This is a genomic window from Streptomyces bicolor (genome assembly GCF_000719285.1).
GTDB classification, from domain to species: domain Bacteria; phylum Actinomycetota; class Actinomycetes; order Streptomycetales; family Streptomycetaceae; genus Streptomyces; species Streptomyces bicolor.
The window spans coordinates 457252-514244 of record NZ_JOFS01000009.1; the positions used below are offsets into that span (position 1 = coordinate 457252).

Here is a 56993-nt window from a genome sequence, read left to right on the forward strand (position 1 = left end):
CTCGGGTTCGGCGAGTAGTACGAAGCAGTCGATATCGCTGCCGGGACCGGCCCGGCCGGTCGCGATGGACCCGTAGATGAACACGCCGATGGCATGCGGGCACGTGTCGTGGAGGTACTGGTCGATCGCTGCCGTGACTGTGATGGTCATTCGGCGTCGTTCCAACCGGCCGGGCCGCTCAGACGTGGAGCGTTGGGGGTGGTGTTGCCGGATATCTCCGTGAGCATGGCCTGGACGAGTGGCAGCGCCTCGTCGACCAGCCGTTCCACGGCAACGTCAAGATCGTGTTGGGTGAGCAGCGGGTTACCCGGACATGCGGCCGTGATCGTGTAGCTAGTGCCTCGTCCTGCGCCGACACGGTCGGCGAGGTCGGCCAGGGAGTGCTCGTCGAAGCAGACCTCGCCGGCCTGGTACAGGGCGGTGTTGACGCGGGAGGTGTAGGAGCTGATGATCTTCGCCGCGCGCTTCTTGCCTGCCGGATCCAGCGTTGCGACGGCTCGCCGTACGGCGGGAGGGCAGAACACGAACGCCAACCGGTAGAAGTCGACGTCGTTGAGCCGGATGAACAGCCCGGTCTCGTCGAGCCGCCGTTCCAGGTATCGCACTAGGGCCTGGCGTGACTCGACGAGGGCACCCAGCGTGTCTGTGCCTACGTGACGGAGAAGCATCCAGGTCGGCAGGCTCTCGAAGCCTCGCGACCCGAGGAAGGGTGTGATCAGCCCGAGGTCCCAGCAGTCGTCCTCCATGACGGTCTTCTCGTGGCGGCTGAACTGGGTCAGGACTTCCCGCTGCCGGAAGAGCACGTAGGAGGAGGGGTAGGGGGTGAAGAGGCCCTTGTGTGGGTCGAGGGACACGGAGTCGGCCTGCTCGATTCCGCGCAGGTGCTGCTGCTTCAAGCGTTCATTGAAGATGAGGCTGCCTCCGTGGCAGGCGTCGACGTGGAACCAGACGCCGTGCTTGCGGCACACGTCGGCCAACTCTTGGAGGTCGTCCAGGCCTGTGGTGCGGCAGTTGCCCGCGACGCCGACCACCATGAACGGGGTGCGTCCGGAGGGCGGGTTGGACAGCAGCTTGTCGACGGCCTTCGGGTCGGTGGTGAAGCCGTCCTTGGCGTCGACGGAGAGAACGGCGTCCCAGCCGAGGCCGAGGTGGAAGGCGGAGTCGCTGTGGGAGTAGTGAGCGATCGGACCGGCCATTACGACGGAGGGCTGGGTGTCGAGTGCGCGAAGGCCGTTCTTGCGTGCCTGCGGGAATGTGTGCCCGAGGGCGGCGAGCATGGCGATGTGGTTCGACAGGTGACCGCCGGTTGTCCATAGGCCAGAGACGTCCTTGACGCCGCGGAGTTCGGTCAGCGGTACCGTCGGGTAGCCGATCAACTCGCGCAGCCACTCGATGACCTGGGCTTCTACGAAAGTCGCTGAGGGGGCGCTGCGGTCGACCGCGATGAGGTTCTGATTGAGCAGCGGGCTGAGGACGTGGCCGGCGAGGGCAGCCAGGGCATTGCCGGAGTCGGGGAATGCGAGATACCGGGGGTGGCCCTGCCCGATCGAGTAGCGGGCGACAACGTCATTGACCTCGGCGAGGACCTGTCCGAAGCCGGTGCCATGCTGTGGGAGCGGCTGCGCGATCGACTTCCTCAACGCGGATGGGTCGGCGTAGCGCAGGAAGGGCTGTTCCGGCTCACGGCCGTGCAGGAAGTCCAGCCCAGACCGCAGGGTCTCTATGAGGTCGGCTTGGTGCTTGTCGCGCGCTTCGAGGCTTCCGACCAGATATGTGTCTTTGGCTTCCTGCGTCACACCGTCGACATGCGTGCCCAGGTGGAACAGCAGGTCGTCGACCAGGCGCGCAGGGTCGGTGTCCAGACGCTCGTACCAGTCCTCGGTGCTGTGGCGTGCTTCGGCCAGGGCGGCCGTGCCAGTGGCGTCCAGGACCTCGATGAGGCTATCGGTGCGCATCGCAGGGCGGTCATCGGCCGGGGAAGCCAGACGGATGGTGCGGCAGATGTCCGCTTCCATGGCCGCCTCGAACGCTTCGAGGCATCCGACCAGGGTCGCTTCGTCTTCGAGCCGGGACAGCTGCTTGAAGAGGCGGACCTCCTGGGCGACCGGCAGGAAGTCACCCCAGAAGTGGCCCAGTTCGTGCCCGTAGAGGGTTCCGTTGTCGCGTGCCCGCTCAGGGCGGTTGTGGCGGCCTTCGAGACGGAGCGACTGCATCAGAAGGTCGCGGCGTTGCCCCCAGGTAACAGACTCGACAGCAAGCAGTGCCTTCTCGAAGGGATCGGCGGGCAGTGCGAGAGAATCAGGAATCTGAGGCGCTCCGTCGTCGTTTGCGAAGATCTCTTCCGCCTCGCCGGGGGTCAGGCTGTCCGCGAAGAAGATGCGGTGCCACAGCAGGCACTCGGATGCTCGGGCCGGCGCACTTGCGGTGTCGACGACTTCCTCGAAGTCGATGAGGACGATCATGCCGTTGTGGAGGAACATGTTCCTCGGGGCGAATCCCTGCCAGATCTGGCCCGCAGCCAGCATGGCCCGCCGCAAATCCCGTAGGGCGGTGACGACGTTGTGCCGTTCAGTCGGCGTGAGGTTGCCCGAGCGCAGCTGGTCCTCGAGCGTGATGCCGAGGTTCTGAGAGAACGCCCAGGGATCTGTGTCGTCGCGTGCCTGGACGAGCGCGTATGAGCGTTGAACGGTGAACTGCAGCTGGCCGTCGCAGGCAGTCTGCGGGAGGAGGCCAGCGATCAGCGCCTCGTTGGTGCGCCTGGTGCCCACGGACGTGGAAGGCCATACAAGCGCCACCAGGTCGTACGGCAGTGGCCCGTCCGTCTGGATGAGCCGCGCCTGGCGGGAGGGGTGGATGGGGACCGCGGTTTGCGCCAGAGGGGCCTGCCTGGCCAGGAAGGCTTCCAGATCCGCCGTGGTTGTGAACAGCTCTTGGAGGACGTTCACCAGGTCCTCGTCGCCGCTGAAGGACAGTGGGCTCTTCGTCTCGGTCGGTGCGATGGTGGCAGCTCCTGCCAGGGCACTGACAGCGTGGTGCGGATGGCGGCCGGCGAGTTCCCGCGCCGCTGCCACGTCCTTTGGGGCAGCGGCGGCTTCCATCTGTGTGAGGACGATGGAGTACCGGCTACGGAAACGGTCGGAGATGCGCCGATTTGCTTCCATGGCTGTACGCCACTGCGCCAGCCGCTCGGCGTACGGGCGTACCGGTCGGGCAGTCTGCGGAGCTGACGTCATGCCGCCGCTCCCTCGCTCGTGTCCACTGCGGGGCGGAACTGTTGTTCCAGTTCGGCCAGGACGTGCGCCTTCGTCTCGGGGTCCTGGGTGTGGTACATCGAGCCCGGCTCGACTTTGCGGTCACAGTGGAAGATCTCGACGGGCCAGCTCTCAGGGAAGGCGATTTGGCGGCTGCCTGTGGTGCCCACGTGCGACACGAGGTCTTCCCAGTTGTAGCTGAGGTCGTGCCGATCGATGAAAACGTCGAGGTCGAAGGCGCCGAACCGGTTGGCAACGGGGGTGAAGCGTTGCACGTCGTAGGCGATGAAGTGGGTGGACAGCCGGTTCACTGAGCGTACTCCCGGCTCGATCTCGTCCCCCTTGTCTTCGAGCTTCCACGACCATTGGTCGTAGTCGCTCACCTTGCTCAGCACGGGCACGTGCGGGTGGCGCTCGAAGAGGCGTCGGCAGGTGGCCAGGGGATCGAAGGACGGGTCGGTGCGGTACATGACCACGTCGTCTTCGATGACGATGAGGTACGGAGAGCGCAGGTCGAAGAATCTGCGATGCCCGTTGTTCGATGCGTCGCCGGAGGGTACGAACCTGTCGCGACGACGGACGCGCAGTTCGTCGACTCCCCATTGGTCGAGATTGTCCGTTAGTCGGGCGATGGTTTCGGGTGGGGTTCCGTCGCAGTGCAGCACCACTTCGTAGGTCTCCTGGCTGTGCCGGGTCAGGGCGTCCAGGCAGCGCGGGAGGGTCTCGCTGAGCAGCGCGAGGTCCTTGTGGAAGAGGAAGGAGATCCTGAAGGTTGGATCTCCCGTGCTGGTGTTCTGCACGGTGCCTATGGGTTGACCTGTCTGCTTCACGTGGTCTTCTCCTGGGCTGAGGGCTGCTTCGTGCCGCTGATCGCCATAGGGCTAGTGCTGCGCCGCCGCGGTTCGTCGAAGACGCCGGAGGGGTCACGTGGAGCGCGACCTGCTATGCGGATCCAGGTGTTGAAGGCGGCGCACTGGAGCCCGTACCGGAGGTCAGCGATGATCCGAGCGGTCGTGTCGGTGATGTGCCTGTGCTGTGCCAGCCGAAGGGCGCATCGTTCGCGTCGGTAGGGGGCGCCGGCGAGCCGGTAGTCCGAGCTGTAGTCGGCGGCGAAGTGAATGAGTACGGGCGCTACTTTCGTGCCGTTCTTGGCGAAGGCGCATTCCCCGTTGAGTACGTCCAGTTGGAGTGGGCCGCTGATGCCGATGGGGGTTGCGGACGTGATCGCGGTGAGGTCTTGTGCGTGGATGCCGCTCTCGGCCAGTGCCATGGCGAGAAGGGGCTCATCGGCGATTCCACGCCGGAAGGGATGAAGCCCTAATTCGTCGTAGCCATTGGCGAGTTGGCGGGCTCGATCGAAGACCTTTCGCGTTGTATCCGAGGGCCGTATGAGCATGAGCCCGCTGTTGCACTTGGGCAGCCAGGTTGAGTTTGCCTTGACGCACATTGAGGCGACGTCGCCGTACCAGGCGCTCTCCTCGGTTGGGGTGATGTCGCGGCCGACAACTCCGATGTCGGATGCGTCGAAGAGGTCGAAGACCGGCTCGACGGGGCGTACAGCGATCGCGTCGGCGTCCAAATAGAGCGTTGACGGGTAGGGCGCGTACCTGTCGAGGTACAGCTTCTGTCGGCAGTCATCCGACTGCGCCGCACCCATCTCGATTACGTCGTCGTACATCTCGGCAGCACGACAGTTGCCATCGTCTGTGACCAGTGTGCGGTGTAGCCCGGGTGAGTGCCGCTGCAAGGAGAGGGCAAGCGTGTGCGCTTGGCGGTGATACCGCTTGTGACCGTAGGCAAGGACCAGGATTCCGTGCTCGGGGTGTTCGCTCACCTTTCGGATCCCGCTCTCATGGGGATTGAGGCTCGGCGGCCAGGCCCTCATGAACTCTCCCTTCGCTTCAACTGCATCACGGCCTTGCACACTCCCGTATATCTGCATCTGTCACGGCTCCGACGAGTTGGCGACGGCCGCGAGGGTCGCTTAGTGGCTCGGCGGGATATCGCCGGTTGGGGCCCTGATTGGTACGGCCTTGTCCGGACGACCTCAGAATTTTCCTTACTTCCAGCGAGCCCTACGCACGCCGCAGCGCCTGTTTTGCGGTGGACGGGTTCAGGCCGAAGACGCTGGTTGCTACTGAGCCAGCCACTTGAATCGGGCCATCCTCACTCCAGCCAAGCCTGTCGGCGACCTCAGAAATCGGGGACAGCAGCCTGTCCGGAAATCGGTGAGCCGTCGGGGCCACGCTCGTGCGGTGGAAAGTGGTGACCCTCGCAGCGAGGAACAACTCGGCATCGGGCAGTTCAGGGCTCTGACCCAAAACCTTCCAGTAACCGAGATAGATGGGCCTGGTAATGCTGACCCCGTACTTCTCCCGGCACCCCCTGGTCAAAGCGGCGAGGCAGTCAAATCCGTCCCACGTTGGGGCCCCTCCGGGCAATGTGCACTGAGCGCCCTCTTCGCTCTCGTCGCCCAACAACACGCGGCCGGCACTGTCGAAACAGAAGCCGTAAATCTGGCGAACTCGCGTGTCGTCCGGCATTCGCCTAGGGAACCAGCGGCGCGTCAGCGTGGTCATGTTGTGCCTCTTCTCCCGGCCCAGCGAGATGTTCGGACTTGGACACGAGCACGTGAGAAGGCCACTTTCCTTCAAGCGGTGGCGCTTCCCTCTTCGGAAGTTGTTGATAACTCCTGCGAGCACCTGCCCTCAGGCCTGTTTGGCCCGGGCGGGTAACTTCCGACCGAGGATGACCTCATGGGGGTCTGACGTCTATTGCTGGAGTGATATCACCACTGTGATGCGCGAATCGTATGCCTCGGTGCTTCGATAACCGCATGACTGAGGCAGCAGGAGGACTCGCCCCCGAGCACCAGGACATGATGCGCGTCAACGAGCTGAACTGGGACGCGCGAACATCCGTACACATCGCCAGTCGGTACTACGGCCTCGAGGAAGGGAAGACTCCCGACCCGTCCCGCTGGTTCGCCCCCTTCGAGTGGGTCGACCTCGGAGAGCTGAACGGCCTCGACGTGCTCCATCTGCAGTGCCACTTGGGCACTGAGACGATCGCCTTCACCCAACGTGGAGCCCGCACCGTCGGCCTGGACATCTCCGGCGACGCAATCACTGCGGCCCGGGACCTCGCTACTCGTGCCGCGATCCCCGTCGAGTACGTGCACGCCAACGTCTACGACGCCCCGCGCGTCTTCGAGGGCCGCCAGTTCGACATCATCTACACAGGTAAGGGCGCTCTCTACTATCTCCCAGACCTGGACGCCTGGGCCAAGGCAATCACGCAACTCCTGCGCCCCGGCGGCAAGCTCTACATCGCTGAATTCCATCCCCTCCTCAACGCTCTGCGCCCAAAGCCGCACAGAGGTGACGGCCCCGACCTCGTCGGTCACAACTACGAGGCCGAGGAGCTGGTGATCGGGCACGACTACTTGGCCAATGGCGCGATCCAGCGCGAGTCCACCCACACGTATACCGATGGTCCCGCCCTGGAGGGTTCCACGGAGTTCTTCGAGTGGATGCACGGGCTGGACGACGTGATCAACGCTGTGATCGGAGCCGGCCTGCGTGTCGAGGCCCTGCGTGAGACTCACCAGCTGCCTTGGCGCCGATGGCACCGGATGGAGCCCACTCCGGAGGGCTGGTGGCAGCTCCCGGCAAGCGAGCCCCGTATCCCGCTCTTGTACGCCGTACTCGCCCGCAGGTAGGCCCGCAGAGATAGGGAGGAGCCTCGTGAAGACCGTTGCGCTGCTGGTGAAGAACGGCATCGGCTTTGGCCATCTCAGGCGCGCTGTTCTGATCGCCGAGGCCATGCAGAAAAGGGGCCGTCTGAAGCCGGTGATCATCAGCCAGGCGAGTTCCCTGAGCCTCTTCAAGAACACTCCGGTGGATGTCGTCAACTTTCCGCTGCTGCACCGGGTTTCCTCGGCTGTCGCCGAGGATGCGTACACCGCGATCCTCGATCGGCTCTTGGACAAGCTCGACCCCGCCGTGGTGGTCGAGGACACCTACCCGGACCCGCGCTACCTTGCTCTTCCTTCTCTCGCCGACCGTCCGCGGTTACTGGTCATGCGCCGCCTCGACGGGGCCTCCTTCGACCACCTGCGCAGCCAGGGCAGGTTCGTGGCCTTCGACAAGGTCCTCATTGCCCAGAGCCGCGCAGACTTTGCCCTCGAGGGCCACAGCGGAGAATCCGCCGCCGCAGTCGAGTGGAGCGGCCGTTTCTCCTTCGTCGGTAACCTGAGCTACACGCCCACGCCTGAGGAGATCGCGCGAACGCGAGCCCAGTACGCACCTCACGGCGAGCCGCTGGTCGTCGTGAACGGCGGCGCGGGCGGCGACCAGATGCCCGACGGCTACGGGGACCGGCTCTTTAGCGCCTGTGCTCAGGTCGCGGAACGACTGCTCGCAACAGGCCACCGCGCCCGCTTCGTCTTCGTTACCGGCCCGTACTACGCCGGCAGGCCCCTGAGCGAAACCGCGAACGTCACGGTACGCCGCTACGAGCCGCGTCTGGCGGCGCTCCTTGCGGCAGCCCGCGTGGCAGTCATCAAGCCCGGGAACAACGCGCTCTCTGAGGCCCTGAGTGGGCAGGCCCACCTGGTGCTCGTGCCTGACGTGTCCTTCCTCGAAGGACTCGACGAACACGCTAGTCGAGTCGTCGACCAGTATGGTGGCGCAATCTCCACTGCCGACCCCGACGTACTTGAACAGCTGGTCCGGGAAGCTCTTGACCGCCTCCCGCGTACAGAGCGTCCCGAGGCGAACCACGAGGGGCTCCTCCAGACCTTGGAGGCCATCGAAGACTTGGCCCATCCTGTGAGGCCGAGGGTGCCGCAGCGTCAGCTCATGCTCGCGTTGACCTTCGGGGAGGGCCGCGATGTGGCGGGCCTCCGTGGCATGCTTCCGTCGCCGCTGAAGAATGTGCAGCTGCTCGACGGAACCTCGGCGGCTGATGCCGACGGCCTTGCTTCGGAGACCGTGTCACGCCCTCGCGACCGAGCGGGCATCGTGGCTCTGCCAGGGGTTGAGCCCCCGGCCGTTCCGCCTCAGGAGTTCATCGACCGCGGGGCCAGGTTGGCCATCACGCCGGGTCCCGTACCGCGGGCGATCACACGCTGGATTGAGCTCGCACCTGCGGTTCCTTCGTTGGTGGTGTTGGCCGCCGAACACGTCGTGGCGCGCGAAGGAAGCCTCGACGCGAACCTCCGCCGGATAGCACGGACAGCCGCGCGCCAGGAAACCGCCTGCGTGATCTCGGACTTGTCCCACCTGGCCGATGACGACGACTCTGTCAAGCACTACCTGCAAGGGCTGGCGGAGTGGCTGGGTACACAGCCGGTCACGCTGCTCACCTCGGAAGAGGCCATCGCTCGCGTTGCCCAGCGCCTCCTGGAGCAGTCGTGAAGAAACCTGGAGCTTGCGTGGAACCCACTGTCGAACCGGAACTGGACCATGTCACCAGCTTTGACATCCGTCGGGCCGACAGCGATGTGGACGGGTTCGTTACCCAGGTATTGGGGCTCCTCGCGTCAGGCGTGACGCTCGTTGACGTCTCGCACCACGACCATCGTGGTACGGCCATCGAACTGCGAGCACAGTCGAGGAGGACATCGCAGCAATGACGCTCCCCGAGTATCCGGCCCACGTCTCGGCTGATGTGCGGGCGCAGGGCTATGCGATCTGGCCGGGCTTCCTCACAGGGCCGGCCACAGCGCGGCTTCAAGACCACGTGAACCGCCTCGTATCTGGAGTGCATGCGAATCACTACCCCAAGTCCACGCGAGTGTGGGACCTGTTCCGTCACGGTGAACCGTTCGTGGACCTGCTGGCCAACCCCGCTCTTACGGCCGTCTTGGACGAGCTTCTGGGCGAGCACCATCTCCTCTCCGACTTCAGTCTGAACGTCGTCCACCCGCAGCAGCCCGTCGATGGCTGGCACATCGACTATCCGTACAACGAGATGCCAGCACCCGTGTCGGGATCACTCCTGGGGCTGCAATGCGTGCTGCCGCTGAGTCCGTTCCATGCCGCCAATGGCGCGACTGAGCTGGTTCCCAGTTCTCACACAAGGAAGTCGCCGCCGGACCCACAGCAGATCAATGGCCAGGTGGTATTCGACGCCGAGCCTGGCTCCCTGCTGGTCATGGCAGCGGCAACGTGGCACCGTTCGGGCTTCAACGCCTCTCCCCATCCGCGATCGGCGATCCTTCTGAGCTTCGTGGAGAGGTGGGTCCGGCCGATGAGCGATCCTCCGGAAGAAGGCCCATGGGCCCGCACCGGTGCGCTGCGAACTCTCCTTGGAATGCAGCGTCCCCCGGAAACCATCAACGGGGTGCCTATCTAGACTAGAAGGGGCTATGGAGGCCAGGGCTGCGCGGCGGATCGGGTCGCGGGGAATCAACCGCGTCCTATTGGTGCCGCGCATTCGGCATGATCCGCCAGAGGGGGCGCATCCGCAGCGGGAGCTCAGCTCAGGACTTCGGCGATCTGGTCAGTGATGTCCACGAGCCAAGCAGGGTCTCCATTCTGGCGACCCCATTGCGCGGACATCACTGCACGCGCCTGGGCCCAACGGGATACGCGCTCTCGGTCGAGTTCGGCGGCATCGGCAAAGATGTCGAGACGACGAAATAGCGCGGTCCTCAGGTCACTGGCGGTGAGCAGATCATCAAAGTAGCCACGGAGTAGCTTGATGGCGTCATAAGCCGGATCGCCGACGTACCCCTTAGGATCGATCGCCAGCCAGGGTTCTCGCTCGGACCGCAGCACATTGGCATAGTGCAGGTCGCCGTGGACGAGCGTGTCTGGCTGATCGGGACCAAGTTCCTTCACGGTCGAAAGCGCAGCGTCGACTGCCCGTTGCGGCAGCGGGTGGCCCAACTCCTCTGCTCCCTCGCGGATTTCATCCAGCCACCACTGCTCGGCATGATCACGCAGTCGTGGCAGGCGAGGCGGAGCTGGCACAGCCAGTCGACGGACGAGGCGGCCTGCGGCGGCCACCGCCTCGTCAACGTCATCGAGATCAGCAAGGCTGGTCTGTTCTGCTCGCTCCAGCAACATGGCGAAGTTCGAGTCGTCACGCTCATGCAGCAAAACGGCTCCGTGTCCATCCCAGCAGGCAAGAGCGTGGGGCTCGTGGACAAGGCCGGGGTGCGGATGCGAGATCTTCAAGACGCCGGGGCTGCCATGGCGCAGCACGGGGACTACAAGGCCGACCTGTCCGTGCATTGCTGTAGCAGTTGGGGTGCAGCTCCAACGCTCGAGTAGCTCATCCACCAGAAGGGGCAGAGACGCAATCCAGACCCTGCTGCCTTCGCCCTCCCGGTCGATTGTGCTGCTTGCGAAGTCGTCCGGTATCTCGATCATCCAGCACCCTTGTAGGCCTGATCCGCTCTGCTCTGTCTGTCGTCTTCAAGTCGAACGGACAGGCTAGGTCGTCTTCACTCTCACGACCTGGGCGGGTACACCGACCACTGTGGCGCCGGCCGGAACATCATGGGTTACGACAGCTCCGGCTCCGATGTTCGCCCCTTGGCCGATGAGGAGGCTCTTCTCGAACGGGGTGATCACTACGGCGTTAGCCCCGATCATGACGTCGTCCTCGATGATGATGCGGTGCGGTGATCCTGCAGGGGCGCGCACGGACAATGTGACGTTCTGCCATATCCGCACACGTCTGCCAATAGTCACGTTGTCGTGAATGACTGTGCCGAGCCCATGATGTCCCAGGTACACATCAGGACTGATGTCCCCACCTGCGGCGAGCGAGTTGTGGTAGAGGAAGGAGTTGAACTGCTTTACTCGCTTCGCCATCCAACGGTGTCCCCGCCGCCGCAATGCGATAGAGCGCAGCCATAGCCATTCAGGAGTCATGGCAAATACCCCTTTGTCGTATCCTGAGAGATGGGAGTTGTAGTCCGCGGCCTCCAACAAGGGGCCGATCACACACTGCTCCACTGTGCAGAATTTGCGTCCGCGCGGGCCAGCGTACGGCCATGCATCCGGTACCGATATCACTGGCGTAATACGACATCGGCCAGAGCGAAGGAGGCCGCACACTGTGGCGTTCTTCGGTGAGGCGGCTGAACAACACGTGCCAGCACATGGTTGGAGGAACCGCCGCTGTTCCGCGTTGGGACGATGCTCTGCAGGCCATGCGAGCGCACGTTCAGGGTGGGATGGTGACGTCGAGGGTGGAGATCCCACGCGTCCGACTGATTAGAAGTCGTACAGCGCGAAGTCCGTCACGGGGCGATAGCCGATCCGCTGATACAGGCCGTTGCTCGTGAGGTTGGCCAAGTCCGCGAACAACAACACTTCGGCCGCGCCCGCCACCAGCGCCGCTCGGCTCGCCGCGACCGTCGCGGCACCCGCGTACCCGTGGCCGCGAAGGTGGGCTGGAGTGTAGACAGGAGCCACTCTGATCTGGCCAGCCACCATCGGTGTCACGCCCGCCATGGAGACAGGAGTGCCCTCCGGGGTCTCCCAGAATGTGACTCGTCCCTGGGCGATCCGAGTGTCGGCCCAGGAACCGGGGTCCGAGGAGACGACTCCTCCGACGGAGGCAGCGAACTCCCTGTACCAGGAGATCAGTTGATCACGGTCTCGCTCGCCAGCGAGCCTGGCCTGGCCCCCCGGTTGCGGTTCCGGAGGGTTGAGAGAGCCGAGGTGGTACAGCCGCTGGCGCTCATGGAGCATCGGCGTCACGCGGGTGTGTTGTTGCCAGGACTCGGCGAAGGCGGCGGCGGTGTCGCGGTCCGCGCTGACCCCGGGGATGGGGAGGCCGAGAGCGATCAGATGAGAGACAAGGGTGTCGGCCTCGTCAGTTGTGAGGGGGGTTAGGACCAGGCGGTGTGGCGGGGTGCGGAGGTAGGCCGCGCGGACCTCGCCCGTCCTCTCCAGGGTGCCGAAAATGGGGGCTTCGGTGCCGTAGGCATGCGGTCCTCGCGTACGCAGCGCCTCGGTCACCGTCAGTGGGATGGTGTGCAGGGCGGGGCGCGAGCGTAAGAAGTGCCCTGCACGCGCTAGGAAGCTCTCGACGTCGTTTGCGAGGTGCCAGTCATCTGGGCGCATGCCTGATGATCCCGCGCGTTCACTGGCTGCGCCCCTGATTTTCGGACGGTGCGAGGCCGCGGGGCGCGATCAGGACTCTGCCAGTCGCGCCTGCTCTCAGAAGTGATCGCGCAGGCATGGGGGAGATGGCGATACGCGGTCTGAGCGAATGGAAGTCACTTGTTTCCGGACTTGCCTATGGCCGTAATATCGGGCCTGTGAGTTCGAGGGGGACTCTCAGGCCGGCGAGAAGTTGGACGATTCTGTCTACGTTTGTGAGGCGGCGTTCGCCTCTTTCAAGCATTGACAGGAATGACTGACTCAACCCAGTTAGCGTGACCATGTCATCCTGTCGCAGGGCTCCGAGGGTTCGCACCAACGTGCAGAGTCTCCCGAAGTCTCGCTCTGCCAGGGCTAACCGGACTTCTGGTACCTCCCAGACCTGCTCGGGCACGCAGCGGGAGGCCGGTGCGGTCACCTGCCGCCCTCGGAGACAGGCACTGCAGCAGTCCTCCCTGTTGTATCTGCTCAGTTGGCACGCACACTCGATGCAGCGGCGCGGACGCATGGCAGTCGCGGGTCCCTCAGCGGTGCGCAGCCCTGACACGGACATCCACTCCTTGGTGAACTGATACCGGTGGCGTTGCCCACCGACAACCACAGCGAGCCGGTCAGCGTATGACCGTTCCCGTTCATGGCCGTACGCTGCCTCGCCAGCACGGTCGGTCGTTGGTCGGTGACGCCCTCAGAATGGCTCGGTGCAGAGCAAAGGACCCGGACAGTCTGTCCGGGTCCGACTCAGCGCCGGCTAACGGCTATTGACTAAGCATCAGACGATGGTCGTCTCCACCTGGTCTAGTACGGCTTCCCACGGGTACCGGCGCCCCGGCATCCCAGCCCGCGGCTCGGCGAGCGGCCACACCTCGTCCCCGTAGATCAACCGAACCCCCGTATCGTGCAGAGCCTTGATGTGCCCCTCCCACGCCGGGTGGCGAGCGTGCGCGGCATTCACCCGCGGCCAGACGACAACTGGAAGGTTGAGGGTCCCGATAGCCTCGTTGACCTGCGTCAACGCCTGGTTGTCCGAGATGCCCAAGGCGAGCTTGGCGACGGTGTTGGCGCTCGCGGGGGCAACGACGTAGCAGTCCACCGGAGGGTGTGGGCGCGAGTCACCAGGCATACGTGACTCAGTTCGTACGGGCAGGCCCGTCAGCTCCTCGATCCTGGCGGCCTCTCCGCTGGAACGGAGCCACTCACCTGCTGTCGGTGTGAGCGTAACCGCGACGGTCCAGCCGCGTTCGAGGGCGGGAACCACGAGTCCCGTACGCAGCTCCTCGACTCCGCCGGCGCCCGACCCTACGACGCCCAGCACCTTGCCCTGCATCAACGTCATTGCACCGCCCTGCACCGTTGGGCCATGGCCAGCAGCTCGGACGAGTGTCTGCCACCAGTGACCGGGGACTGCTTCCTCAGATCACGAAGAGTCTCTCGTACTCGCGGATTGTTCCGTACGAGCTGCGGCGATGTGCGCTCAGCCTCGCGCAGCTCGCTGAAGGCGTCGTCGACGCGTCCGCTGAGGCAAAGGGCGCGGGCGTAGTCGATGCGGTGGGACACTGCGCGTTCTGGCGGCATGTGGTCGACGTCGATGTTCCCGTGGTCGATGACGTACGGGATGTTCTCCAAGTCCAGCTCGATCGAGAGTCGGTGCAGTTCGACGTTCGTCGGGCCGAAGCAGGTCTGCCAGTAGTTCTCGTCGGAGCCGAGGCGATCGGCCAGCCTCGTCGCACGTTCGAGCAAAGTGCTGGCTGTGGGCCGGTCCTGGTGACGCGCTGCGGCTACAGCGGCACGCAGGTGAATCATGCCGAGCAGGCTCAGGGTGGCGGGATCGTCCTCGTCGACCTGGCGCGCGAGCCAGGCTGCGGCGGTGTCGCCCAGTTCGAGGGCGTCCACGTAACGCCCGTTGGCCAGGAGGGCATGAGTGCCGGAGCGTGCGGCGGAGGCGAGTGACAGTGGATCCTCGGACTCGTCGGCTGCCCGCATGGCGCGCTCGGCCGCGAGCCACGACAGGTCGGACTCACCCACTTTGGCAAGGGTGGTCGCCGCCAGATGATGCGTGCGAGCGGAGACCGCGAGGCCTCGTCGACGCTCATCGCCGGGCGGAAGGTCTTCGAGCTCCTGAGCCGTGCGGAGCAGACCAGGCAACGCGGCGATAACGTCCCCGAGAACGCCAGCCTGGTAGTCATCCCAGCTTCGTTCCACGAACGTCTGGGCCTGCTCTGGCCGGGGCAGCTGTCTGTCTGCCGTCGGCCCGAACAGCAGCTTGGAGAGCCGGCGAGGGTTCATCAGTGCATCACGAACGGCTGGCACGTCGTCCATGTGCCTGTCGTCGTCTTCCATGAGGAGGGGCTGCCCCATCAAGTCGCCCAGTGGTACGCGTAGCACGCGGGCGAGCTCGGCGAGCTTGTCGATCCGCGGAGGCTTCCGCGCACCCCGCTCGATCTTCGACAGCCAGTCGGTGCTGTGCCCGACGAGCCCTGCGAGCACAGGCTGCGTGTAGCCCCGGCGCTCGCGGTAGAACGCGATCCGCTCTCCGATGCTGAGGTGGTCCCCAAGACCCCGCATGTGCGCTGCCTCCCGGTTTTCGGTCTGCAATTCACGGTAGCGGCCGACCAGATCCCGGGATCAGGGAGTGATTCGGGTAGGTGGTGCCGGGGCTCAGCATCGGCTCTCGGGTCTGGAGCGTGCCGGACACTCTGTCCGGCTTCGAGAGGCTCGATCGATGCACCCACGGGTACGGGAGACCCGGGCACCGCTCTCGCCTACGGTGAAGTTGCTGGGCGAGTTGACGGCCAGGCGACTTCCCCTATTCAGGTCGAGCCGTCACTTTCTCAATGGAGGCTCGGAGCCTCGCGATGTCTTCCAGGCTGTCGAGGATGATGTCAGCCCCTGTCGCTGCAAGCTCGTCTCGTGTGGTCTTGCCCGAGGTGACGCCGATGACCGAAGCGCCCCCCTCCAGGCCGGTGCGTACGTCTTCGAGGGAATCCCCGATGATCACCGTGTTGGCGCGGGTGAAGACCGCTCCGTGCTTGGCCTGAGCGCGTTTCTGCGCGATGCCAACGAGGGCAGGGCGGTGGTCGTCGTCAGAGGCGAACCCGCCGATGTCGGCGTCGAGGTAGCCGTCGAGGTCGAAGGCCGCGAGCTTCAGGAGAGCGTTTGGTTTGAGGTTGCCGGTGACGGCCGTAGGCATCCAGTGCTTGTGATCGCGCACGGCCTCGAGGGCAGCTACGGCTCCGGGCATGAGGACGCCTTGGCTGCGGAGATCCTCTGTGTGGGCGGCGAGACGCTTGGGCAGCAGTTCCACCATGCGTGGCAGCAGCTCCGGGACTGTCGTTTCCGGTACGCCGTTGTCCAGGAGTAGGGAGCGGATGGCGCGGGGCATAGTCACGCCCGTACCGCGCGCCGGCAGACGCTCGGCGGGACGGCCGACGACTGCGGCGAACGTCTCGCGGTACACCTGGCGGTCGATGTCTCCGACGTAGAGCAGCGTGCGATCGATGTCCCACAGGACCAGGGTCGGTTGGGCGCCGGTCACGCTCATTTCCTTACTCCCGTCACAGCGGCGGCACGGTCCACTAGGTCCCGAGCGTACGCAGCATCTCCTGTCGTCCGGAGGTCACCGAGCATCGTCTCGGCGTGCTCGTTCAAGCGGGCCGCAGCTGCTCGGCGAGATCCAGTGCCCTGTGCGGTGTTGCACGCTGCTTCAACGTCGCCTTGCCGGAGATGAGCGGACGCGGACCGGGACAGGGCCCGCGTGCGCTGGTCGGATGGGTTCAGTGATTCGTGCGCCTTCGTGAAGCTGGTGACGGCGCGCTGCGGCTCGCCCAGGTCGAGGTATCAGGCTGCCAGCCTGGCCGTGGATCTCGCCGTCGTTGATCGCAGCGTCGCGGCGACTACGCAAGCACTCCTGCCCTGATTGAACTCGGCCCTGCTGGCCCAACTTATCCCTGGTGGAACCGAGATCACTCCAGTGATATCACCTGGGCAATGTGCGCACCGCGCCTTTTCCCATCACTCTGGGGTCTCCCGTAGCACATGGCACCGGCGAACCGTCCGGGAACGGATCTTTATGACGCCTGCCTGATGCTCGCGCTGCGGGTTCAGCTGTCCCTGATCTCGGCCACCGGAGTCCAAGGTGTTTTCGGCCCTACGTGTACGGATGGATCAGCCCTTGCCACGGATGCCCCAGTGGGATCCGGCGGCGCAGCACCAATCAGGCCGTGGCAGGCACCTCCGCCTGGAGGCCCGTTGTGGTCGTTAGCTTCTCCGCCGTTGTGCTCCTGGGCGTAATCGTCTTCCTCCTCGTGAAGAAGGCGGGCCTGAACGTCGTGCACGGCATCGTGTGCATTCTGTTCGGCTTCTTCCTGGCTGGCAGTTCTGCTGCGCCGACGATCAGGGACGGCGTGCAGAGCGCGGTCGAACTGATCGCGAAGATCGACTTCTAGCCGACCGTCGGGGCACGGGCGAGCCAACGGCTCCCGGGTCTCCCGTCGGCCCTCCAGCTTCAGCCTCTCGTTGCCCACGAGCGGAAGCCCCCCACCTGCCAAGGACTTCGATGTCGCTTATCGCTACTGCGGCCAATCGCCTCCCCTTCCACCGCATCCCGAGGGCCGGGGTTGCCCGTCTGTTTGGCAGCATTGCAGAGTCGGCGCTCCATGTCTGTCCGGGCGGTCGCTGATGCGCCCGGTGTATCACCCCGCTGGCGCGGATGACGACCTACGCGTCGCGCTGGTTGAACTGCAGGCAGGTCGTTGGAGGGCTGCTCGGGACCTGTTACGCGGCACGCAGGCCCATTGGACGCTTCGGACTTCACGCACTCAGGTGCTGGCGGTCGCTGCTGCGCGCTCCGATGTGGTCGATGTGTGGCTGGCTGAGGAGCCGGACAGCTACGACGCCCAGGTGATGCGGGCACGGGTACTCGCCGAACGCGCTCTGCGCGCACATCGCCAACAGCACCCGGGAGTGGCGGACCTCGAAGCCGGTGCGCGGCATACGGCACTGTTGGCCGCCCGCCGCGCGCAGCAGGATCCCGTGCCGTGGGTATGTCTGCTGGCCTTGGCGCAGATCGACTCCCGCCAGGTGCTGCGGGAGCATCGTGAATGGTCGTCGGAGCCGATGCTGCCGAGCGGGCCGTGGGGGCTGCTGCACGAGGTCAACCGTCGCGACCCGTACAACCGCGAAGCCTTCCACCGGGTGCTGCAGTTCCTGCTTGCGCGGGAGGCTCCCCGGGCTGCGTCGTTGGCTGCTGTCTTTGATTTCGGCAGGTGGGTGGCCTCGTGGGCACCGATCGGCTCGCCGCTGCTGCTTCTGCCGGTGTACGCGCAGGTGGAGCAGTGCCGACAGCAACTGGCGCAGGGACGGGTCGATCCATTGTGGCGGCGGCAGTGGGTGGAGGAGCCGACGCTCACCTACACGCTCAAAGCCTTCGCCGAGTGGTTCCTGAAGGGGGACCGGCACTTGCGGTCCGTGGCCGATATGAGCCACCTGGCCTATGCCTTGTGGGTCAGCCACAACTTCGTTGAAGCGGCCGAAGTTTTCGCCGCCATGGAGCCTTACGCGTCGCGCGAGCCGTGGGGCTCGGTGGCTGAAGGCCCCTCGACGCTGGACCGTGGCGAGGCGCTCTTGCTCCGGGCGCGAAGGGAATCGTTGTCCTTCGCGCGTACGCACGGGCCACGCGTCGGCCCGCATCCCTGACTGTTCCCGCTGCAGCACGTGGTTGGCATGAACCCGCCCATCGCACGTGCTTGACCCCGTCCCTCGTTTACTGGAGGTTGCTTCATGTTCCGCTCAGGCCCGAGCCGTCAGCGTGCTGGCGGCAAAGCCGATGACGTGTACCTGCGCGAGCTCGGCTACGAGCCAGTGCTCACCCGGCGCATGGGGCCGTTCGGCAACTTCGCCATCAGCTTCTCCGTCATCAGCGTCCTCTCCGGTTGCATGACGCTGTACGGCTTTGGCCTGGGCACCGGAGGCCCGGCCGTGATGATGTGGGGCTGGCTCGCCGTCGGCCTCATGGTGATGCTCGTCGGCGCCGGACTGGCAGAGGTCACCTCCGCTTACCCCACCTCCGGCGCGCTGTACTACCAGGCCGAGCAACTCGGCGGGCGCAAATGGGGCTGGTACACCGGCTGGCTCAACCTCCTAGGCCTCCTCGGGGCGATCGCCGGCATCGACTACGGCGCCGCGCTGTTCACCGGCGCCTTCCTGAACCTGCAGTTCGGCTTCGTCCCCACGCCGGGCAAGATCCTGGCGATCTACGTCTGCATCCTCGCCCTCCACGCCACCCTCAACCTCTTCGGTGTCCGGTTGGTGAGCGTCCTGAACTCCATCAGCGTGTGGTGGCACCTGGGCGGCGTCGCCCTGATCGTCGGCGTGCTGGCGATCGTGCCCTCCCACCACCAGGACCCGTCCTTCGTGTTCGGCGAGTTCGTCAACAACACCGGCTGGTCCAACTCGATGTACGTGGTGCTGATCGGGCTGCTGCTGGCGCAGTACACCTTCAGCGGGTACGACGCCTCCGCACATCTGTCGGAGGAGACCACCAACGCGCAGGTCTCCGCCTCCCGCGGCATCGTGCGAGCGATCGGCTGGTCGTGGCTGGCCGGGTTCGTGCTCCTGGCCGGGCTGACCTTCGCCATCCAGGACTACACCGCCACCCAGGCCACTGCCACCGGGGTGCCGCCGGCGCAGATCTTCCTCGATGCCATCGGGCTCGCCGGGGCGAAGGCTCTGCTGCTCGTGGTGATCGTCGCGCAGCTCTTCTGCGGCAACGCGGAGACCGCTGCCGCCAGCCGTATGGTGTTCGCCTTCTCCCGGGACGGTGCCCTGCCCGGTTCGCACCTGTGGCGCCACGTCGATGCCCGCTCCGGCACGCCGACGCGCGCCGTGTGGCTGTCGGTCGGCGTGGCCGCAGTGCTTGCGCTGCCGTCGCTGTACAGCCCGACCGCGTACGCTGCGGTCACCGCGATCAACGTCATCGGGATCACGCCCGCGTACGCCATTCCGATCTATCTGCGGGTCCGCAACCGTCACCGCTTCCAGCCAGGCCCGTGGAACCTGGGCCGCTGGGGCGTACCCGTCGGGGTGGTCGCCGTCGCCTGGGTGGCCTTCGTGACGGTGCTGTTCTGCCTGCCCCAGACGCGTCCGGACTCCGGACTCGTCTCCGTGACCACGTTCAACTACGCACCCATCGCCCTGCTGATCGTGCTTGGCCTCGCGTCCTTGTGGTGGCGCGTCGCGGGACGTGACTACACGGTGCCGGCCGCCGCAGCCGACGCCAACTCGGGCATGGCGAAGATCCAGGAAGAGGTCGTGTGATGAACCAGGCTGAGGCCGCGCCGACCTCCGCGGATCATCCTGCTCGCGTGTTCGGTGTCGAGGAGCTGCGCAGGGCCGTCGGTGCTGGGCTGATCGACACAGTGCTCCTTGCTGTTCCGGACCTGCAGGGGCGCCTCAAGGGCAAACGGTACGGGGCACGGCACTTTCTCAACCGCGTGCTCGACGGTGGCGCTGAGATGTGCGCCTACATCCTGGCCACGGACCCCGAGATGACCCCGGTCGACGGATTCGCCCTCACCTCCTGGGCCAGCGGGTATGAGGACCTGCGCGTCGAGCCGGATCCGTCGACGCTGCGGGTCCTGCCCTGGATGCCACGCACCGCCCTCATCCTCGGCCACGCCCTCGGCCCGGAAGGAGAGCCCATCGAAGTCGCTCCCAGACAGATCCTGCGCCACCAGCTGACACGCCTCGCCAGCCACGGTCTGCACGCCCAGGCCGGCCTGGAGACCGAATTCGTCCTCTACCGCGGCGCCTACACCCCGACCAGCAGAATCGGCCTCAACGGGCTCGTGCCGGTGACCGTCGACAACCTGGACTACGCACTCGACCACCCCCCGGAGTACGACCGGTTCTTCCGGCGCCTGCAGGGCTCGCTGTCCAGGGCCGGGATGCCCGTGGAGGCCATCAAGACGGAAGGTGCTCCCGGCCAGGTCGAGGTCACCTTCCCCTACGGAGCGGCGCTATCCGCCTGCGACAACCACGTCGTCTTCAAGCACGCCGTGCGCACCCTGGCCAACCGGTCCGCCATGACCGCCACCTTCATGGCCGCGCCCCAGACCGGTGTCGCCAGCGGACTCCACCTGCACATCTCACTCACCCGCAGCGGCAACCCCATGCTCTCCGACCCAGCCGGCCAACTCTCCGAGACCGGCGGGCAAGCGGTCGCCGGACTGCTCGCGGCCCTCCCCGGGCTCGCCCCGCTGTATGCGCCGAACACCAACTCCTACAAGCGATTCACGCCAGGCTCCTTCGCCCCCACCCACATGACCTGGGGGCCGGACAACCGCACCTGCGCTATACGGATCGCTGGCCACGGCACGGGACTGCACCTGGAAGTCCGTCTCCCTGGGGCCGACGCGAACCCCTACCTCGCCCTCTCCGCCGCCATAGCCGCCATCGTCCATGGCATAGAGCAGCGTCTCACCCCGCCACCGCCCTGCACCACCAATGCCTACGAGACCGTGGACGTACCCCTCGTGCCGCTCACCCTCGACCAGGCCCGCTCCGCCTTCCGGCACAGCCCCGTCGCTCAGGGGTCGTTCGGCATGGACGTCGTCGAACACTACGCCCACCTCGCCCAACTCGAGCTCGATCATCACCGCGGCATCGTCACCGACGCAGAACAGGCCCGCTGGTTCACCCGCGCCTGATCCACGCTGCCAGTGACCAGGCCCGGACGGGGAGGCCCCCCTCGCCGGTGCTGGCCGCCCCGGTAGCCAGCCAAAACCCGGGCGGGTTGAAGAACGAAGAAGGAAGAGCATGTCTGCACGCCCCAGTACGGTTCCCGACCGGCTGACCCCAGCACAGGACCAGGTCCTCCACAAGATCGCCAACGGTCTCGACACCGAGGCGACAGCCCTCGCCCTCAACATCACGCGCGGCACGGTGAGCGTCCAGGCGTCGTCCACGAGCCGTCGGCTCGGGGTGAGCGGCCGCGCTGCTCTCACCGTGCTGCGCGACTCGGCCTTCAGCGACGTCACCGAGACCATCATCCCTGTGCGCCGAACGTGGAGCGTCGAGTACGCCACAGGCGATGTGCTCACCGAGGACAACGCGTTCACCGTGCACACCGCCCGGCGGCATTCTTCCCTGGAAGGACGATGAGCGAGATGGACACGGACTGGAACGAGGAACTGGTGGCCGACGTGCTGGCCGACCAGTACGGGATCGCCGTCGAAACGGTCGAGATGGTGCCGATGGGCACCGACACCATCAACCGGCGCGTGCTGACGGCCGACGGCCGCCGGCTCTTCGTGAAGGAGTACGGGGCGACCGTGGACCTCACGGCAGTCCGAGCGGCCTGGGACATGGCGGAGTACTGCCGCGCGGCACAGCTTGCCGTGCCGAGGGTATGGCCCGACCAAGACGGCAGTTTCGTCGCGGTGGCCGAAGGAAGTGCTTGGGCGGTGGCCGATGAAGCTCCGGGTCGGGTGGCCACCTCGGCGATGACGGTAGCGCGAGCCGAACAGATCGGCATGGTCCTGGGACGTATGCACCGAGTCCTGGCCGCCTATCCGCTGCCCCGGCTACGGCAGCACACACGGTGGCGAACCGGTTCGGTCGAAGACGCCATGGTCAAAGCCGGCGCCGTGCTGGCGGCCGCTAAGCGGCAGCAGCACCCGGACATGGTGCTTCTGAGCCACGAACTCAACCAGCGGTGCGATGACTTGCGCGCACACGTGGACGGTCTACGAGCGGGGCTTCCCGAGGAGTTCGTGGAGCAGGCCGTGCACGCCGACTTCACCCGCACGAACATGCTCGTCCTCGCCGATGTCGTCACCGGCGTCATCGACTTCCGCGGAGCGAGGGCGTTTCCGGCCTGGGAGCTGGGGCGCGCTGCCTTCGACCCCCGTACGGTCGCCATCAGCGACCAGTGGGCTGACTGCGCTCTGGTGATGATTCAGGCTTACCGATCTGAGAACCCCACTCTGCCGTTGGCCGACGTCGTGGCGTGCGTACGTGTTGCGCTGCTCTACATGCTGTTCAGCTTCTACGGCGCGGTCACATCCGAGTACGGCCTGCCTGCGGAAGCGGAAGCGGACTTGCAGCGGCACTGGCACGAGCGGCAGACCAGCATCAGCCGACTCCTGGATCTCGAAGATGTGCTCCGCTCCACCACTGAGCGACCTGGAGGCCGAACGTGATCGATGCGTGGCACTGGCTCGTGACCGGCAGCTCTTACCCCTGCCACCCGCATGCCGTCTCCGGAACCGCGGAGCCCGCCAAGGGGTTGCACGAAAGGGTGCTGAAAGTGGCATGTTCCCGCGCTGAAGCGCGCCCTGGCTCAGTCTTGAGCCTGGCCCCAGTAGTCCGACAGCATCTCGGCTGGCCACTTCGGCTCCCGGACTTCGCCACGGGGACCCATTTCCGCGAAGTATGGCCCCAGGTCGTAGACGGGGGTGCCGTCGATAGCGTCGAGGTCGGTGACGTGCAGGTCCAGGCCGTTGACCTTAAGGAGGCGTGGGAAGGACTGCGCGAGCTGGTTCGGGCGACGATGGTTTCGGTGCACGAACGTGCCGGTGGCCGGCCACCGCGGGTTGTTACGAGGGCTGCGTGCATGCAGGGCGACATCACTGGGAGACGCCTTGTGGAAGTGCCAGACGACCAGCAGGTGGGAGAACTCCTCAAGGCCCCGTACCACCTCGAGGGGGAAGCCGCTGTTCAGTCGGATGATCGCGCTCCCGCTCCAATGGTCGTCGGTGACTTCGGTACGCCCTCCAACCACGATGCCGATGGGCTTGATCTCCAGCGACTGAGTCATGCGCTTTCCCCTTGATCCTCGTCGTGACGCCGTCAATCTACGGGGGCCAGACGGGCGTCAGAGCATCCAACTCGGCGATGGCCGGGGACCGACACGCTGCCGTGGCCCTCACGTTGGTCATCACGCCGTAGGGCGACGGAACACGGTCGCCCCTCGGGCAGGAAACCTCAAAAGTCACAACCGCCACAGGTGTCGGCGTTTCGGCCAACTTCGGTCGCCCTGAAAGCCGTACGTCACCACGACCACGCGTTCGACGCCCCCAGATTCCAGGCCTGTGCGTCGTCCGAAATCGAGCGCGTTCGATTCGCTCGCAGCCTCGTTGAGCCTGGCACCGCGACACCGCCCAGGTGCCGCAACAACCGCACAGGAGGGACGCAGTTGACCGCCACTGACACCCCGATCGAAGCCCCGCAAACGCCCCCTCCTCCGCCCCCAGCGACCATCTCGTTCGAGAGCAACTACGGGAAGAACCCGCTGGGAGAGGCCACCTTCACAGCCATGTGCGCCCGGCTGCCCAGCGTGTTGCGGCAGACCGCGCAGATGGCGTGGGCCATCGACCGGCTGGCCGTCATCCTGCTCCTGGTGTGCCAGGTGCTCACCGGCGTCACCGCCGCCGTAGTGCTGGCATTCACGGCAAAGGCCATGCAGCACCTCGTCGGTGACGGGCCCGTGTCCGAACGGCTGCACGCCGCCTTCCCCGCGCTCGTGGTCATCACGGCAGCGGTCGCCGTTGGCCGAATCTCCAGCGCGCTGTCCTCCTACGGTGACGGCCGGATCAGCCCCGGGTTGATCACGGCGGCCGACACCGCCCTGGTCGAGGCAGTCTGCCGAGTGGAAGCCTCCGCATACAGCGAAGACGGGTTCGCCAACCGGCAGGAAGCCGCCGAAGTCGGCGTCTCGCGCACCACGATGATGGTCAAGGACGCGCAGCGGTTCACGGCTGCTTCCGTTCGTATGATCGCCGCCAGCGGAGTCCTCACGGCGCTGCACCCTCTGATGCTGCCGTTGCTACTCCTGGCTGTCGTGCCCGCGGGCCTCGGTGCCGTGCTCTCCGCCCGAGTCGACTACGAGACGCACTACGCCAACGTCGGTGACCGCAACGTACGAGGCATGATGCGCTGGTGGGCGACCACCTCCCGACACGGCGACGAAGTCCGTGCCAACGGCATGACCGACTACATCGTGTACTGGTACCGCACTCTGTCCAAGCGCATCGACCAGCGCACCCTTACTGCTGCTCCCCGCATGCTGCGCATCGTGCTGACCACCTCGGCTCTCGGTGGCATCTTCCTCCTCGCCACCTGGGCCACCCTCGCCTGGCTGGCCTCCACCGGACGCCTGGACCTGGCCATCGCCGCCACCGCTGTCGTCGCCGTCCAGACCTCATTGGCCGCCTTGTCCCAGCTCGTCATCAACGGGGCTGCACTGTTCCACACCTCCCTGTACCTCGCCGACATGCGCTCCTTCCTCGACCTCGCCGCCGAGCGCGCCCCCAAGCGTGGCGAGGCGAAGATCTCCGCACCGGTCGAAGAGATCCGTCTGGAGGATGCGCTCTACTGCTACCCCGGCAAGGAGCGGCCGGCCGTCGACCACGTCTCCCTGACCCTGCGCCGGGGCGAGATCCTGGCGATCGTCGGCGAGAACGGCTCCGGAAAGTCCACCCTCAGCAGGCTGATCACCGGGATCCTCCTACCCGACAAAGGCCGTGTGACCTGGGACGGAGTCGATCTGGCCTCCGCCGACCCGAGCAGTGTGTGGGCGCACACGGGCCTGGTCCCGCAGATCTTCGCTCAGTGGCCCCTGCGCGCCCGGGAGAACGTAACGCTCGGGCAGCCCCGCACCTTCCACGACGAACCCGTGTGGGAGGCCATCGACGCCGTCGGCATGCGCACCGCGATCGAAGAGCTACCCAAGGAACTGGACACACTCCTTGCCCGAGAGTTCTTCGGTGGCTCCGAACTGTCCGGTGGGCAGTGGCAGAGGTTGGCCTGCTCCCGTGCGCTCTACCGGCGCTCGGCACTGTTGATCCTGGACGAGCCCACCTCGCAGATGGACCCGCGCGGTGAGCACGACATCTTCGAGGAGATCAAGAGCATCGCCGCAGACCGCATCACGGTGGTGGTCACTCACCAACTCGAAAACACCAAGATCGCCGACCGGATCATCGTCATGCAAGACGGCCGGATCACCGAACAGGGCCGATACGAGGAACTCGCCAACGGCGGCGGGCTCTTCGCAGAACTCCTCGCCCTGGCCAAGGACCGCTGATACCCGACCAACCCACGTCTAGGATCCGCAGTTCCGTGAGCACTGTCGGCGGATCATGAGCACTGTCCGAGCAAATCCGGGTGACCATGAGCACTGGTTACGCTCAGCGGAGGGGGCTGAGTAGACGGCTGCGGCGCGTGCCCCCCGCACAGCCTGGTCGTGACGTGGCGCATATACAACTGCGGGCGATGCGCAACCACAGGCCCTTCCGCCGTCAAGTCGAAGGTGTAGGTGGGCGCCGGACATCTTCCCCGCGCCCACGGTGTCCTTTGAAGTTGGTGACCCTTTCCCAACGGTGGAGTCCCAGCTCAGCCGTCAAGCGTGAAGATCATCCAGTGCCACGCTGCACCCCGGTAGCGGGTGTCGAACTCATCCACCGTCGTCCAGCCACTCATCCACCGTCCGCCGCCGTGGTATTTCGCCTGGCAGGAGCACGTGCACTCGAACAGGCGGGCATGCCTGCATGCCCCATTGCACTTCTCGTCAGGGTTGTACTCACGTCCGAGGACAATGCGCTTGTTGCGGCGCAACAGTTGCCTCGTCACGTTCAGAAAGTGCCGGTTGGCGAACGTCCAGCACATCCTGTCGCCGTTCCACTGGAGACTGTGTGTGGTGGGCAGCAGATCACTGATGAGCCGCTGGTGCTCCGGCATGCTGCGCCGGGGCAGCCAGATACCGGTCGGGCTGCCGCCGGGGAGAGCGATAGCTGGAAGGTAGTCGCCCCGCCAGGCAGGCAGCCAGTCGGGCACCGGCACGGGCGTGTTGTCCTCCGCCCGTGACGAATGCCCGGCGCGGTCGAGGAAGACTCGGTGGACGTAGCGGCTCCTGTCCCCAAGAGTCGCCCGCGGCGCCTCAGTGCGCCTACGCCAACGCAGTTGCGGGTCTTCCTTAGCCAGAGCCAGCGGAACCCGCTGGCCGGAAGCCGTGCAGCGATAGGGCATATCCCGCGAGCGCCAGTGCGGGACGATTTTGCCATCCTCGACCTTGACGATCTGGCCACATGTGCCACATATGGGTTCCTTCGCCAAGGGGTACGCCTCTCACCTGGTAGGGCAGTCGCAGCACTATCGCCGGATAGTAGGCGGTTGCGCCCGATCAGGTGGCACAAATCCAGACAGCAGTCTGTTCTCGCCGTGGACCGGCCCAGCCCGGCGGCCACGGTCCGGTATACGCGCTGTTCCCGGCGATCTGCGCCGCATCTGGGCGGAGTTGGTGGTAAGAGGCACGCCATCCAGCCGATCAGCCGACGTTCCACATAGCCGGTGAACCCCGACTAGGGAAACCGGCGATCGTCATGACCATTGGTACATCGTTCGTTGTCACAGGCTCAGCCGAGGGGGAACGCCGATTGCTCACCATCCACCGACAAACGTCACTGCTCACTGCGCCCGGATTCTGGCGTTTCCGCAGGAGCCAGTGCTCACGAAGTCGCGGACCCTAGACCACGGCGGGCGGACGTCACTCCTGCCGTGAACGCTCGTTGTAGCGGGCCTGCGCCGCGCCCTGAACAAACTGTGTGAGGAGGCCGGCGCAGCCGCCCGCGAATATGGCGGCGACGATGCCGCCTGTTGCGATGTCGGGCGTGCTGACGATGATCGCGATGGCGACGGCGCAGGTGACGATGATCCCAAGTGGCTTGGTCGGCACGCGGTACCACCACGGCGTACGTGCCCCCATGGGCACCTCCCTGTCCACGTGCCGGATCGCGTAGATATCGTACTGGCAGGGCTGTCCGACAGCCGTTCTAGCGTCGTGGGAATGGATCACGACAGCGACGAGAACGTGCACCGAGTACAGATCACCGCTCGCGGCGCGAAGGCCGCGATCGAGATCGACGGGCGGCGGGTAGACCCGGGTGCGTTGAGTGGCTACACCGTCAGCCACCGAGAAGGAGAGCCGCCGCAGGTGGTCCTCTACTCCGGGGACCACGTCGAAACCATCTTCGAGGGCATGGCCCGTGTCGCTGTTGCCGACGTGCCCGACCCCGGCCCGGCCGCCGCCGTCTTTCTGGCGGCGATTGACGCTGCGGAACTGGAGCGGGCCGCGCTGGCCAGGCCCGACCTCGGCACCGGCCCGCACTCCTTGACGCAGGCGATGCTCACCCAGCTCGTGGAGTGGGCGCGTGGCCTTTGACGTGGAGGGTGCACGCCGGGTTGTCGGCCGCATCCTGGACGACAAGCTCGAAGTGTGGCGGGACGGCGCCGGCCGCGCGGACGATGTGCTGGACGAAGCCACCGGGCAGCTCGTGTCCCCGACGCCTGACGAGTGCTTGGTCTGGGACGGGCTCGGCGCCGTGATGCCGCTGGGCCATCCCGCGATCACCCGGCCGCTGAGCGGTGCCGTCGCAGTCGAGCCGTCCACGACGGACTACCAGGCCGTGCTCCCCGTTGATGCTCCGGAACTCCGGCCGGACGACGTGGTGCGCGTGGCCGGATCGGTGAGGCCCGGCGGGCCGCGTGATCCTCAGCTGATCGGCCGCCGCTTCCGCGTCTCGGACGAGACCGTGGGCACCTACAGCGTGGTGCGCATCGTCAGGGTGCAGGTGATCGACTGATGGCACCGGCGAACCCGCACCCCAACGCCCACCCGGCCGCGACCGCGTTCCGTGATCCCATCGCGCTGGCCGCCGCCCTGGCCCGGATGGGTCCGGCCACCCGCGCCCGCACGCGGACGATCACCCGGCACCACGCCATGCTGCTGCGGGTCCGCATCCAGCGGAACGCGAGCGGCAGGCCCGGACCGAACGTGATCACCGGGCAGTACCGCGCATCATGGGACGTGCGGATGCGCACCGCTGGCGGCGAGGTCACCGCCGAGGTGTTCTCCGACGCCCCGCAGGCGCGACGACTGGAATACGGCTTCGTCGGCGTCGACAGCCTCGGGCGGCACTACCGGCAGCCGCCGTTCCCGCACGTCGAGCCCGCGTTCCAGCAAACCGAACCGGCGTTCATCCAGGCCCTGGCCGACGGGGTGCTGCCGTGATCGCTCGTCTTCCGGTGACCCGCGCGCTCGCCGCCCTCCTGGAGGACACCACGGGCCGCCCTTGCGGTGTCGGTGAACTCCCGCGCGTTCAGGGGGATTCCGGCTGGGAGCCCGCGCCCGTCCCGTACACGATCCTCGACTCGCTGCCCGCCGAGTTCGCAGGCCCACCCCTGTGGGACTGGCACGCCGATGCCTCCTGGTCCTACCAGGTCACCTCGGTCGGGGAACGAGCCGATCAGGTCGAGTGGCTGGCCGACCGCGTACGCGCCGGGGTCGTCGGCCGGACCGACGGACGCTGGACCCACGACCTGCACGTTCCCGAAGCACGCGTCATCGACCGGGAGTTGACCTACGACGCCGGAGGAGAGCCCTCGGTGTCGGCGGCAGGCGCTATCGTGTCCTACGTGCAGCGGGTCACGATCACCGTGACCCCAGCATGAAGAATCGATTCTTCTGATCCTCACCGCGGAGGCCCGCGCGGACGCTAGGCCCCAGGCCAGGCGAACCCCCTTTGAACCTCAAGGGGCAGGGCCTCGGCACGGGACGCTGCCCCAGAAGTGGGAGCGGACCTGTGTCCACGAGCACGAAGAAGACCCAGACCCGATTTCTGCGGCGCGGCATCTCCAAGATCCTGTGGTCCAAGGACCTCAACGACCCGAAGTACCCCAGCCGACGGGAGATCACCAACGCGTTTGGCCTGACCGATGCCGTCTCGGACATCGAGGGCTGGGCGCTGGAGAACGACCCCATCGAGACCCCCGACATGGGCTCGACCTTCAACTCCTCGATCCCGGGCAACGACAAGGCCGAGAACTCCAGCCTGACCTTCTACGAGGACCGGTTCTCCGACGCGATCGAGCAGCGGCTCCCCAAGGGCGCGAAGGGCTACGTCGTCCTGCTCCGCAAGGGCGATCTGCCCGGCTCTCGCTCGGTGGACGTGTTCCCTGTCCAGGTCGCTACCCGCGCCGCGACGTACAGCACCGGCAACGAGGCCGCGAAGTTCAAGGTGGACTTCACGATCACGGACGAGCCGTCGCTCGACCGTCCGGTGCCGCAGGCGCAGCCCAGTCCGCTGCCGGATCAGGACTGCGACGAGGACCACGACCACGGGCACGACGGTGACCATGTCGACGTGACCGTGGTCAGCACCACGGAGACCAAGACCGAGGCGACGGTCCGCGAGCACGACGCTGACGAGGGCTGATCGTGTCGCGCCCCGCACAGGCCAAGCGCCCGTCCCCCTCCGCCACGGCGGCGGAGGGGGCGTGGTCGGCCAAGATGGAACGGCTCCGCCGCCGAGCCCGCCCGCAGAACCGGCTCCGCATCTGCGATGACGCCGAGCTGCGCCAGCGGTACGACGAGGCTGAGCAGGCCGCCCGCCGTGCCCGGTTCGTCGCCGAGGCCAACCCGGGTGACGAGCTGGCCGCGCGCCAGGCAACCGACGCTGATGCGGCGCGGGACCAGGCCCTGGCGGCGCTCGACGCTGCCTCGGAGTTCCTGACCTTCCGCGCCCTTCCGCGCCCGGTGCTGGAGGAGCTGATCAGCGAGCACCCGCCCACCGAGCAGCAGGCGGAGGAGGGGGCGATCTTCAACGCCGACACCTGCCCCGCCGCGCTGGTGGCGGCGGCGTCCGTGGACGGCATGAGCCGCGAGGAGGCCGAGGAGCTGCTGAACGGCTGGTCGGCGCCGGACGCCAACGCGCTGTGGGACGCCGCCTGGCAGATCCAGCAGGAGAGCCGGGTCGAGCTGGGAAAAGGCTGAGCCGTGACGCCGGCCTGCGCGCCGAACTGGAGCTGTGCGAGCGGTACGGCATTCCGCACTCGCAGTTCCTCGGCGGCGACGGCCGCTGGTCCGACCTCGACCGGGCCAAGGCGTTGGCCTGGGCGGAGTGGCAGCGGTCGGTGTGCCCGGAGTGCCACACCCGGCTGGAGGAGTGGGACCGCGAACGCGGCGGCGACCCACACGCCTACGTCACCGACACCCTGCGCTGCCCCGGCTGCGAGCTGATCGAGCAGGAACGCGATCACGTCCCCCAGGACCGGTCCGGCTACGGCGTGAAGATCCAGCTCCTGCCGCGCGAGCAGTACGAGCCGCGCCCCTGATCCACCCTCGCACCATGTAAGTAAGGAGGCCGCCGCGGTGGCCGGGTTCACCCTCACGGTCGCGATGCGCGCCGAGGTCCGCGACCTGATCGCGGGAACCCGTGCTGCCTCCGCCCAGATGCGGACGCTGGGGGACCGGACTGACGCCGCGAACCGGTCTCTGGCCCGGCTGGATGCCAACGGGGCGCAGCTCGCTGCGCAGTTCGCTGCGCTGAATCGTTCCTCCCGCGCGGCCGTCGGGGAGCTGAACCGGATCACTGCCCGCGCCGGGGCGGCCCGTGCCGCGCTGCGCGCGGCCGGGGACGACGGCGCACGGTCGATGTCCCGGCTCCAGCGGGCGACCGCCGGGGCTGGTCGGCGGGGCCTGTCCGCCACGAACATGCTCGCGGGCGGCGCCCTCGTCCTGGGCACCGGCGAGGTCATCGAGGAGGGCAACAAGTACCAGCGGCAGATGAATCTCTTCCGCGCGGTGACGGACGCGACCGCCGGACAGATGAAGCGGGCCGCCGCCGTCGCCCGCGAACTCGGCAACGACCTGACGCTGCCCACCTCGACGTCGGCGGACGCCGCCGAGGGCATGGTCGAGCTGTCGAAGGCCGGCTTCCGTGCGGACCAGTCGATCGACTCCGTACGCGCCTCGCTCCAGCTCGCGGCGGCGGCCGACGTCAACGCCGCCACGTCGGCCAAGTATTTGGGCGACATCATGGATCAGTACGGCCTCGGTGCTGATCAGGCGTCCCGTGCGGCAGACACTCTCGCCGCCACCGCCAACAACGCGTCGGGCTCGATCACTGACATCTACTACTCGATGCGGTACGCGGGCCCGGTCGCGAACGCGCTCGGCGTCACCCTCCAGGACACGGCCGCCGCGGTCGGAATGCTCGGCAAATCCGGCATCCTCGGGCAGACGGCAGGCACGAGCTTGCGCGGGATCTTCGCCAACCTCGCCGCGCCGACGCCAATCATGAAGAACGCCCTGCGCGACCTCGGGATCGAAGCCTGGGACGCCCAAGGGCGCTTCAAGGGCCTGCGCACGGTGATCGACGGCCTGTCCAAGGCCGAACACTCCATGAACCAGCAGGACTTCGTTGCTGGAGTGACCCGCGCGTTCGGCAAGCCCGCGCTCAGTGGCGCGGTCGCGCTCGCCCACCAGGGCACCGAGTCCTTCGACGCCCTGTCGATGGCTGTACGGCAAACCGGTTCGGCCGCGTCCATCACCGCCTCGCGCGGCGAGGGCCTTGCCGGTGCCATGACGCAACTGCGCACCCAGGCACGGCAGACCGGCATCGCCCTGTACGAGGGGATGGCACCCGGCCTGGAGTGGGTGACCCGCCTGCTCACCCGCGGGATGTCCGGGGCCACGCCGTACCTGACCACGGCGCTGGAGTACGGGCGGAACATCGCCACGCTATACGGGCCGGAACTGAAGGAGCAGACGAAGGACGGGCTCAGCGGCCTCATCGAGGAGGCCCAGCAGCTCGTCGGCCCGCTCAAGGACATCGGTGAGCACTCCCTCGCCACCGGTCTCAACCTGCTGATCAACGCGGGCCGCACCCTCGGAGACGTCCTGTCGAACGCCGCCGACGGCGCGGAACCGATCCTGGAGGCCGTCTCCGGGCTCGGGGAGGAAGGCGGCGCGGCGGCCGGGACGCTCGACATCATCGCCACCGTCGCCAACCTCGCGATGGACGCGGTCTCGGGCCTGTCGATGGTGCTCGTCCCGATCGGTCACGCCGTCGGCGGTCTGGTCAGCGCCTTCGGCGCACTGCCTGGCCCGATCCAGTCCGCCGCCCTGGCCATGCTCCTGTTCCGCCGCGCCCAGCCGGCGCTGACGAACATGGCGACCACCCTGACCGGACCCGTCCGCTCGGGCTTCACCTCCTTCAACCAACAGATGCGCGTCCAGCAGTCGTTGGCCGCCTCGTCCGGCGTCGCCCTCTCGAGGTACGGCGCGGCCTGGGCCGCCGTCCAGGCTCGACTCGGGTTCCTCGGCAACATGACCTCCGCGTTCCGCAGCGCGAACGGTGCCGGAGTCACGTTCATGGGCACGCTCAACGGCGTCGGGAGGGCAGCCGGATCGGGACTGCGCTCGGCGCTCGGCGGCGTGACCAACGCGCTCGGCGGACCGTTCGGCGTGGTCATGGCCGGGGTGTCGGTGGGCCTGGGGCTGCTCGCCGCGCGGCAGCAGAAGGCGGCTCAGGCCGCGGCCGAGCACCAGCAGCGCGTGTCCACGCTCACGTCCGCGCTGCGCGAGTCCGGCGGGCAGATCGACAGCAATGTCCGCAACGCGGCGGCGCAGTCGCTGTTGGACACGAAGACGGAACAGGGCCAGCTCACCAAGGTGATGGAGCAGGCCGGGGTCCCGCTGGCCTCGCTCACCGACGCCTACCTCGGCCAGGGCACCTCGCTGGACGCGCTGCAGAAGCAGCTCCAGGCCACGGCCGACAAGCACAAGGTGTGGAAGGACGTCGCCGCTGGCAAGGCGACGGTCCAGGACTACTCCGAGGTCGGCCAGCAGTACAAGGACGCCGCCGACGCGCTCGGCTCCGTCAAGGGCGAGATGGCCGGGGCGCTGAAAAATGCCAAGGACCTGGCCAAGGCCACTAAGGGTGCCGGAGACGGCACCTCGGCGTACGACCGGCTGAAGCAGGCGGTCGGCGGGCTGGCCGACCAGACCGCCGACGCCGATACGCGCACCCGGTCCCTGAAGTCCGCGCTCGACCTGCTGTCCGGCGGCCAGATCTCCCTCCAGGCGGCCGAGGCCAAGGTGAACTCGGCCGTCCTCGACCTGCAAGACGGCAGCAAAAACGTCGACCGCAGCCAGGGGTACGGCGGCAAGCAGCTCGTCAACGAGGACAAGACCCTCAACACCACGACGCGGAACGGGCAGGGCCTCTACACCCAGCTCACCGCGCTCTCCGACGCGGCGGCCGACGCCTCCGTGGCGACCTTCGACCTGGCCCAGCGCAACGGCGAGGACCTGCCGGCCGCGCTGGCGAAGGCCCGCGAGCAGATGAGCCGCGCCCGGTCCGAAGCGATCCAGGCCGCCCGCGGCTACGGACTGACCAAGACCCAGGCCGAAGGCGTCGCGGACAGCCTAGGCCTGCTGCCGTCCAAGGTGTCGCTGCTGCTCCAGACCAAGGGCATGGACAGCACCCTGGCGAACCTCATCGCCGTCCAGGCGGAGTTCCAGCGGCTGCCGAACGCGAAGACGATCAAGGTCGACTCGCTGTCCGACGGGGCCCAGAAGAAGCTGAGGAGCCTGGGATTCACCGTGAAGACGGTGCCCGGCACCCGGCAGATCAAGATCACCGCGCCGACCGCAGGGGCGAAGAAGAACCTCGACACCCTGATCGACAAGCTCGGCCGCACCCCGAACAGCAAGAACGTGAAGGTCTCCGCGCCCACCGCCGCAGCGATCAAGAGCCTGGAAGCCGTGCAGGCGAAGATCCGCGCGACACCAGGCGCGAAGTCCGTCGTCGTGCGCGCGCCGACGGCCGAGGCCCGCAAGCAGTTGGAGGCCCTGGGGTTCCGGATCGAGAAGGTTCCGGGCTCGAAGAACGTGAAGGTCACGGTGCCCACCGGCGGCCCGCGGAAGGCGGCCGACTCCATCCAGGAGCGCATCAACTCCCTGCGCGGCAAGGAGGTCACGGTCACCACCCGGCATGTCTCGATCTTCAGCCAGCTCGCCGAGCAGAACACCAACGTCGCGGACGCCATCCGGCGCCAGGCCGACGCGCAGGCCCGCGCCGCCAAGAAGCACGCGGACGGGGCGGTTGTCGACTACTTCGCGGACGGCGGCGTCACCGGGGGAACGGGCCGCGAGCGGCACGTCGCGCAGATCGCCCCGGCCGGGAGTTACCGCATATGGGGGGAGCGGGAGACAGGCGGGGAGGCTTATGTGCCTTTGGCCGCTGCCAAGCGCGAGCGCAGCAAGGCGATCGTGGAGACCGTGGTCGACCGGTTCGGCGGCCAGGTCGAGTGGTACGCCAACGGCGGCGTCCGAAACGCCCGCGGCCGCGACTACAGCCCGATGCTCGCCAGGTCCTTCAAACAGGCCCGCAGCGTCGCGGCGATGGCGGGCGTCGTCCGCTCCTTCGACCTGCGCACCGGCAGCGACCGCGCCCGCACCCGCGTGGTCGACGCACGCGCTGGCGGCCGGGTCCAGGTCGTCGTCGTGCGCGAGCAGCAGCCGCTGATCGGCTCCATGCCGGTCACCGTCACCGACAGCGGAGCCACCCCCGAGCAGATCGGCACCGAGATGATGCGCACCCTGCGCAACGCGCAGCGGGGCGGGAGAGTGTGATGAGCACAGCACCGAACAAGAACCCCGAACTGGCCCCGTTTCAATACGAGATCGGCGGCGTCGTCCTGGGCACCGGCAGCCTCGTCCCGGTCGGGAACATCGAAGGTCTCGGCTCCCCGGCCACCCGGTCGCAGGACGCCGACAACGCCAATGGCGACGGCACCGCCCCCGGCCGCGACTTCTACGGTCCGCGCCCCCTGCGCTTCGAGGCGGGCATCAAGACGCCCGGCGACCCGGTGAAGGCCGCCGAGATCCTCGCCCGGCTGGAACGCGCCCTGGACGACCCCGCCGCCCGGACCAGCCCGGACGGCCGCCACGTCCTGCGCGGCCGGTGGCCCAGTCACACAACGCGGCGCATGTACGGGCGACTTCGCCGTATGGAGGCCACCAGCACTGCCACCGCCGTGCACGGCTGGATCCCCCTGGACATCGAGTTCGTCGGCCTGGACAACCCTCGCTGGTACGACGACGAGCTTTCGCAGCTGACGCTCGGCCTAGACCAAGCCGCCCACGCGACCACCGCGGACCGCACCGTCGACGAGGCGATGGGCCGACCCGCCGCCTGGTGCCGCCCCGCTGACCGTGAGCACCGCCCGGCCGACGAGCGGCCTGGATGGGTCACCAACCACGGTGACGTGCCGACCTACCCGAGCCTGCGCGTGCACGGGCCGGTCGCTGGACCGCGGATCTGGAACACGGTCACCCGCCGTGTCCTCGAACTCGACCTGTCGCTGCGCGAGGGCGAGTGGGTGGAGCTGGAGACCCGGCCCGGCACCTGCTGGGCCCTGCGCAACGGCACCGTCAACGTGGCCAACGACCTTAGCCCCGCATCCCGTCTCGACCTGTTCACCCTGCCGCCCGGACGGTCCGAGATCGCGTGGAGCGCGAACGACCCGTCCGGCACCGCGCGCCTCGAGGTGGCGTGGCGGTCGGCGTACACCACCCTGTGAACGGAGAGCATTCGTGACGCTGCAACCCCCGATGATGGTGCGCGGGGCCGACCACTCAGCCCGCGCGATGCGCCTGATGATCCGCGACCTTGCTCGCGGCCGGCAGGGCGTCGCCGGGAGCGAGGACCTGAAGGTCCGACCGCTGGAGACCCCCGGCCCCGGTGTTCGGGTCGGCGACGGCTCTGCTCTGATCCACGGTGCCCGGCCGTGGCAAGGGGCCTACACCCAGTCCAACATTGGCGACACCGTGGTCGAAGTGCCGCCGACCGGGCCGGTGGCCCGCACCGACCTGCTCGTGCTGCGCATCGAGGACCCGGAGTTCGAAGGCGACCGCGACCCGCGCCGCGAGGAGATCGGCTACTTCCACCTCATCCAGGGCATCGGCTCGCAGGACACCACCGCGCTGCGGGAGATGACGGCGATCCCGCTGGCTCGCATCACCATCCCTCGGAACACCGCGACGATCACCGCCGGGATGATTACCGATCTGCGTCGGCTGGCCAACCCGCGCACCGAGCGCACCCTGCGCACCGTGCACCCGACCACCACGGAGGAGGTGCCGGGCAAGCATGGCCAGTGGGCGGCCTGGCCCAAGGAGGCCGCCTGGGATGTGGACGTCCCAGCTTGGGCGACGACGGCCACCGTCATCGTCACCCTATCTGGCCTGCGCGCCGGGGCAGGCTCCGTCTATGCAGAGCTGCGCACCCGGCTCGGGGAGCGCGCCGCGAAGCCGACCGTCGTGGACGACGACGGCACCACCACCCGCCGCTCCTCCGTGACCCTGGCCGACACGCTCGCCGTGCCGCCCACCTACCGGGGCACCCGCCAGCACCTGGCCGTCGAAATCAACCAGAACGACAAGTACGGCGACGGCGACCTGACCGTGGCCAAGGGCACGACGGTCACGCTCGACGTCGCGTTCACGGAAGGGCCTGCGTGACGATGGCCGACTACCGTTACATCGTCGCGCGGGCCGCGACCGGCGACGTTCTGCACTGGAACCTGCCGCTGAGCGAGGTCGAGTACGGCCCGGAGATATCCGGACCCGGCTCGCTGAAGGCCACCCTGCCGACCGCGTTCCGCCGCTCCCTTGGTGACGCGCTCGACGCCGGCGACACGGTGCTCCTCGTCGAGCGCAACGCCCGCCTCGACTGGGGCGGGCTGCTGTGGCGCGCCGAACCGGAGGGCAACACGCTGCCCGTCGAAGCCTCCGGGTTCACGAGCTACCTTCACCGCCGCTTCGACCTGCACGGCAACCTCGGCGGACGCGGCCCGTACATCGAAGCGGACCCGTGCGAGGTGATCAGCGATGTGTGGGCGTACGCGCAGGCGCAGCCGGACGGCGACCTCGGCGTGGTCGTGGACGACACGAAGTCGAAGGCGAAGACCGGCACCGCGAAGGACCCGTACACCACCTCCAAGACCGATCCGCGCAACCTCGGCGAGATGGTGGACGAGATGGCCGAGATCGATGACGGCCTGGAGTGGTCGGAGACCGTGGCATGGCGCGGGCGTCGCGCCGAGCGTCGCATCATCCTCGGTGCGCCGCGCCTTGGCCGGCGCCGCGAAGACCTGACGTTCACCACCGGCGCCAACGTGGTCGGCACCCCGCACGTCATCAAGGACGCCGACTCCTACGCCCAGTGGGTCATCGGCCTGGGCGCGGGCGAGGGCAAGAAGCGCAAGGTCGTCGTGGACGGCGTGCGCAACGGCCGCCTGCGCCTGGAACACCGGCTGGAGACGAGCGAGAAGGACGAGGCGAAGCTGAAGCAGCGGGCCCGCCGCGAGCGGCTGGCCCGCCAGGTCCTGCCCTCCCTGACCGAGCTGGAGATCATCGACCACCCGGCGGCTCCGATCGAGGCCCTGTGCATCGGGGACGACGTACGGATCCGTCTGTTCGAGCCGCACACCGAGTACGACGGCTGGTGCCGGATCGTCGGCTGGACGGTGCGGCCCGGCGAGGGCGAGACGGCCGAGCGCGTGACGCTGAAGCTGGAGCGCACCAACAAGCCCGAGGACGAGACGGGCGAGGAAGAGGAGCAGTAGGTGCCGGACACGATCGCCGACCTCGGCCGCCGACTGGCCAAGCTGGAGAAGCGGGTCGTCACCCTGGAGCGCGCCCGCCGCGCGCCGTACCCGGAGTGGCGCGACCTTCCGCTGACCGGCGACACCACCGTCCCCGACGAGGAGCAGCCGCCGCAGTTCCGCGCCAACCCCTGGGACACGACCGAATTCTGCGGCCGTATCGGACTGGCGAGCGGCCGGGCCGCCGACGAGCAACTGGTCGCGCTGCTGCCCGAGGGGTACTGGCCGGAAGCCCCGCGCACGGTCCATGTCGCCTCCGACGCGGCACGCCGCAGCCTCCAGCTCGACATCGACCCGAAGGGCATGGTGCGGCTGCGCGTCCAAGGCGGCGGCAGCGTCCGCGCGTCCTGGATCAGCCTCGACAGCACCTCGTTCCGGACCGACCGCGACGACACCTGACCGGCTGCGCACCCCGGCCACCGGCCGGCGTGCCGCCGGTAGCATGACGCCTGGGTGACCCTCCACCCGCTTCGCACTCCCGAGGGACCGGACCGCCGCGGCGGCCACGGCCGACTGCCATCCGGCGCAGGGGAGAAGGACGAAGCGCGTGGCTACACCGCTGAGCGCGGACAGGTTCCTGTCCGTGCTGAAGGGCGCCGGGCTCGGCGTGGTCGAGCACGGCAAATGGCGCACCCACAACCGGAACACCCACGGCAACTGGGGCCCCGCGAACGGGGTCATGATCCACCACACCGGGCCGTACAGCTCCGAGAAGGACATGGTGGAGCTGTGCCGCGTCGGCTACCAGGATCTCCCAGGACCCCTGTGCCATGGCGTCATCGACCGGTCCGGGACCATCCACCTGGTCGGCTACGGCCGGACCAACCACGCTGGCATGGGGGACACCGACGTCCTGCTCGCGGTCATCGCGGAGAAGACGGACCTCCCGCGCGACAACGAAGCGGATACCGACGGCAACCGGCACTTTTACGGTTTCGAGTGCATCAACACCGGGAGTCAGCCGTGGCCGGCGGCTCAGCTCGACGCGATGGCGCGGGCGGCGGCGGCCATCTGCCGTGCGCACGGCTGGAAGGAGCACTCCGTCATCGGCCACAAGGAGTGGCAGCCGGGGAAGCCTGACCCGGGCGGCATCGACATGGACGACTTCCGCGCCCGGGTCGCCCGGCACCTCAAGGACGGCGGTAAGCCGAAGCCCGACCCGAGGCCCAAGCCCAAGCCGGACCCGAAGCCGAAGCCGACACCGAAGTACGCGGCGTACCCGGGCAAGCAGTTCTTCCGCGAGGGCCGTTCCTCCCCGGTGGTCGCCGCGATGGCGAAGCGGCTGATTGCCGAGGGCTGCGACTCCTACGACACGCCGCCCGGCCCAGTGTGGAACGACGCGCACCGCCGCTCGTATGCGGCCTACCAGATCAAGCGCGGCCACCACGGCGCCGACGCCGACGGCATTCCCGGTCCGCAGACCTGGGCGGACCTCCGCGTCCCGCAGCAGGCCGGTGCCGCCGACCCGACCCCCACCACCCCGAACCAGGAGCACGACCCGATGCCGCAGGCCCTTGCCGATGTCGCCGAGCGCACCGTTGCCACCTACCTCCAATCGCTGCTGGGCCTGATGGCAGCCTCCAGCACGACGGACATGGTGTCCCTCTCGGCGTGGCAGGCCGCCGCGGTCTCCGCGATACCGGCCGCACTCAGCGCGTTGAAGTCCACCCTCGGCACCGTCCTGGGCAGGCCTGGAACGGCCTCGTGGCTGCCGATGAAGCGCGACCCGGCCACGCCCCAGCACTGACCGCCGGGCAGCGAGAGGAAGGAGGAGATCGTGCCCGAAGGACAGGTCGCGCTCGCCCTGGCGGAGCTGCGCCAGGCGCTGGAGGTCGGATTCGCGCGCATCGACGGCCAGTTGGCGCTGCTTGTCCAGCGCAGCGATCAAACGGACAAGGCCCTGGAGGACCTGGAGGAGAGGGTGGGCGCGCTGGAGAAGACCAGGTGGCCGCTGCCGACCGTCGCCGTTCTGGCCAGCATCACCGCGGTGGTGCTCACCGTCTTCAGCCTGGCCCGCGGCTGAGATGAACGCCCCTGCCGTCAAGCGGTGTTGTCCGACAGCGCGCTTAGCGTGATGGCGCACTTGTTCCTGCGGCCTGGGGGTCATGATGGATACGACAAACCTGCTCGTCAGCGACCTGGAGGTGGACACCGCGCTCGCGGACCCGGCGGTGCCGGCCGCCATCCGCGCGGTGTGGCAACTGCTGTGGGAGTCGGAGGTCCGGCTGGATGAGGTCCTGGCGTTCGACGTGCCGGACGCGGAGCTGGATGACCGCCTGGTCGTCATCCGGCACGCGAAGGAAGGCGGCGCCTACGAGGCCGGGATCACCGTGTCGGCGGCCAACGCGCTGCGCGAGCTGATCGGGTCCCGTACAGACGGACCGCTGTTCACGCTGGAAGGGCGGCGGCTGACCAAGGCCGAGGTGGCGACCGCCTTCCGCGAGGCGACCGGCGGGCGCACCATCCACGCCCTGCGGTTCACACGACAGAGGAAGGAGCAGGGCTCGACCCGGCTCAGCTCCACCGCCGACCAGCCCGAGGGCAAGACCGCGTAGAGAGCGCGGCAACGCACACGGCCCCCGCCGAAGCGGGGGCCGTTCGGCCTCTTGGAGAAAAGACCGCCGCCACCATAGCAGCGACCGCCGCGTACGCCGGCGTGCGCACACGGCTACGCTGCCCACTGCATTCAGGGCAGACACCGGAGGACGGGGATGAGTCGGGGCAAGCCGTATCTGGTCGGGCACCAGGAGTTCGCCGCGCTGTACCGCGTCGATCCGAAGCAGGTCGCGCAGTGGCTTTCGCCAAGCCGCGGCAGCGTGCTGGATCCGGAGACCGCCATCATCGTCAGCGGGGTGCGGTACTGGCCGCTCGGCTTCGCGGCAAGGTGGGGAGCGACCACGGCGCGATTCCGCCAGGTCGACCTGGACGTGAAGGCACGGATCATCGAGGAGCAGGGCGAGGGCTGGGAGCCGAACCTGGGGGATGAGCTGCCGCCGATCGTCGGCCAGCAGGAAATCATCGAGCTGTTCCACCTGCCCGCGCAGGGCAACTTGGCGACGACTATCGCGACGGGGCGGTTCCCGGAGCACGACTGGCTGCTGTCCGGGTCAATGCTCTGGATGCTGGACACCGTCCTCGATGCCGTCCCGGAGCTCCGCGAGAGCGCGCGGAGCCTGCCCTGGGACGTGGACGAAGAGGTCGTCGCCGCCCTGCGCGACGGCACCTACGACGGGCCCGGCAGGCGCGTACTGACCCGAGGCCGCCATGCCCGGAAGGCCACCTGACCTGCGTAAACACTGTACTTAGCCTCGAATTGCTAATAAGATATAAGCGTCCCCGTTATGGGGGTCCGCAGTTCACCAAGGAGGCAGTAGTGCAGTTCATCGTCACACCGGGCGGCGACGAGGTCGCGGTCATGAATGCCAGCGAGGCCCTGGTCGTCGAAGGGGCCCTCTCGCTCTACGTTCTCAAGCACCCAGAGTCCAACGTCGCCATCGACGCCCTGCGGGTCGCGTCGGCGGCCAACGAGGCTCGCGAGGCGCGCATGGAGGAGGCGGCGGAGCGGGCCTCCGTCTGATCTCGGGCTGAGTGCGTGAAGTCGCGCCTGTAGCCGGTGGGGTTGATCATCTGTCCGCCGACCCTCAAGATAGGTGACATTCTTGAAAGAAGTCACTAGGGGGTGGGTGTGGCAGCCGTCCAGGACGAGATACCGGGTCTGGTCATCCACGCCGTGAGGCAGCCGGACGGCCAGTCGGCGTCGATCCAGGCCCAGTTCGAGACATTCCACGAGCTCAACCCCTGGGTGCTGCGCGCGTTGGAGGCACTGACTGCCGACTACCTGAAGCGCGGCGCGAGCCGTGTCGGCATCGGGATGCTCTTCGAGGTCCTGCGCTGGCGCTACGTCACGGCGACCGAGGGCGACGAGTTCCGCCTCAACAACAACTTCCGCAGCCGGTACGTCCGGCTTCTCATCGAGCGCCACCCCGAGTGGGCGGGCGCGTTCGAGGTCCGCGCCTTGCGGACCGACTGAACCAGTTCTCTTGGAGACGAACGACCCATGAATCAACCGACCGAGCAGCAGGGCGACGACGCTCCGTCCAGCGCCCCGCTCCTGACCGCCACCGAGGTGCTGCCCGAACGCAGCGTGTCCCAGAGCGCCGTTGTGCTGCGCGCCGACCAAGTGGAGTTCGACGCGCGTCAGGTGGCCGCCCTGTCGCTGATCAGCCCCGGCCTCGCCCAGGCGCCGCGTGCCCAGCTGGCCTTGTTCTTCCACTTCTGCGTGCGGTCCGGCCTCGACCCGTTCGCGCGGCAGATCTACATGATCGGCCGTACCAACTGGAAGGCCGCCGACAACCCCGACGAGCCGGAGAAGACCTGGACCATCCAGACCGGCATCGACGGCTTTCGCACGGTCGCCCACCGCGCGGCTATCAAGGCCGGGGAGTCCATCTCGTACGAGGACACCGTCTACTACGACTCCGAGGGCAACGCCCACGAGGTCTGGCTGTCGAAGGCGTACCCGGCCGCGGTCAAGGTCACCGTCCTGCGCGGCAACGCCAGGTTCCCGTTCATCGCCCGCTGGGACGAGTTCGCCCCGACGTACTACGACCGCAAGCAGGGCGCGTACGTCGTGGCGAAGATGTGGCAGCAGATGCCCGCCCACATGCTCCGCAAGTGCGCCGAGGCCGGCGCGCTGCGCATGGCCGCACCGCAGGACCTGTCCGGCGTGTACGTGGACGAGGAGATGGCGCGGGCCGACGCTGAAGCCGTCGTCCGTGAGGCGGAAGAGGCGACCCGACGCCTGCGCGAGGCCGCCGGGCTCGAAGCAGGGAGCGACAAGGGCGGCGACGCGAAGGAGGAGTCCGCCGAGGACTCCCAGGGCGGGGGCCAGGACGAGAGCACGGACAAGCCCGTGCCGAGGAAGCGGGCGCGTGCCGCGAAGAAAGCCGCCCCGGAGGCCAAGCCGGACACCGCCGCGGAGTCCAACGAGCCCCCGGCCCCGGCGAAGCGCACCCCGCGTAAGCGGGCCTCCTCGCCCCGCCGCGCCTCCTGACCCCTGACAACACCGGGTGCCGCCCGCTGTCGGCGGGCGGCACCCCATCCTCTTGGAGAACACCGTGACCACTATGGCCATCGCGCTGGAGCGGCCCGTGAGTCTGTGGCCCGCCGCTCACGCGGCGGACGCACGCCGTCCCCGCTCCCAACAGACCAAGCTCGGTGCCAGCGACACCGTGTGCGCACGCCGGGCTGGGTACCTCCTGCACGGCCGCACCCCGACTGACGTCGGCGAGAAGCGGAAGGCGATCCTCGGGACCTGGCTGCACGCCGGGATACTCGACGCCGCCCGCGAGGAGTACGGCTGGCTCGTCGAGCGCCGCGTCGAGGACGAGACCGTCCGGGGCCACATCGACGCCGTTCAGCTCGACAGCGCCACCGCCGCTCGGCTCCCGAAGCGGCTGCGCCCCACGCTCCCGGCCGAGGAGACGACCGTCGAGGACGTGAAGACGAAGAGCACGTACCAGTGGGACAGCGTCCTGCGGTACGGCGCGAGCGAGGCCGAGCTGCGGCAGGTGTACCTGTACGCCGATCTGCTCGGCACGGAAGGCTTCGCCAGCGTCCGGGGCCAGCGGCAGCTTGCTCACCTCGGCCCGGTGCCGGTCGCCCGCATCCGCTTCCGGTTCATCAACCGCGACTCGGGTGACGACCACGTTCAGGAGATCGCCTACGAGGCCGACCGCGCACGCCGTGCCCGCTGGTGGGTTCAGCAGGTGCGTGCCGCCGCCTCCCCGGAGGAGCTGCCGCGCACATTTCAAGGGCCGGGCATCTCTGCGATCTGCGACCACTGCCCATTCCGTACCGCGTGCTGGGGGCCGCTCGTCGCCGGGCGCTACCCGCAGAGCCAGCTGATCCACGACGACGAGGAACGCGCGAAGGCACTGGCCGAGTACGCCGAGGTCTCCGAGCAGATCAAGCCGCTCAAGGACCGGCAGAAGTTCCTGCGCGCCCAGCTCGAAGGATCCGAACCCGGCGTCTACGGCGACAACGTCCTGAAGTGGAGCGGCGGCAACCCGACCAAGGTCGATGACGTCGAGGCGATGGTCGCGCTGTACCGCCGCGCAGGGCTGCAGGTGCCGATGGTGCCGGACGCGGCGTCGATGAAGGCGACGCTGAAGGAGGTGGGCATCCCCGTGCCTACGCGCCTCGACCACGACCGGCGGACCGCGGTGAGCATCAACGTCACCGCGCGCAAGAAGCCCTGATCGCGCCACCCGGCGGGGCGGAGTCGGCGTGCTCCGTCCCCGCCCCGGCGCGGCGGGATCCGTACGGAACACGGAGAGGTGCCGGTGAGCATCCAACTGATGGTGGTGGCCGCCTACCTGCCGAAGGAGGTGATCAACACCACGCAGAAGCTGGTCCTCATGAAGATCGCGGACTCGGCCGACGACCAGACCAGGCTGGCCCGGCCGGGCTTGGAGCGGATGATGGCCTGGGCCGGCGTAGGGGAGAAGCAGGTCATCACGGTGGTGACGCAACTCGTCGGACTCGGCCTGGTCGAGCGGGTCACGATCGGACGTGTCGGCCGCCGCGCCGAGTACCGGGTGTTCCCGCATGGCGTGCCGCCCATCCCGTCGACGGAGGAGCTGATCGAGCGGCGCCGGGCGGCGCAGCGCGCCCCGACCAACCCCCGGCTGGCCCGCAAGACCGCGCGCCGCAAACCGTCGTCGGCGGCCCGGACCCAACAGGACATCGCCGCACGGGAAGAGGCACGGGCCGCCTCCGAGGCCGCTTCGGAGCCAGGGTTGCCCCAGGGGAACCCTGATGACGCTTCGGGCAGGGTTGCCCCAGGGGAACCCAGTGGGTTTCCCCAGGGAAACCGGGCGGGTTCCCCTGGGGAAACCCCTTCTCTTCCTCCTTCTTCCTCTTCTCTTCCTAACCCCCCTACCCCCACGGCTGACGCCGCAGGGGAGCCGGAGGCGGAGCACGGAGAGCAGCAGCGGGCAGGTTGCCCGAAGCACGCCGAGCCGGTGAGCAACTGCCGGGGGTGCGGGACGAACCCGCGTGCCGGGAGGGAGCAGGCGCAGCGAGAAGCGGCCGACCGCAAGCACCGCGAGCAGCAGGACTGGCTACGGCAGTTCTTCGCCGAGCAGGAGCAGCGCGTTGCGGCAACGGACCCGCAAGCCCTGGAGATGGCCCGCCAACGAGTGCGAGACCTTGCCCGAATGGGGCGCGAGAAGGGCGCCAACGCCAGGCGGAAACAGGGGCGTTCACAAGATCGGCAACATTGACGCCCCGGTGTGCGCCATTAAGATATAAGTATGAGTTCGGAACTGGCCGAACTCACCGACCTCTTGGAGACCATCTTGACCGACATACTCACCCCGGCCCCCGACGCCTACGTCGTGGTCGCCGAAGTGATCCACGGCGCGCCGGTCGCACCGCGACTCGGCGGCCACCTCTACTGCTCGGCCGAGTGCGCCGAACACGGCGTCCGCGAGCTCGTCAGCGACCTGAGCAAGGAGGAGGGCGGCAGCGGCTTCGTCCTGCCCCACGAGGGGCGCGCGATCGGCTGCGTCGTCACCCGCGGCGGCCGGATGTGGTCGGTGCAGATCCTCGCTCGCAGCGAACTGCCCACCGTCTGACACCCGCCTCACCTGAGATAGGTGACATTTTTAAACGGCGGGCGTGCTTTTTGTGCGCCCGCCGTGCACACCCTCTTGGAGACCAGAACATGACCATCACCATCGCGGCTCTGCCCGACCACAACCGCACCACCGACCCGCTGTGGCAGCGGCTGTTCCACGGCTACGGCCACGTCGTCACCCCGCTGCGCTACGCGGGCTGGGTCACCGACATCGAGACCGGCGGCGGCGAGTTCCACGTCCGCGCCGACCTCGGGGACGGCACGGAGCTGATCATCGCCTCCGAGCACAGCCTGCCCGCCGACCCTGCCGAGGTGAACGGCTGGACGGCCGTCCGCCAGGACGTGGAGAACGCCGACAGGCACACCGTCCTGTACGACTCCACCCCCAACGGCCCTCAGCGCCACCACAGCAACAGCCTGATCCCGCTGCTGGCCCGCATCGACGGCCTCGACGTTCCCCGCCGCGCCCCCCGGCTGATCGTCTCGGCCACGCACACCGCGCCGTACGGCGCGAGCCACAACCAGACCGCCGGGATCGAGGGCGCGGCCACCGCCATCGCCCGCTTCTCGGAGTGGTCCCAGCGACTCACCGACCACGAGGGCTACCGCCGCGTCTGGCAGCGGCCCCAGGCGGACGGCTACCCGCTGGCGCTGTTCGAGTGCGCCGGACACATCACCACCGTCCGCGTCACCCGCAGCGATGACTGACCGGCCGCGCCGCGCACCGCGCCCCACCGGGGGCGCGGACCGGTGATCTGGCTGCTGATCGTGTGCGCCCTCGGCCTGCTGGGGTTCACCGCCCTCGGCATCGAGGACAGCCGCCACCACCGCGCGTTACGCGCCTCCGACGAGTCCTGACCACGGCCGCCCGGCCCACCATCCGGGCCGGGCGGCCCCGCCTCTTGGAGACCTTAGACCGTGCCCCGATCCATCCACCTGCTCTGCGGAGCGGGCGGAGACGCCACCGGCCTGTTGGAAGCCGGCTTCGACCCCATCCTCGGCATCAACCACTGGCAGACCGCCGTCGACACGTTCGGGCTCAACCACCCGAATGCGGCGGCGCGCTGCGCCGACATCCAGAACTACCCCATGCGGTGGCTCCCGAAGGCTCTCGTGCTGTGGGCCTCGGTGATCTGCACCGAAGTCAGCCCCGCCGGCGGGAAGAAGCGACCCGACCCGGTGCAGGACGCGCTGTTCGAGGAAGAGGAGCTGTGGCGCGAACTGCCGCCCGAGGCTTTCGAGATGACCCGGGTGACCGCGTGGTGCGTGCTGCGCGCAGCCGAGGCGAAGCGGTTCCCGTGCGTCGTCGTGGAGAACGTCGTCGAGTTCATCACCGACTGGCTGCTGTTCCCCGAGTGGATCCGCGCCATGAAGAAGCTCGGCTACCGCGTCCAGATCGTCTCCGTGTCCTCCGCGCACATCGGGACGGAGACCAATCCGTACGCCCCGCAATGGCGCGACCGCGTATACCTGGTCTTCACCCTCACCGGGATCCGCCGCCCCGACCTCGCCCCGCGCCCGCTGGCGTACTGCTTCGAGTGCGGGCGGGACGTCAAGGCGCGCCAGAGCTGGCGCGACTCGCGGGTGAAGGTCGGCAAGTACCAGCAGCAGTACGACTACCGCTGCCCGAACAGCCGGTGTGGCCACGCGCTGGTGGAGCCATACGTCCGGCCCGCCTCCGACGTGATCATGTGGGACGACATCGGCCAGCGCATCGGGGAACGCGCCCGCCCGCTGGTGCCGAACACCATGCGCCGCATCGCGGCCGGACTGGCGAAATTCCCCTACGAGCCGTCCCTAGTCACCCTCACGCACGGCAAGGACGGCACCGACCGCGCGTTCGCCCCGCACACCCGGCCGCTGCCCACCCGCACGGCCAAGCTCGGTGAGGCCCTGCTGGTGCCGGTGGGCGGCTCGTGGAACGACACGGCCTCGCCCATCGAGGAGCCGATGCGCACCCGCACCACCCGGGAGAGCGAGGCCCTCGTCACGGTGGACCCGTTCATCGTGGAGTTCCGCAACAACTGCGACGCCGCGCCGATCGACGCCCCGCTGAGCACCATCGCCACGGCCCGCCACCACGGCCTGGTCGTGCCCGACGGCAACGTCCGCACCCGGGCCCGCAACACGTTGGTGATCCCGTACCGCAAGGCCGCGCCGAAGACCGCGCGCGAGCCGCTGCACACCCTGTCGACCCGCGACTCGGCGGCCATCGTGCGGACCGCGCCCGCTATCGAGGACTGCTACTTCCGCATGTTGCAGCCCCGCGAGCAGCTATCGGCCCAGCGGTTCCCCGAGACGTACGAGGTCGTCGGCACCAAGGCCGCCCAGACCCAGCAGGCCGGCAACGCGGTCAGCGTCAACGTCGCCCGGTGGATCGGCGAACGCCTCAAGCCCGTTCTCGCCTGACCCCATCCCCCAAGAAGAAGGGACACCCCTGCCATGACACCGGCAGCACACGACCAGGTGGCCATCCTGGCTCAGCAGCGCGAGGAACTGTCGCTCGCACTCCGCCGAGCCGAGCAAGCCCACTGCCTGGCCATCATCGATCACCTCGCGGCCAAGATCCGTGCCCGCTGCCCCGAGGCCGTCTACGTGGCCTTCGACCGCAGCGGCCAAGACCACGCCGTCACCGTCTACGGCGTGCTCGGCGAGCAGCCGAGCCCGCTGGGAGCGTGCCCCTGGCTGTGGGACGGCACCCAGGCCGGGCATCCGCTCAACGAGATCGACTCGGACATCACCCTGGACGTCGAGTACGCGCTCCTGCCCCCGACTTCACCGGCCTGGGCGCTCGTGCACCGCAACACGGGCATAGACGGCAGTTGGCTTCTGGAGCTGCCCCCGGTCGACCGCGCGGCCCGCGTGGCCGAGCTGATACGCGGGCACCACCCTGCGGCGACGGCGGTCATCGTGGACGGCCGCGCAGGCGGGGGCCGTGTCGTCGGGGTCATCGAGGAGCAGGCGGACAGTGACGCCCCCGCCCCTGTAGTCCGGCCCCGGCTCAGTAACGCGTGCGACGACGCCCTCACGCGCCTCGTGGCACAGGTCTTCCTCCTCCCGCCACTGGCCGACCGTCACCTGATGCCGGTCCCGAGCGGCTTCGCCCATCCCCATGGCTCCAGCGTCAGCGATCAGGTCCGCCTGTTGCCGCTGCCGCCGAGCGCCTAGCGCACGGGAGGAGGAGCAGATGAGCGGCAACGGGTGGGTCGCCCAGGCCCCCTGCGCCGGGGACGCCCGCTTCACGTCCGAGGAGACGGCAGCCGAGGCCCCGACGGAGCCGCTGGTCCTCTCCCTCCTCGCGGCCTGCCAGGGCTGCCCGTTCCGGTCGCAGTGCATCGACCTGGTCATGCCGAGCACGAGCCTGTTCGACGGCGTGTGCGGCGGGCGGCTCTGGCGCAACGGCCAGGTCCTCGCGACCTGCGAGGGTGCTCAGCCCGTCGAACTACGCGAGCGCGGCCGACGCCCGATCACCCACGGCACCGAAGCCGGTGCCCGTGCCCACAACCGGCGCGGAGAGCGCGCCTGCTCCCTGTGCCTGGAGGCTGGACGGCTCGCCCAGCAAGCCCGCCGGGCCCGCAAGCGCGCCTCCGGCGCCTGATCATCACCTCTACAACTCCTGCGGAGACACGACATGTTCACCATCAAGGCCCGCGACCTGGCAGCGATCCTCGACCAGGCCGCCCCGCACCGCTTCCGGGCGGTCGAGGACGCCAATGACCTCGACGCCCTGATCCTCGATTGCACTCCCGGCCACCTCCACGTCGTCGCGTGCAGCGACCGGACGCTCGCCGTCGCCCGCACTCCCGTCGCGGGCGCCGTGTGGACGGCCCCTGTCGGCTACGACGACGCCGCCGCGCTGCGCGGCTGGCTGGAGTCGTCCGACACCGTCACCGTCGAGCACGTCACCAGCGGCGGCCACCGGCTGCTCCGCTTCACCGAGGGCGTCGCGCAGCTCACCATCCCCGCCGCACCCCACGTCGGCCGCCTGCCCTGGCGCGCCCTGCTGCGCCTGGTACTCGACGCCCGCGACCACGGCGCGCTGCACGGTCGGCACGTGCAGCTGAGCGCCGACGACCTGTCCCAGTGGCTCAACGCCGGCGGCAAAGGCGAGGCGATCGAGTTCCGCTCCCTGGGGTCTGCGGGCACCCTGGTGACCGCCGGTCCCGACTTCCTCGGCCTCCAGACCCCGCACGGGGACGGTCCGGTGCCGGGCGAAGAATGGTCCTCGTCGCTGCGCACCCGCCTGTTCCTCTTCGCCGGGCAGTTCCTCGAGGTCGGGGCGCGCTACGCGGACTGGACGGGTACGGCCTGGGTCGTGCCCGCCCGGCCCCGCCCCGGTGAGGAGCCGCGGCTGATCTCGGCCGACTACGCGGCCGTCGCCCTGCCCATCTCCCAGGTGCTCGCGGTCGGCAAGTTTCTCGTCCGCCTGCCCGACTAACGCGAGATAGGTGACATTCATGAATAAACGCGCGTGCTCTCGCGCTTCGATGTGCGACCACGTCGCGGACCCCGGCTACGGACTGAACCCGTGGCCCGCCGCGTGGCGCGCCCGTCCCTCGACTCCTGTGGCCCAGCCGAATCGAAAGGAAAGCCCCGTGAACAAGGCTCAGCTCATCCAGGCCGTGGCGAAGGTGACTGGCAACCGCGCTCAGGCGGCTGACGCCGTGGAGGCCGCGCTCGACGCGATGGTCCGCGCCGTCGCCGCCGGTGAGGTCGTCTCAGTCACCGGCTTCGGCAGCCTCACCCCCGAGGTGCGCCCGGCCCGTACCGCCCGCAATCCGCAGACCGGTGAGCCGGTGGAGGTCGCCGAGCGCCGGGTCGTGAAGTTCCGTCCCGGCGCCCGGTTCCAGGACCTCGTCGCGGGCCGCCGGGCGATGCCCGAGTCCGGCAACTGCATCCAGAAGGACCCCAAGACCCCCAAGGTCGCCCGCCCGTAACCCGTTGCACACCAGGTGCCGTCCCGGCGCACGCCGGGACGGCACCGCCGAAGGAGTTCGAGATGAACGACCGTTCCGTGGGCGTCGAGATCGATGCCACGGCGAAGTGGCTGGAGGAGCGGTGCATGGTTGGCGCGGCCCGTCTGCTACGGCGCGTCGCGCGACAGAGGGACGAGGCCGTGCGGCAGCTTGGCCTTCGCCCCTCCTCGCCCGGGCATCAGGCGGGCGGCGGCGAGTGCACCGCTCCGCGCGACCTGGACGCCGCCGCCGAAGCGGCGATGCTGCGCACCGACGTGGCGCGTCTCCAGGCCCTGGCCGAGCGTGCCGGCTGGGTGCCCGACCCGGACGCGAAGCGCCTGTGGCGCTGGCGCGACGGCTGGTGGGAACTGAGCTACCGCCGCAGGAATCCGAAGGACGGTTACCACGACACCGGCTGGTATCTGTGGGGGCCGCCCGGCAGTTACGACGGCGAGTGGACGGCCCGCGCCAAGACTGCGGCCGTGGCTGAGGCCAACCGGCTTATCACCGACCATCGCGCGGCAACCGGCGAGGGTGATCGGTGACCGCCGAACTCCAAAGCGCCCCGGTGACCCTGCCGAGCGTCCAGGAGAAGGGGGAGTGGCAGCCGCGTGTTGTCGGCCTCGACCTGTCGCTGACCTCGACCGGCATCGCGGGAACGGACTGGGCGCGCGCCTACCGGCCCGGCCGCCGCCGCAGCCACGAGCGGCTGGACTGGCTGGTCACGGCCATCGCGCTGAGCGTGAAGGACGGCGCGGACCTGGTGGTCGTCGAGGGCGCCGCGTACGCCCAGGGTGGGCAGGCCGGGCACCACGAGCTGGCCGGGCTGTGGTGGCTGGTCACGCAGTACCTGTGGCGCCACAGCATCCCGTACGCCGTCGTGACCCCGCACGGGCGCACGATCTACGCGACCGGTCGGGCCAACCCGGCGCAGGACTTCCCGCGCAAGGACCGGGCCCGCGTCGCGAAGGGCATGGTGCGCTCGGTGGCCGTCGAGCGGTACGGCGTCCCGTGTGAAGGGTCGGGCCGCTACGACCAGGCGGACGCCACGATCCTCGCTGCGATGGGACTCGACTGGCTCGGTTACCCGACCGTGCCCGTGCCCGACTCGCACCGCCGCGCGCTGGAGGCCGTCCGCTGGCCCGATCTCATTCCGGCAGCCGCAGATTGGGAATTGAATTGCGGAAATTAAATGCGCATTCGGTTGGCCATACCTTGCTTCTGGGGTATCTGCCATTAAGATATAAGTAAGGAATTCGGGAAATGCCCGAAGAGGAAGGGGAATTGGAATGGAAATCCAGAACCACGGATGCGGCTGCGAGTGCAACAGCGGTGGCTTCTGCGGCGGCTGCGGCCACGCCGGATGCGGCGGACGCCGCTAACCATCCCCGAACCCCAGCAGCACCTCGCGCCCCCGGCCAACCGCCGGGGGCGCACCCATACGCGCAAGCGCCTCTTGGAGAACCCATGACCGACACCTACTCGCCCGGAGTCCGGCAACTCGCCCGCGAAATAGGGCTCGACCCCGAACACGTCGCCCACGCTGTCCGCTTCGCCTCACGCACCTTCGCCCGCGTGCAAGTGACGACCGGCATGACCCTCGACCAGTTCCGCCGCCTGTTCACCCAGGACCGGCACTCCATCGCCATCGTCGCGAACCTCGCCATGCGCCACGCCGGCCGCCGCGACGACGCCCAACTCCTGATGGACATCTACAAGGCCGCCGAAGGCCGCCTCCCGTACCAGCGGCCCATCCACACCGGCGTCGGCACCCCGCCCGAATGCCATGGCCACCCGCACGTCCAGGCCGCCGTACGCATCCTGACCGCCGCCGGACTGCCGCCCATCCACACCGACGGCGTCCACGAACTCCGCCCCGGCTTCCAGGTCCTGCCCGACGACACCGGAGAACTGCCCGGCTGGGTGTTCATCGCGCCCGACCCTGGCGCCAAGGGCCGCACCGGCTTCGCAGGCGGAGAGCTCGGCTACCTCGCCGTCATGCGCTGGGCCGGATGGGGCGTCATCACCGAACGCCTCCCCGGCGGCCTGTACGCCGCCTGCCACCCCGACCACCGGGACAACCCCTTCCCCACCGACCCCACCTCTTGACCCCGCCCGTGCCCGGCCGCCCCCTGCGGCCGGGCACGGCCCACCAGAAAGGCATCAGCCCGTGAAGCTCCCCGTTGGCGACGCGACCCTGGCGGCCTGGGCCACGCTGCTCGGCCTCACCGACAAGCAGACCGCCGCGACCCTCGCCGAGATCGAGGAGACCCTGCGCATCGGCTACGAGCACCGCCCCGAAGAGCTGCGCGACACCAGCTTCGACCAGCTCATCAAGGACATGGAGACCGACGAGGCGGCCCTGATGTTCCTCATCAACGGCCTGCGTCAAGCCGGTTACCCCGCCGCTGCCTACGACGTCGAGGTCCGCGGCATCTTCGCCACCCTCCGGGACCTCCAGCAGACCAGCTGATCCCGCTCCCCACCCCATCCACACGCCGCCCCGGCCGCGCCCAGCGCACCGGGGCGGCCCCATGCGCGCCCGCAGAAAGGAATCCGCAGCCATGTCCGACGACTTCTTGCCCCGCGCGGCAACTCCGGCCACCGCCGCGCGGCCCGCGCCGGCTTGGGCGAAGAAGCCCCCGCCCAAGCCGACGGCCCGCCCCACCGGCAAGATCACCGCCCGCCGCTACGCCGCCCCACGCGACCCACACGAGCACGCCCGCAAGATCGCGGAGAACGTCCTCGACGCCTGGTACCAGTCTTTCGGCGGCAGCAGCATCGACGTCCCCCTCGGCACCGTCGCCGGGCTTTCCCTGCTGCGCAACGTCCCCGGCCTGGCGGACTGGGTGCTCAACCTCCAGCCCGAACAACTCCCGCAGTTCCTCAAGGAGATCTACCTAGGCCACTGGATCAAGCGCCCCGACCTGATCAACCGCGCGATACGCCTCCACGACTGGGCCTGGAACCCCGCCCCCGACAAGCAGCAGCTCCGCGCCGTCCACGCTGTCACCCGCGCCGCCATCAACACCGGCCTGATGGACCTCACCGGCCACGACGACCCCTGGCAACGCTCCGAAGCCGACGTCCTCAGCCCCCTGCTCACCGGCCTTCGCCACAAGAGCGACAAGAAGTGGCGCGGCGAGTACCACACGCCGGCGTGCGTCACCGACCTGATGGCCAACATGACCGTGGACAAGGACTTCGCCAAGCCAGGCATGTCCTTCCGCGAACCCGCCGTCGGCTCCGGCACGATGTTCCGCTCCGTCGCCCAACGCCTGCGCGACCTCGGCCTCAACCCGCACGACTTCCACTGGTACGGCAACGACATCGACTCGCTGTCCGCTGGGTGCGCCGCCGTCAACGCGATCATCTGGGACCTCGGCCCACGCTGCCTCATCGGCTGCGCCGACTCTCTCGCACCGGAAGACGACTACGCCAAGACCCGCGCCGAAGCCAAAGAAGCCTTCGAGCAGCGCGACCGGTACATGGAGACCGCCTCCACGATCATCGCCCACCGCCGCGCCCTCGCCCTCCTCGACGAACTCATGCCCAGCAAAGAGAACGCCGCGTGACCGAACCCGACCCCTTCGACCGACCACGCACTACTCCGGCACCGCGCCGCCGACGCCCGGCCTTCGCCGGCCCCCGCGATGAGATCGACCTGCCGCCCCTCGACCAGCTCGCCCCCACCCTCGACCCGCCGTGGAGCAAGAAGGACACCGACACTCCCGACCGCACCGCCGCCTACCAGCACCCCGACGGCCACCGCATCGGCCTCCGCGTCCAGCCCCGCGGCCTCGCCATCCAGACCTGGATCACCGCAGGCCCCGACCTGCCGCCGATCCCCGACGGCACCGACATCGAGCAAGCCGAAGCACAAGCCGCCAACGACGCCCGGCTCCAGCCCGGCCGCACCTGGCACGCCGTCCTGACCACCCGCATCAGCAAAGCCCTGGCTGCAGACCTCGCCGCGCTCGTGCGCGAACGGCTGCTCCCAGCCCTCACGAACAAGCCACGCGGCATACCTGCCCCCGCTCCGCCCGCCCGCATCGGGCAGCCCGACACCGCATTGCAGAAGGAAGGAACCCAGAAGTGAGCGCGTCCGACAACGCCGTGCAGGTCACCAGCCTGCCCAACCTCGCCCAGATCCTGCCGTACCTCCTGGGCCACTACCCGGACGACAGCATCGCGCTCCACGTCCCCGGCCCGAACTTCCATGACGGGCCGACCATGACGTGCCCCCTCCCCGAGGACACCGCCGAGTGGCAGGCCACTGCCGAGAACGCTGCGCGCCAGTTCGTGGCCTACGCCCACGACCGGGGGCACGACCCCGCCCAGGGCGTCATCATCTACCTCTGCCGCGAACCGCGCCTCGGCCAGAGCCCCGAGGAGACCGCCGCCCTCCTCGCCCCCATCGGCACCTGGCTCACCAACGAGTTCACGGAGCACCGCGCCACCGTCCTCCAGACGATCGGTCTCGTCGCGAACCGGTGGTGGGCCTACGAGTGCGACAGCGACGGGTGCTGCGAGGGCGAACCGCTCCCGTCGCCGGACGATCCCACCAGCGTTGTCGCGCAAATGACCCGCCTCGGGCGCACTCCCGGCCCCCGCACCCGCGACATCATCAAGGAGTTCCGGGCGGTCACGGCCGATCCCGACTTCCTCAAGGACCTGCACACCGCCGCCAACCACTTCAACACCCGGTGCGCGACCAACGCTGGACGCGACGCCACGCTCGCGTTGACGTTGGAGCAGATCAACGCCGCCGTGAGCCGGTTCCGTGACGGGGCGACCGTCCTCAGCCGCGCTCTGACCACGCAGCTCATCGTCGGACTTCAGGACGACGCCGCCGTGGAGGCCGGCGTGGCCCGCGCGGAGGACGGCGACCTTCCCCACGCCCGACGCCTGTGGGCCTACCTTGCCCGGCACTGCGCCGAACCGTTCACGCAGGAGGCCGTGCCCATCCTGACGCTGTTCGCATTCGTCGCCTGGCGGCAAGGCGACCTCATCGCCGCGCGGTTGGCCCTGCGCGACGCCATCACCATGGACCCCCACCATGAGCTGGCCACCGGCATACACCTCGGCACCATCGACGGCGAAGACCCCCGAGACTGGCTAGCCTCCGCCCGCGAGGGCCGTGCCCACCGCGCGGCACACCTCCAGCACGCTGTCCAGGTCGCCAGCGAATACCGCCCCACCACCACCGACACCACCGCGGTGCGCTACCGCGAAGCCCTCGACGCCGCAACCAGCCACCACTACGACCAGGTCCTCAGCGAAGAGGAACGGCTCCTCGCCCGCCACGGCACCATCGACCTCATCAACGGAGCCTTGGTCGACTTCCGCAACGGCCGACCCCAGCTCACAGACGAGATCGCCGCCCGCATCATCCTCGGCCTGCAAGACCCGCACACCAGGGACGCCGCACTGTCCACCGGCGAAGAGAGCGACCTTCCCTACGAGCGGCAACTGTGGGGCTACATCGCCCGGCGCTGCGTGCCGCCGCACACCGGAAAGGCACCCCCGCTCCTCACCCTCCTCGGCTGGGTCGCCTGGCGACAGGGCGACACCGTCACCGCCAGCCACGCCTTCGCCGAAGCCCTCGACATCTACCCCGGCTACACGATGGCCAAGCTGCTGCTCGACGGCATCCGCATGCAGTGCGACCCGGCCCGGCTCCTGGCGACGTACCGCGACGCGGCGGCGGAGTTCGCCGCAAGCCGACCCGACCTCGACACCCCCTGACCAACACCGTGACCCCGGCAACCGCTGGGCCCCTGGAGACCCACCTCATGACCACGCCTGACGAACGTTGTGGCGCCGTCGCACGCCACACCGACTACCTGCCCCACTACCGCGACAAGAACAGCAACAGCCGCGACCGCTGGCGCATCGCCTGGGGACACCCAGGCTTCACCCATCACACGCCGCCCGAACCGACCACCGACCACCAGCCCACCGCCCTCGTCCGCAACTGGGGCCGCCTCGCCCCGGACGGATCCGGCGACATCTGGCCCTACCTCCACCGGGGCGCTTGCCTCGCCTGCACGTGGGAAGGCCCCGGCCGCCGACGAACCGACCAAGCCGTCGAAGACGCCCACGACCACACCCATGAGGGATGGCGCGACCTCCCGGCGCTTCCCGAACGCCGAAGCCGGCACTGGACCACCCACGCCACGCACCTGTACCCGAAGGGCTGGTTCGACACAGGCGGGCCCGTGCGCACCATCCGCACAGGAATCGAGAAACGGCACCTGCCCGGCAAAGCGCCCGGAGGCGGCTACGACCTCGCCGTACAACCGCCAAGGACGGAGCATCGGACAGCGATCACCGAAACGCTGCTCCCGGAGCACCACGAGAGCGAGGCGGCGTGAGCGACCCCAAGTCCGTCACGTGGCTCCGACCCGAGTACAAGGGACGCGAAGACGAACTGATCAACCTCGCCGCCGGAGCAGCCCTCGTCGGCGTCACTCGCTCCACCGTCAGCAACTGGGCCAAGCGCCACGCA

General features: G+C 68.4%; 61 protein-coding genes and 1 pseudogene (2 of these 62 only partly in view). 48 read left to right on the top strand and 14 right to left on the bottom strand.

From position 1 onward, the window contains the following. The 5 genes from IF78_RS0115145 to IF78_RS0115165 form a co-directional block, all read right to left on the bottom strand. On the bottom strand, positions 1-150 hold the start of the coding sequence (locus IF78_RS0115145; protein ID WP_051827858.1) for a nucleotidyltransferase family protein. It extends 375 nt beyond the left edge of the window; the window shows 150 of its 525 coding nt (coding positions 1-150); the start codon lies at positions 148-150; the stop codon falls past the left edge of the window. Beyond that, on the bottom strand, positions 147-3233 hold the full coding sequence (locus IF78_RS0115150) for a pyridoxal-dependent decarboxylase (RefSeq protein WP_051827866.1): 3087 nt from the start codon (positions 3231-3233) through the stop codon (positions 147-149). Before IF78_RS0115150 ends, IF78_RS0115145 begins: the two co-directional genes overlap by 4 nt. Then, positions 3230-4081, bottom strand: a complete 852-nt coding sequence (locus IF78_RS0115155) for a glycosyltransferase family A protein (protein WP_199921349.1) — start codon at positions 4079-4081, stop codon at positions 3230-3232. Before IF78_RS0115155 ends, IF78_RS0115150 begins: the two co-directional genes overlap by 4 nt. Further along, positions 4078-5193 carry a glycosyltransferase family protein gene (locus tag IF78_RS0115160; protein WP_158751382.1) on the bottom strand — a complete coding sequence of 372 codons (1116 nt, stop codon included), beginning with the start codon at positions 5191-5193 and terminating at the stop codon, positions 4078-4080. Before IF78_RS0115160 ends, IF78_RS0115155 begins: the two co-directional genes overlap by 4 nt. Positions 5194-5326: 133 nt before the next feature. Continuing rightward, entirely contained in the window at positions 5327-5830 is a 504-nt protein-coding gene (locus IF78_RS0115165; RefSeq protein ID WP_031477159.1) for an NUDIX hydrolase, read from the bottom strand. A gap of 257 nt (positions 5831-6087) precedes the next feature. On the opposite strand from IF78_RS0115165, the gene IF78_RS0115170 reads away from it, so the two are divergent. From IF78_RS0115170 to IF78_RS0115180, 4 genes are read left to right on the top strand one after another with little or no spacing between them, the layout of a single operon-like run. Further along, the gene (locus IF78_RS0115170; protein ID WP_051827868.1) at positions 6088-6972 is read left to right on the top strand and encodes a class I SAM-dependent methyltransferase; all 885 of its coding nucleotides are present in this window, start codon (positions 6088-6090) and stop codon (positions 6970-6972) included. Positions 6973-6997: 25 nt separating this feature from the next. After that, the gene (locus IF78_RS0115175; protein ID WP_031477161.1) at positions 6998-8671 is read left to right on the top strand and encodes a hypothetical protein; all 1674 of its coding nucleotides are present in this window, start codon (positions 6998-7000) and stop codon (positions 8669-8671) included. Positions 8672-8688: 17 nt separating this feature from the next. Continuing rightward, entirely contained in the window at positions 8689-8889 is a 201-nt protein-coding gene (locus tag IF78_RS48400; protein WP_158751384.1) for a hypothetical protein, read from the top strand. After that, on the top strand, positions 8886-9611 hold the full coding sequence (locus tag IF78_RS0115180; protein WP_031477162.1) for a phytanoyl-CoA dioxygenase family protein: 726 nt from the start codon (positions 8886-8888) through the stop codon (positions 9609-9611). Before IF78_RS48400 ends, IF78_RS0115180 begins: the two co-directional genes overlap by 4 nt. 122 nt (positions 9612-9733) lie before the next feature. On the opposite strand, the gene IF78_RS46095 is transcribed toward IF78_RS0115180, so the two are convergent. The 6 genes from IF78_RS46095 to IF78_RS0115210 all read right to left on the bottom strand — a co-directional run bounded on the left by IF78_RS46095 (position 9734) and on the right by IF78_RS0115210 (position 15911). Further along, a complete protein-coding gene (locus tag IF78_RS46095) occupies positions 9734-10633 on the bottom strand; it encodes an aminoglycoside phosphotransferase family protein (protein WP_078662445.1) in 900 nt (299 codons plus the stop codon). Between the two features lie 63 nt (positions 10634-10696). Further along, the gene (locus IF78_RS46100) at positions 10697-11212 is read right to left on the bottom strand and encodes a serine O-acetyltransferase (RefSeq protein ID WP_078662446.1); all 516 of its coding nucleotides are present in this window, start codon (positions 11210-11212) and stop codon (positions 10697-10699) included. A gap of 273 nt (positions 11213-11485) precedes the next feature. Continuing rightward, positions 11486-12340, bottom strand: a complete 855-nt coding sequence (locus IF78_RS0115195; protein WP_031477165.1) for a GNAT family N-acetyltransferase — start codon at positions 12338-12340, stop codon at positions 11486-11488. 808 nt (positions 12341-13148) lie between these two features. After that, positions 13149-13712, bottom strand: coding sequence for a flavoprotein (locus tag IF78_RS0115200; RefSeq protein ID WP_234439717.1), 564 nt, complete (start codon positions 13710-13712; stop codon positions 13149-13151). Further along, positions 13709-14971: a helix-turn-helix domain-containing protein gene (locus tag IF78_RS0115205; protein WP_234439718.1), complete on the bottom strand. Its 1263-nt coding sequence runs from the start codon at positions 14969-14971 to the stop codon at positions 13709-13711. The genes IF78_RS0115200 and IF78_RS0115205 overlap by 4 nt, the downstream gene beginning before the upstream one ends. A 211-nt stretch (positions 14972-15182) precedes the next feature. Then, positions 15183-15911 (bottom strand): HAD family hydrolase, encoded by a 729-nt coding sequence (locus IF78_RS0115210; RefSeq protein WP_234439719.1) that lies wholly within the window; start codon positions 15909-15911, stop codon positions 15183-15185. 715 nt (positions 15912-16626) lie between these two features. On the opposite strand from IF78_RS0115210, the gene IF78_RS0115215 reads away from it, so the two are divergent. The 6 genes from IF78_RS0115215 to IF78_RS0115240 all read left to right on the top strand — a co-directional run bounded on the left by IF78_RS0115215 (position 16627) and on the right by IF78_RS0115240 (position 22575). Continuing rightward, complete coding sequence (locus IF78_RS0115215; RefSeq protein ID WP_031477169.1) at positions 16627-16821, top strand: hypothetical protein; 195 nt, start codon at positions 16627-16629, stop codon at positions 16819-16821. Between the two features lie 232 nt (positions 16822-17053). Continuing rightward, positions 17054-18070: a hypothetical protein gene (locus IF78_RS0115220; protein ID WP_037640462.1), complete on the top strand. Its 1017-nt coding sequence runs from the start codon at positions 17054-17056 to the stop codon at positions 18068-18070. Between the two features lie 84 nt (positions 18071-18154). Next, entirely contained in the window at positions 18155-19690 is a 1536-nt protein-coding gene (locus tag IF78_RS0115225; protein ID WP_031477171.1) for an amino acid permease, read from the top strand. A gap of 47 nt (positions 19691-19737) precedes the next feature. Beyond that, complete coding sequence (locus IF78_RS0115230) at positions 19738-21081, top strand: glutamine synthetase family protein (protein WP_234439720.1); 1344 nt, start codon at positions 19738-19740, stop codon at positions 21079-21081. Between the two features lie 109 nt (positions 21082-21190). Next, entirely contained in the window at positions 21191-21535 is a 345-nt protein-coding gene (locus tag IF78_RS0115235; RefSeq protein ID WP_031477173.1) for a LuxR C-terminal-related transcriptional regulator, read from the top strand. After that, on the top strand, positions 21532-22575 hold the full coding sequence (locus tag IF78_RS0115240) for a phosphotransferase enzyme family protein (RefSeq protein ID WP_051827870.1): 1044 nt from the start codon (positions 21532-21534) through the stop codon (positions 22573-22575). Before IF78_RS0115235 ends, IF78_RS0115240 begins: the two co-directional genes overlap by 4 nt. A 140-nt stretch (positions 22576-22715) precedes the next feature. Here the strand turns inward: IF78_RS0115240 and IF78_RS0115245 are convergent, their stop codons facing one another. After that, entirely contained in the window at positions 22716-23192 is a 477-nt protein-coding gene (locus IF78_RS0115245; protein ID WP_031477175.1) for an SAM-dependent methyltransferase, read from the bottom strand. A gap of 378 nt (positions 23193-23570) precedes the next feature. Between IF78_RS0115245 and IF78_RS0115250 the strand changes: the two genes are divergently transcribed. Continuing rightward, positions 23571-25460, top strand: a complete 1890-nt coding sequence (locus tag IF78_RS0115250) for an ATP-binding cassette domain-containing protein (protein WP_051827872.1) — start codon at positions 23571-23573, stop codon at positions 25458-25460. A gap of 308 nt (positions 25461-25768) precedes the next feature. Here IF78_RS0115250 and IF78_RS48405 read toward each other — a convergent pair whose 3' ends face one another. Together IF78_RS48405 and IF78_RS48410 are read right to left on the bottom strand one after the other, a co-directional pair. Further along, entirely contained in the window at positions 25769-26488 is a 720-nt protein-coding gene (locus IF78_RS48405) for a hypothetical protein (protein WP_158751386.1), read from the bottom strand. A gap of 430 nt (positions 26489-26918) precedes the next feature. Next, positions 26919-27137, bottom strand: coding sequence for a hypothetical protein (locus tag IF78_RS48410; protein ID WP_158751388.1), 219 nt, complete (start codon positions 27135-27137; stop codon positions 26919-26921). Between the two features lie 81 nt (positions 27138-27218). Here IF78_RS48410 and IF78_RS48415 point away from each other — a divergent pair, with 81 nt between their 5' ends. The 37 genes and pseudogenes from IF78_RS48415 to IF78_RS0115450 all read left to right on the top strand — a co-directional run. Then, positions 27219-27593 carry a hypothetical protein gene (locus IF78_RS48415; protein WP_158751390.1) on the top strand — a complete coding sequence of 125 codons (375 nt, stop codon included), beginning with the start codon at positions 27219-27221 and terminating at the stop codon, positions 27591-27593. After that, entirely contained in the window at positions 27583-28014 is a 432-nt protein-coding gene (locus IF78_RS0115270) for a DUF6093 family protein (protein WP_158751392.1), read from the top strand. The genes IF78_RS48415 and IF78_RS0115270 overlap by 11 nt, the downstream gene beginning before the upstream one ends. Continuing rightward, positions 28014-28442, top strand: a complete 429-nt coding sequence (locus IF78_RS0115275; protein WP_031477181.1) for an HK97 gp10 family phage protein — start codon at positions 28014-28016, stop codon at positions 28440-28442. Before IF78_RS0115270 ends, IF78_RS0115275 begins: the two co-directional genes overlap by 1 nt. After that, on the top strand, positions 28439-28882 hold the full coding sequence (locus IF78_RS0115280) for a hypothetical protein (protein WP_158751394.1): 444 nt from the start codon (positions 28439-28441) through the stop codon (positions 28880-28882). The genes IF78_RS0115275 and IF78_RS0115280 overlap by 4 nt, the downstream gene beginning before the upstream one ends. Before the next feature lie 131 nt (positions 28883-29013). Next, positions 29014-29646 (top strand): phage tail tube protein, encoded by a 633-nt coding sequence (locus tag IF78_RS0115285; protein ID WP_031477183.1) that lies wholly within the window; start codon positions 29014-29016, stop codon positions 29644-29646. A 2-nt stretch (positions 29647-29648) separates the two neighbouring features. Next, positions 29649-30203, top strand: a complete 555-nt coding sequence (locus tag IF78_RS0115290) for a hypothetical protein (protein ID WP_031477184.1) — start codon at positions 29649-29651, stop codon at positions 30201-30203. After that, a complete protein-coding gene (locus IF78_RS46110) occupies positions 30146-30544 on the top strand; it encodes a TFIIB-type zinc ribbon-containing protein (protein ID WP_037640465.1) in 399 nt (132 codons plus the stop codon). The genes IF78_RS0115290 and IF78_RS46110 overlap by 58 nt, the downstream gene beginning before the upstream one ends. 37 nt (positions 30545-30581) lie before the next feature. Continuing rightward, a complete protein-coding gene (locus tag IF78_RS0115300) occupies positions 30582-34850 on the top strand; it encodes a phage tail tape measure protein (RefSeq protein ID WP_031477185.1) in 4269 nt (1422 codons plus the stop codon). Continuing rightward, positions 34850-35800, top strand: coding sequence for a phage tail family protein (locus IF78_RS0115305; RefSeq protein ID WP_031477186.1), 951 nt, complete (start codon positions 34850-34852; stop codon positions 35798-35800). The genes IF78_RS0115300 and IF78_RS0115305 overlap by 1 nt, the downstream gene beginning before the upstream one ends. Before the next feature lie 13 nt (positions 35801-35813). Next, positions 35814-36740: a hypothetical protein gene (locus IF78_RS0115310; RefSeq protein ID WP_158751396.1), complete on the top strand. Its 927-nt coding sequence runs from the start codon at positions 35814-35816 to the stop codon at positions 36738-36740. Between the two features lie 2 nt (positions 36741-36742). Next, entirely contained in the window at positions 36743-37846 is a 1104-nt protein-coding gene (locus IF78_RS0115315; protein ID WP_031477188.1) for a hypothetical protein, read from the top strand. Next, on the top strand, positions 37847-38284 hold the full coding sequence (locus tag IF78_RS0115320) for a hypothetical protein (RefSeq protein WP_031477189.1): 438 nt from the start codon (positions 37847-37849) through the stop codon (positions 38282-38284). It abuts the gene before it with no gap. A gap of 208 nt (positions 38285-38492) precedes the next feature. Next, positions 38493-39263 (top strand): annotated as a pseudogene (locus IF78_RS0115325) (N-acetylmuramoyl-L-alanine amidase); the annotation flags it as partial. A gap of 399 nt (positions 39264-39662) precedes the next feature. Beyond that, entirely contained in the window at positions 39663-39908 is a 246-nt protein-coding gene (locus IF78_RS0115330) for a hypothetical protein (protein ID WP_037640468.1), read from the top strand. A gap of 82 nt (positions 39909-39990) precedes the next feature. After that, a complete protein-coding gene (locus tag IF78_RS0115335) occupies positions 39991-40440 on the top strand; it encodes a site-specific integrase (protein WP_031477192.1) in 450 nt (149 codons plus the stop codon). A gap of 156 nt (positions 40441-40596) precedes the next feature. Then, a complete protein-coding gene (locus tag IF78_RS0115340; protein ID WP_031477193.1) occupies positions 40597-41169 on the top strand; it encodes a hypothetical protein in 573 nt (190 codons plus the stop codon). Positions 41170-41258: 89 nt separating this feature from the next. Next, positions 41259-41462: a hypothetical protein gene (locus IF78_RS0115345; RefSeq protein ID WP_031477194.1), complete on the top strand. Its 204-nt coding sequence runs from the start codon at positions 41259-41261 to the stop codon at positions 41460-41462. 108 nt (positions 41463-41570) lie between these two features. Further along, positions 41571-41915, top strand: a complete 345-nt coding sequence (locus IF78_RS0115350; protein WP_158751397.1) for a hypothetical protein — start codon at positions 41571-41573, stop codon at positions 41913-41915. Between the two features lie 27 nt (positions 41916-41942). Further along, positions 41943-42938, top strand: a complete 996-nt coding sequence (gene bet / locus IF78_RS45035; protein WP_051827877.1) for a phage recombination protein Bet — start codon at positions 41943-41945, stop codon at positions 42936-42938. Positions 42939-43011: 73 nt separating this feature from the next. Continuing rightward, on the top strand, positions 43012-44145 hold the full coding sequence (locus IF78_RS0115360) for a PD-(D/E)XK nuclease family protein (RefSeq protein ID WP_031477197.1): 1134 nt from the start codon (positions 43012-43014) through the stop codon (positions 44143-44145). 99 nt (positions 44146-44244) lie between these two features. Further along, positions 44245-45171, top strand: a complete 927-nt coding sequence (locus tag IF78_RS0115365) for a helix-turn-helix domain-containing protein (protein ID WP_158751399.1) — start codon at positions 44245-44247, stop codon at positions 45169-45171. A 30-nt stretch (positions 45172-45201) separates the two neighbouring features. Next, positions 45202-45525, top strand: coding sequence for a hypothetical protein (locus tag IF78_RS0115370; protein WP_031477199.1), 324 nt, complete (start codon positions 45202-45204; stop codon positions 45523-45525). An 89-nt stretch (positions 45526-45614) separates the two neighbouring features. Continuing rightward, positions 45615-46235, top strand: a complete 621-nt coding sequence (locus tag IF78_RS45040; RefSeq protein ID WP_051827879.1) for a hypothetical protein — start codon at positions 45615-45617, stop codon at positions 46233-46235. 210 nt (positions 46236-46445) lie between these two features. After that, positions 46446-47936, top strand: a complete 1491-nt coding sequence (locus IF78_RS0115385; RefSeq protein WP_031477201.1) for a DNA cytosine methyltransferase — start codon at positions 46446-46448, stop codon at positions 47934-47936. Between the two features lie 33 nt (positions 47937-47969). Next, positions 47970-48695 (top strand): hypothetical protein, encoded by a 726-nt coding sequence (locus tag IF78_RS0115390; RefSeq protein WP_031477202.1) that lies wholly within the window; start codon positions 47970-47972, stop codon positions 48693-48695. 19 nt (positions 48696-48714) lie between these two features. Next, on the top strand, positions 48715-49125 hold the full coding sequence (locus IF78_RS43655; RefSeq protein ID WP_037640471.1) for a hypothetical protein: 411 nt from the start codon (positions 48715-48717) through the stop codon (positions 49123-49125). A 33-nt stretch (positions 49126-49158) separates the two neighbouring features. After that, the gene (locus IF78_RS0115400) at positions 49159-49965 is read left to right on the top strand and encodes a hypothetical protein (RefSeq protein WP_031477203.1); all 807 of its coding nucleotides are present in this window, start codon (positions 49159-49161) and stop codon (positions 49963-49965) included. A gap of 157 nt (positions 49966-50122) precedes the next feature. Next, the gene (locus IF78_RS0115405; RefSeq protein ID WP_031477204.1) at positions 50123-50464 is read left to right on the top strand and encodes an HU family DNA-binding protein; all 342 of its coding nucleotides are present in this window, start codon (positions 50123-50125) and stop codon (positions 50462-50464) included. Between the two features lie 62 nt (positions 50465-50526). Further along, positions 50527-51027, top strand: coding sequence for a hypothetical protein (locus IF78_RS0115410; RefSeq protein WP_031477205.1), 501 nt, complete (start codon positions 50527-50529; stop codon positions 51025-51027). Next, positions 51024-51674, top strand: a complete 651-nt coding sequence (locus IF78_RS0115415; protein ID WP_051827881.1) for a hypothetical protein — start codon at positions 51024-51026, stop codon at positions 51672-51674. The genes IF78_RS0115410 and IF78_RS0115415 overlap by 4 nt, the downstream gene beginning before the upstream one ends. A gap of 275 nt (positions 51675-51949) precedes the next feature. Further along, positions 51950-52591: a hypothetical protein gene (locus IF78_RS0115420; RefSeq protein WP_031477207.1), complete on the top strand. Its 642-nt coding sequence runs from the start codon at positions 51950-51952 to the stop codon at positions 52589-52591. Positions 52592-52652: 61 nt separating this feature from the next. Then, positions 52653-52955: a hypothetical protein gene (locus IF78_RS0115425; RefSeq protein ID WP_031477208.1), complete on the top strand. Its 303-nt coding sequence runs from the start codon at positions 52653-52655 to the stop codon at positions 52953-52955. Positions 52956-53046: 91 nt separating this feature from the next. Next, positions 53047-54057: an N-6 DNA methylase gene (locus IF78_RS0115430; RefSeq protein WP_031477209.1), complete on the top strand. Its 1011-nt coding sequence runs from the start codon at positions 53047-53049 to the stop codon at positions 54055-54057. Next, positions 54054-54581, top strand: a complete 528-nt coding sequence (locus IF78_RS48420; protein WP_031477210.1) for a hypothetical protein — start codon at positions 54054-54056, stop codon at positions 54579-54581. Before IF78_RS0115430 ends, IF78_RS48420 begins: the two co-directional genes overlap by 4 nt. Next, positions 54578-56230 carry a DUF4192 family protein gene (locus tag IF78_RS0115440; protein ID WP_031477211.1) on the top strand — a complete coding sequence of 551 codons (1653 nt, stop codon included), beginning with the start codon at positions 54578-54580 and terminating at the stop codon, positions 56228-56230. Before IF78_RS48420 ends, IF78_RS0115440 begins: the two co-directional genes overlap by 4 nt. 47 nt (positions 56231-56277) lie before the next feature. Beyond that, positions 56278-56859 carry a DUF6349 family protein gene (locus tag IF78_RS0115445; protein WP_031477212.1) on the top strand — a complete coding sequence of 194 codons (582 nt, stop codon included), beginning with the start codon at positions 56278-56280 and terminating at the stop codon, positions 56857-56859. Next, positions 56856-56993: the beginning of a hypothetical protein gene (locus tag IF78_RS0115450; RefSeq protein WP_031477213.1), read on the top strand. It continues 390 nt past the right edge of the window; 138 of the gene's 528 nt are visible here — the first part of the coding sequence; its start codon is at positions 56856-56858; its stop codon lies beyond the right edge, outside the window. The genes IF78_RS0115445 and IF78_RS0115450 overlap by 4 nt, the downstream gene beginning before the upstream one ends.

Bases quoted from the DNA above. Each gene is read 5' to 3' on its own strand.
- IF78_RS0115150 (WP_051827866.1), bottom strand. From the start codon at position 3,233: ATGACGTCAGCTCCGCAGACTGCCCGACCGGTACGCCCGTACGCCGAG.
- IF78_RS0115160 (WP_158751382.1), bottom strand. From the start codon at position 5,193: ATGCAGATATACGGGAGTGTGCAAGGCCGTGATGCAGTTGAAGCGAAG.
- IF78_RS0115165 (WP_031477159.1), bottom strand. From the start codon at position 5,830: ATGACCACGCTGACGCGCCGCTGGTTCCCTAGGCGAATGCCGGACGAC.
- IF78_RS0115170 (WP_051827868.1), top strand. From the start codon at position 6,088: ATGACTGAGGCAGCAGGAGGACTCGCCCCCGAGCACCAGGACATGATG.
- IF78_RS0115180 (WP_031477162.1), top strand. From the start codon at position 8,886: ATGACGCTCCCCGAGTATCCGGCCCACGTCTCGGCTGATGTGCGGGCG.
- IF78_RS46095 (WP_078662445.1), bottom strand. From the start codon at position 10,633: ATGATCGAGATACCGGACGACTTCGCAAGCAGCACAATCGACCGGGAG.
- IF78_RS0115195 (WP_031477165.1), bottom strand. From the start codon at position 12,340: ATGCGCCCAGATGACTGGCACCTCGCAAACGACGTCGAGAGCTTCCTA.
- IF78_RS0115200 (WP_234439717.1), bottom strand. From the start codon at position 13,712: ATGACGTTGATGCAGGGCAAGGTGCTGGGCGTCGTAGGGTCGGGCGCC.
- IF78_RS0115220 (WP_037640462.1), top strand. From the start codon at position 17,054: ATGCGCCCGGTGTATCACCCCGCTGGCGCGGATGACGACCTACGCGTC.
- IF78_RS0115225 (WP_031477171.1), top strand. From the start codon at position 18,155: ATGTTCCGCTCAGGCCCGAGCCGTCAGCGTGCTGGCGGCAAAGCCGAT.
- IF78_RS0115235 (WP_031477173.1), top strand. From the start codon at position 21,191: ATGTCTGCACGCCCCAGTACGGTTCCCGACCGGCTGACCCCAGCACAG.
- IF78_RS0115240 (WP_051827870.1), top strand. From the start codon at position 21,532: ATGAGCGAGATGGACACGGACTGGAACGAGGAACTGGTGGCCGACGTG.
- IF78_RS0115245 (WP_031477175.1), bottom strand. From the start codon at position 23,192: ATGACTCAGTCGCTGGAGATCAAGCCCATCGGCATCGTGGTTGGAGGG.
- IF78_RS48410 (WP_158751388.1), bottom strand. From the start codon at position 27,137: ATGGGGGCACGTACGCCGTGGTGGTACCGCGTGCCGACCAAGCCACTT.
- IF78_RS48415 (WP_158751390.1), top strand. From the start codon at position 27,219: ATGGATCACGACAGCGACGAGAACGTGCACCGAGTACAGATCACCGCT.
- IF78_RS0115275 (WP_031477181.1), top strand. From the start codon at position 28,014: ATGGCACCGGCGAACCCGCACCCCAACGCCCACCCGGCCGCGACCGCG.
- IF78_RS0115305 (WP_031477186.1), top strand. From the start codon at position 34,850: ATGAGCACAGCACCGAACAAGAACCCCGAACTGGCCCCGTTTCAATAC.
- IF78_RS0115315 (WP_031477188.1), top strand. From the start codon at position 36,743: ATGGCCGACTACCGTTACATCGTCGCGCGGGCCGCGACCGGCGACGTT.
- IF78_RS0115335 (WP_031477192.1), top strand. From the start codon at position 39,991: ATGATGGATACGACAAACCTGCTCGTCAGCGACCTGGAGGTGGACACC.
- IF78_RS0115340 (WP_031477193.1), top strand. From the start codon at position 40,597: ATGAGTCGGGGCAAGCCGTATCTGGTCGGGCACCAGGAGTTCGCCGCG.
- bet (WP_051827877.1), top strand. From the start codon at position 41,943: ATGAATCAACCGACCGAGCAGCAGGGCGACGACGCTCCGTCCAGCGCC.
- IF78_RS0115360 (WP_031477197.1), top strand. From the start codon at position 43,012: ATGGCCATCGCGCTGGAGCGGCCCGTGAGTCTGTGGCCCGCCGCTCAC.
- IF78_RS0115365 (WP_158751399.1), top strand. From the start codon at position 44,245: ATGGTGGTGGCCGCCTACCTGCCGAAGGAGGTGATCAACACCACGCAG.
- IF78_RS0115370 (WP_031477199.1), top strand. From the start codon at position 45,202: ATGAGTTCGGAACTGGCCGAACTCACCGACCTCTTGGAGACCATCTTG.
- IF78_RS45040 (WP_051827879.1), top strand. From the start codon at position 45,615: ATGACCATCACCATCGCGGCTCTGCCCGACCACAACCGCACCACCGAC.
- IF78_RS0115390 (WP_031477202.1), top strand. From the start codon at position 47,970: ATGACACCGGCAGCACACGACCAGGTGGCCATCCTGGCTCAGCAGCGC.
- IF78_RS43655 (WP_037640471.1), top strand. From the start codon at position 48,715: ATGAGCGGCAACGGGTGGGTCGCCCAGGCCCCCTGCGCCGGGGACGCC.
- IF78_RS0115400 (WP_031477203.1), top strand. From the start codon at position 49,159: ATGTTCACCATCAAGGCCCGCGACCTGGCAGCGATCCTCGACCAGGCC.
- IF78_RS0115410 (WP_031477205.1), top strand. From the start codon at position 50,527: ATGAACGACCGTTCCGTGGGCGTCGAGATCGATGCCACGGCGAAGTGG.
- IF78_RS0115420 (WP_031477207.1), top strand. From the start codon at position 51,950: ATGACCGACACCTACTCGCCCGGAGTCCGGCAACTCGCCCGCGAAATA.
- IF78_RS0115430 (WP_031477209.1), top strand. From the start codon at position 53,047: ATGTCCGACGACTTCTTGCCCCGCGCGGCAACTCCGGCCACCGCCGCG.
- IF78_RS0115445 (WP_031477212.1), top strand. From the start codon at position 56,278: ATGACCACGCCTGACGAACGTTGTGGCGCCGTCGCACGCCACACCGAC.